Source organism: Pseudomonas versuta, from assembly GCF_001294575.1.
Classification (GTDB): Bacteria; Pseudomonadota; Gammaproteobacteria; order Pseudomonadales; family Pseudomonadaceae; genus Aquipseudomonas; species Aquipseudomonas versuta.
On record NZ_CP012676.1, the window covers coordinates 2,915,748 to 2,972,047 of the forward strand.

At 57.9% G+C, this 56,300-nt stretch carries 56 protein-coding genes and 2 pseudogenes (2 of these 58 cut by a window edge); 24 read left to right on the forward strand and 34 right to left on the reverse strand.

What is annotated here, in order from left to right:
- Positions 1-944, forward strand: the 3' portion of a protein-coding gene (locus AOC04_RS12980) for an MFS transporter (RefSeq protein ID WP_060693976.1). The gene continues 238 nt to the left of window position 1, outside the view; only the last 944 of its 1,182 coding nucleotides appear in the window; its start codon lies off the left edge, out of view; the stop codon is at positions 942-944.
- On the opposite strand, the gene AOC04_RS12985 is transcribed toward AOC04_RS12980, so the two are convergent.
- The 3 genes from AOC04_RS12985 to AOC04_RS12995 all read right to left on the reverse strand — a co-directional run bounded on the left by AOC04_RS12985 (position 892) and on the right by AOC04_RS12995 (position 3,152).
- A complete protein-coding gene (locus AOC04_RS12985; protein WP_060693978.1) occupies positions 892-1,821 on the reverse strand; it encodes a DMT family transporter in 930 nt (309 codons plus the stop codon). The genes AOC04_RS12980 and AOC04_RS12985 overlap by 53 nt on opposite strands.
- Before the next feature lie 68 nt (positions 1,822-1,889).
- Positions 1,890-2,294 (reverse strand): DUF2177 family protein, encoded by a 405-nt coding sequence (locus AOC04_RS12990; RefSeq protein ID WP_060693980.1) that lies wholly within the window; start codon positions 2,292-2,294, stop codon positions 1,890-1,892.
- A gap of 21 nt (positions 2,295-2,315) precedes the next feature.
- Complete coding sequence (locus tag AOC04_RS12995) at positions 2,316-3,152, reverse strand: CvfB family protein (RefSeq protein ID WP_060693982.1); 837 nt, start codon at positions 3,150-3,152, stop codon at positions 2,316-2,318.
- A 356-nt stretch (positions 3,153-3,508) separates the two neighbouring features.
- On the opposite strand from AOC04_RS12995, the gene AOC04_RS13000 reads away from it, so the two are divergent.
- Both AOC04_RS13000 and AOC04_RS13005 read left to right on the forward strand, forming a co-directional pair.
- The gene (locus tag AOC04_RS13000) at positions 3,509-3,688 is read left to right on the forward strand and encodes a hypothetical protein (RefSeq protein ID WP_003441690.1); all 180 of its coding nucleotides are present in this window, start codon (positions 3,509-3,511) and stop codon (positions 3,686-3,688) included.
- Positions 3,689-3,878: 190 nt separating this feature from the next.
- Positions 3,879-4,601: a TorF family putative porin gene (locus tag AOC04_RS13005; protein WP_060693984.1), complete on the forward strand. Its 723-nt coding sequence runs from the start codon at positions 3,879-3,881 to the stop codon at positions 4,599-4,601.
- Between the two features lie 25 nt (positions 4,602-4,626).
- Here AOC04_RS13005 and AOC04_RS13010 read toward each other — a convergent pair whose 3' ends face one another.
- Entirely contained in the window at positions 4,627-5,019 is a 393-nt protein-coding gene (locus AOC04_RS13010) for a hypothetical protein (RefSeq protein WP_060693986.1), read from the reverse strand.
- A 204-nt stretch (positions 5,020-5,223) separates the two neighbouring features.
- Positions 5,224-6,570, reverse strand: coding sequence for a DEAD/DEAH box helicase (locus tag AOC04_RS13015; RefSeq protein WP_060696950.1), 1,347 nt, complete (start codon positions 6,568-6,570; stop codon positions 5,224-5,226).
- Positions 6,571-6,762: 192 nt separating this feature from the next.
- Between AOC04_RS13015 and AOC04_RS13020 the strand changes: the two genes are divergently transcribed.
- The 5 genes from AOC04_RS13020 (at position 6,763) to AOC04_RS13035 (ending at position 10,495) form a co-directional block, all read left to right on the forward strand.
- Complete coding sequence (locus tag AOC04_RS13020) at positions 6,763-8,031, forward strand: mechanosensitive ion channel family protein (protein ID WP_060693987.1); 1,269 nt, start codon at positions 6,763-6,765, stop codon at positions 8,029-8,031.
- 150 nt (positions 8,032-8,181) lie between these two features.
- Positions 8,182-9,027: a winged helix-turn-helix domain-containing protein gene (locus AOC04_RS13025; protein ID WP_060693989.1), complete on the forward strand. Its 846-nt coding sequence runs from the start codon at positions 8,182-8,184 to the stop codon at positions 9,025-9,027.
- A complete protein-coding gene (locus AOC04_RS13030) occupies positions 8,991-9,482 on the forward strand; it encodes a hypothetical protein (protein WP_060693991.1) in 492 nt (163 codons plus the stop codon). The genes AOC04_RS13025 and AOC04_RS13030 overlap by 37 nt, the downstream gene beginning before the upstream one ends.
- Positions 9,483-9,807: 325 nt before the next feature.
- Positions 9,808-10,182: a hypothetical protein gene (locus AOC04_RS23820; protein ID WP_125863026.1), complete on the forward strand. Its 375-nt coding sequence runs from the start codon at positions 9,808-9,810 to the stop codon at positions 10,180-10,182.
- A 67-nt stretch (positions 10,183-10,249) separates the two neighbouring features.
- On the forward strand, positions 10,250-10,495 hold the full coding sequence (locus AOC04_RS13035; RefSeq protein WP_060693993.1) for a hypothetical protein: 246 nt from the start codon (positions 10,250-10,252) through the stop codon (positions 10,493-10,495).
- Between the two features lie 14 nt (positions 10,496-10,509).
- Here AOC04_RS13035 and AOC04_RS13040 read toward each other — a convergent pair whose 3' ends face one another.
- The 3 genes from AOC04_RS13040 to AOC04_RS13050 form a co-directional block, all read right to left on the reverse strand.
- Positions 10,510-11,070: an RBBP9/YdeN family alpha/beta hydrolase gene (locus AOC04_RS13040; protein ID WP_060693996.1), complete on the reverse strand. Its 561-nt coding sequence runs from the start codon at positions 11,068-11,070 to the stop codon at positions 10,510-10,512.
- Between the two features lie 37 nt (positions 11,071-11,107).
- The gene (locus AOC04_RS13045) at positions 11,108-11,968 is read right to left on the reverse strand and encodes a carboxylate/amino acid/amine transporter (protein ID WP_060693999.1); all 861 of its coding nucleotides are present in this window, start codon (positions 11,966-11,968) and stop codon (positions 11,108-11,110) included.
- Positions 11,969-12,219: 251 nt separating this feature from the next.
- Positions 12,220-12,819, reverse strand: a complete 600-nt coding sequence (locus AOC04_RS13050; RefSeq protein ID WP_060694001.1) for an FMN-dependent NADH-azoreductase — start codon at positions 12,817-12,819, stop codon at positions 12,220-12,222.
- A gap of 179 nt (positions 12,820-12,998) precedes the next feature.
- On the opposite strand from AOC04_RS13050, the gene AOC04_RS13055 reads away from it, so the two are divergent.
- From AOC04_RS13055 to aqpZ, 4 genes are all read left to right on the forward strand, one after another.
- The gene (locus AOC04_RS13055) at positions 12,999-13,922 is read left to right on the forward strand and encodes a PA3225 family LysR-type transcriptional regulator (protein WP_060694003.1); all 924 of its coding nucleotides are present in this window, start codon (positions 12,999-13,001) and stop codon (positions 13,920-13,922) included.
- A 162-nt stretch (positions 13,923-14,084) separates the two neighbouring features.
- On the forward strand, positions 14,085-14,654 hold the full coding sequence (locus AOC04_RS13060) for a peptidylprolyl isomerase (RefSeq protein ID WP_060694006.1): 570 nt from the start codon (positions 14,085-14,087) through the stop codon (positions 14,652-14,654).
- A gap of 119 nt (positions 14,655-14,773) precedes the next feature.
- On the forward strand, positions 14,774-16,606 hold the full coding sequence (locus AOC04_RS13065; RefSeq protein WP_060694009.1) for an ABC transporter ATP-binding protein: 1,833 nt from the start codon (positions 14,774-14,776) through the stop codon (positions 16,604-16,606).
- 200 nt (positions 16,607-16,806) lie between these two features.
- A complete protein-coding gene (gene aqpZ / locus AOC04_RS13070; protein ID WP_060694011.1) occupies positions 16,807-17,508 on the forward strand; it encodes an aquaporin Z in 702 nt (233 codons plus the stop codon).
- Positions 17,509-17,526: 18 nt separating this feature from the next.
- Here the strand turns inward: aqpZ and AOC04_RS13075 are convergent.
- Positions 17,527-18,650 (reverse strand): annotated as a pseudogene (locus AOC04_RS13075) (GNAT family N-acetyltransferase).
- Positions 18,651-19,033: 383 nt separating this feature from the next.
- Between AOC04_RS13075 and AOC04_RS13080 the strand changes: the two are divergent.
- Positions 19,034-20,326 carry a putative porin gene (locus tag AOC04_RS13080; RefSeq protein WP_060694013.1) on the forward strand — a complete coding sequence of 431 codons (1,293 nt, stop codon included), beginning with the start codon at positions 19,034-19,036 and terminating at the stop codon, positions 20,324-20,326.
- Positions 20,327-20,394: 68 nt separating this feature from the next.
- On the opposite strand, the gene AOC04_RS13085 is transcribed toward AOC04_RS13080, so the two are convergent.
- From AOC04_RS13085 to AOC04_RS13115, 7 genes and pseudogenes are all read right to left on the reverse strand, one after another.
- Positions 20,395-20,628: a zf-HC2 domain-containing protein gene (locus AOC04_RS13085; protein ID WP_060694015.1), complete on the reverse strand. Its 234-nt coding sequence runs from the start codon at positions 20,626-20,628 to the stop codon at positions 20,395-20,397.
- Positions 20,622-21,229 (reverse strand): annotated as a pseudogene (locus tag AOC04_RS13090) (RNA polymerase sigma factor). Before AOC04_RS13090 ends, AOC04_RS13085 begins: the two are co-directional and overlap by 7 nt.
- A 79-nt stretch (positions 21,230-21,308) precedes the next feature.
- The gene (locus AOC04_RS13095) at positions 21,309-22,430 is read right to left on the reverse strand and encodes a beta-ketoacyl-ACP synthase III (protein WP_060694018.1); all 1,122 of its coding nucleotides are present in this window, start codon (positions 22,428-22,430) and stop codon (positions 21,309-21,311) included.
- Between the two features lie 176 nt (positions 22,431-22,606).
- On the reverse strand, positions 22,607-26,521 hold the full coding sequence (gene hrpA / locus AOC04_RS13100; RefSeq protein WP_060694019.1) for an ATP-dependent RNA helicase HrpA: 3,915 nt from the start codon (positions 26,519-26,521) through the stop codon (positions 22,607-22,609).
- A 180-nt stretch (positions 26,522-26,701) separates the two neighbouring features.
- Positions 26,702-27,883 carry an MFS transporter gene (locus AOC04_RS13105; protein WP_060694021.1) on the reverse strand — a complete coding sequence of 394 codons (1,182 nt, stop codon included), beginning with the start codon at positions 27,881-27,883 and terminating at the stop codon, positions 26,702-26,704.
- A 3-nt stretch (positions 27,884-27,886) separates the two neighbouring features.
- Positions 27,887-29,092 (reverse strand): cysteine desulfurase family protein, encoded by a 1,206-nt coding sequence (locus AOC04_RS13110; RefSeq protein WP_060694024.1) that lies wholly within the window; start codon positions 29,090-29,092, stop codon positions 27,887-27,889.
- 43 nt (positions 29,093-29,135) lie between these two features.
- Positions 29,136-29,834: a hypothetical protein gene (locus AOC04_RS13115; protein ID WP_060694027.1), complete on the reverse strand. Its 699-nt coding sequence runs from the start codon at positions 29,832-29,834 to the stop codon at positions 29,136-29,138.
- A gap of 488 nt (positions 29,835-30,322) precedes the next feature.
- On the opposite strand from AOC04_RS13115, the gene AOC04_RS13120 reads away from it, so the two are divergent.
- A complete protein-coding gene (locus AOC04_RS13120) occupies positions 30,323-31,225 on the forward strand; it encodes a DMT family transporter (protein ID WP_060694030.1) in 903 nt (300 codons plus the stop codon).
- A gap of 87 nt (positions 31,226-31,312) precedes the next feature.
- Here the strand turns inward: AOC04_RS13120 and AOC04_RS13125 are convergent, their stop codons facing one another.
- The 3 genes from AOC04_RS13125 to cysK form a co-directional block, all read right to left on the reverse strand.
- On the reverse strand, positions 31,313-32,176 hold the full coding sequence (locus tag AOC04_RS13125) for a DMT family transporter (protein ID WP_060694033.1): 864 nt from the start codon (positions 32,174-32,176) through the stop codon (positions 31,313-31,315).
- A 332-nt stretch (positions 32,177-32,508) separates the two neighbouring features.
- Positions 32,509-33,447 (reverse strand): aspartyl/asparaginyl beta-hydroxylase domain-containing protein, encoded by a 939-nt coding sequence (locus AOC04_RS13130; protein WP_003441646.1) that lies wholly within the window; start codon positions 33,445-33,447, stop codon positions 32,509-32,511.
- 266 nt (positions 33,448-33,713) lie between these two features.
- Positions 33,714-34,688: a cysteine synthase A gene (gene cysK, locus AOC04_RS13135; RefSeq protein WP_060694035.1), complete on the reverse strand. Its 975-nt coding sequence runs from the start codon at positions 34,686-34,688 to the stop codon at positions 33,714-33,716.
- A gap of 121 nt (positions 34,689-34,809) precedes the next feature.
- Here cysK and AOC04_RS13140 point away from each other — a divergent pair, with 121 nt between their 5' ends.
- From AOC04_RS13140 to AOC04_RS13150, 3 genes are all read left to right on the forward strand, one after another.
- Positions 34,810-35,886, forward strand: coding sequence for a DUF748 domain-containing protein (locus AOC04_RS13140; RefSeq protein WP_060694036.1), 1,077 nt, complete (start codon positions 34,810-34,812; stop codon positions 35,884-35,886).
- Positions 35,887-36,028: 142 nt separating this feature from the next.
- The gene (locus tag AOC04_RS13145) at positions 36,029-36,874 is read left to right on the forward strand and encodes an AAA family ATPase (protein WP_060694038.1); all 846 of its coding nucleotides are present in this window, start codon (positions 36,029-36,031) and stop codon (positions 36,872-36,874) included.
- Between the two features lie 21 nt (positions 36,875-36,895).
- Positions 36,896-38,074, forward strand: coding sequence for a vWA domain-containing protein (locus AOC04_RS13150; RefSeq protein ID WP_060694040.1), 1,179 nt, complete (start codon positions 36,896-36,898; stop codon positions 38,072-38,074).
- A gap of 107 nt (positions 38,075-38,181) precedes the next feature.
- On the opposite strand, the gene AOC04_RS13155 is transcribed toward AOC04_RS13150, so the two are convergent.
- The 6 genes from AOC04_RS13155 to AOC04_RS13180 form a co-directional block, all read right to left on the reverse strand.
- Positions 38,182-39,102 (reverse strand): 5-oxoprolinase subunit C family protein, encoded by a 921-nt coding sequence (locus AOC04_RS13155; protein ID WP_060694042.1) that lies wholly within the window; start codon positions 39,100-39,102, stop codon positions 38,182-38,184.
- Positions 39,099-39,803, reverse strand: a complete 705-nt coding sequence (locus AOC04_RS13160; RefSeq protein WP_060694044.1) for a 5-oxoprolinase subunit B family protein — start codon at positions 39,801-39,803, stop codon at positions 39,099-39,101. Before AOC04_RS13160 ends, AOC04_RS13155 begins: the two co-directional genes overlap by 4 nt.
- Complete coding sequence (locus AOC04_RS13165) at positions 39,800-40,552, reverse strand: 5-oxoprolinase subunit PxpA (RefSeq protein WP_060694046.1); 753 nt, start codon at positions 40,550-40,552, stop codon at positions 39,800-39,802. The genes AOC04_RS13160 and AOC04_RS13165 overlap by 4 nt, the downstream gene beginning before the upstream one ends.
- Before the next feature lie 160 nt (positions 40,553-40,712).
- Positions 40,713-41,246, reverse strand: a complete 534-nt coding sequence (locus tag AOC04_RS13170) for a DUF2937 family protein (RefSeq protein WP_060694049.1) — start codon at positions 41,244-41,246, stop codon at positions 40,713-40,715.
- Between the two features lie 12 nt (positions 41,247-41,258).
- Entirely contained in the window at positions 41,259-42,014 is a 756-nt protein-coding gene (locus tag AOC04_RS13175) for a class II glutamine amidotransferase (protein ID WP_060694051.1), read from the reverse strand.
- Positions 42,015-42,050: 36 nt separating this feature from the next.
- Positions 42,051-42,545, reverse strand: coding sequence for a hypothetical protein (locus AOC04_RS13180; RefSeq protein ID WP_060696951.1), 495 nt, complete (start codon positions 42,543-42,545; stop codon positions 42,051-42,053).
- A 100-nt stretch (positions 42,546-42,645) separates the two neighbouring features.
- Here AOC04_RS13180 and AOC04_RS13185 point away from each other — a divergent pair, with 100 nt between their 5' ends.
- Positions 42,646-44,691, forward strand: a complete 2,046-nt coding sequence (locus AOC04_RS13185; protein WP_060694053.1) for a S9 family peptidase — start codon at positions 42,646-42,648, stop codon at positions 44,689-44,691.
- A 47-nt stretch (positions 44,692-44,738) separates the two neighbouring features.
- Here AOC04_RS13185 and AOC04_RS23535 read toward each other — a convergent pair whose 3' ends face one another.
- On the reverse strand, positions 44,739-45,035 hold the full coding sequence (locus tag AOC04_RS23535; protein ID WP_073509286.1) for a hypothetical protein: 297 nt from the start codon (positions 45,033-45,035) through the stop codon (positions 44,739-44,741).
- Between the two features lie 82 nt (positions 45,036-45,117).
- Here AOC04_RS23535 and AOC04_RS13190 point away from each other — a divergent pair, with 82 nt between their 5' ends.
- The 3 genes from AOC04_RS13190 (at position 45,118) to AOC04_RS13200 (ending at position 46,809) form a co-directional block, all read left to right on the forward strand.
- Positions 45,118-45,804: a spermidine synthase gene (locus AOC04_RS13190; protein ID WP_010656469.1), complete on the forward strand. Its 687-nt coding sequence runs from the start codon at positions 45,118-45,120 to the stop codon at positions 45,802-45,804.
- Between the two features lie 52 nt (positions 45,805-45,856).
- Complete coding sequence (locus AOC04_RS13195) at positions 45,857-46,231, forward strand: YajD family HNH nuclease (RefSeq protein ID WP_003441620.1); 375 nt, start codon at positions 45,857-45,859, stop codon at positions 46,229-46,231.
- Positions 46,232-46,338: 107 nt separating this feature from the next.
- A complete protein-coding gene (locus tag AOC04_RS13200; RefSeq protein WP_060696952.1) occupies positions 46,339-46,809 on the forward strand; it encodes an RNA methyltransferase in 471 nt (156 codons plus the stop codon).
- Here AOC04_RS13200 and AOC04_RS13205 read toward each other — a convergent pair.
- The 8 genes from AOC04_RS13205 to AOC04_RS13240 all read right to left on the reverse strand — a co-directional run bounded on the left by AOC04_RS13205 (position 46,806) and on the right by AOC04_RS13240 (position 53,064).
- Positions 46,806-47,855, reverse strand: coding sequence for an AI-2E family transporter (locus tag AOC04_RS13205; protein WP_060694055.1), 1,050 nt, complete (start codon positions 47,853-47,855; stop codon positions 46,806-46,808). The genes AOC04_RS13200 and AOC04_RS13205 overlap by 4 nt on opposite strands.
- A gap of 74 nt (positions 47,856-47,929) precedes the next feature.
- Positions 47,930-48,748 (reverse strand): DUF4892 domain-containing protein, encoded by an 819-nt coding sequence (locus tag AOC04_RS13210; protein WP_060694056.1) that lies wholly within the window; start codon positions 48,746-48,748, stop codon positions 47,930-47,932.
- A 145-nt stretch (positions 48,749-48,893) separates the two neighbouring features.
- Positions 48,894-49,748, reverse strand: coding sequence for an alpha/beta hydrolase (locus AOC04_RS13215; RefSeq protein WP_060694059.1), 855 nt, complete (start codon positions 49,746-49,748; stop codon positions 48,894-48,896).
- Positions 49,749-49,805: 57 nt separating this feature from the next.
- Positions 49,806-50,609, reverse strand: coding sequence for an alpha/beta fold hydrolase (locus tag AOC04_RS13220; protein ID WP_060694060.1), 804 nt, complete (start codon positions 50,607-50,609; stop codon positions 49,806-49,808).
- A gap of 112 nt (positions 50,610-50,721) precedes the next feature.
- Positions 50,722-51,165 (reverse strand): hotdog fold thioesterase, encoded by a 444-nt coding sequence (locus AOC04_RS13225; protein ID WP_060694063.1) that lies wholly within the window; start codon positions 51,163-51,165, stop codon positions 50,722-50,724.
- A gap of 76 nt (positions 51,166-51,241) precedes the next feature.
- A complete protein-coding gene (gene sixA / locus AOC04_RS13230; RefSeq protein WP_060694065.1) occupies positions 51,242-51,691 on the reverse strand; it encodes a phosphohistidine phosphatase SixA in 450 nt (149 codons plus the stop codon).
- A complete protein-coding gene (locus tag AOC04_RS13235; RefSeq protein WP_060694067.1) occupies positions 51,688-52,020 on the reverse strand; it encodes a DUF4389 domain-containing protein in 333 nt (110 codons plus the stop codon). Before AOC04_RS13235 ends, sixA begins: the two co-directional genes overlap by 4 nt.
- Before the next feature lie 18 nt (positions 52,021-52,038).
- Entirely contained in the window at positions 52,039-53,064 is a 1,026-nt protein-coding gene (locus tag AOC04_RS13240) for an NAD(P)H-dependent glycerol-3-phosphate dehydrogenase (protein ID WP_060694069.1), read from the reverse strand.
- Positions 53,065-53,327: 263 nt separating this feature from the next.
- Here AOC04_RS13240 and AOC04_RS13245 point away from each other — a divergent pair, with 263 nt between their 5' ends.
- From AOC04_RS13245 to fabB, 3 genes are all read left to right on the forward strand, one after another.
- Positions 53,328-55,226 carry a response regulator gene (locus AOC04_RS13245; protein ID WP_060694071.1) on the forward strand — a complete coding sequence of 633 codons (1,899 nt, stop codon included), beginning with the start codon at positions 53,328-53,330 and terminating at the stop codon, positions 55,224-55,226.
- A gap of 379 nt (positions 55,227-55,605) precedes the next feature.
- Positions 55,606-56,121: a 3-hydroxyacyl-[acyl-carrier-protein] dehydratase FabA gene (fabA, locus tag AOC04_RS13250; protein ID WP_060694072.1), complete on the forward strand. Its 516-nt coding sequence runs from the start codon at positions 55,606-55,608 to the stop codon at positions 56,119-56,121.
- An 11-nt stretch (positions 56,122-56,132) separates the two neighbouring features.
- Positions 56,133-56,300, forward strand: partial view of a beta-ketoacyl-ACP synthase I gene (gene fabB / locus AOC04_RS13255; RefSeq protein ID WP_060694074.1) — the 5' end (the start) only. Its footprint extends 1,053 nt past the window's final position; the window shows 168 of its 1,221 coding nt (coding positions 1-168); the start codon lies at positions 56,133-56,135; the stop codon falls past the right edge of the window.

A 56,300-nucleotide genomic window follows, 5' to 3' on the forward strand; every position in this document is an offset into this window, starting at 1 on the left:
TGTGCGTGGCGCTGACCCTGATTTCGTTCTGGGCCCAAGGCTTCTGGCCGCATCTGCTATTACGCTTTGGAGCCGGGATTGCCAGCGCCTGGGTCATGGTGATGATTACGTCACTGAGCCAGCACATAGCCGTGACGGCTAATCGTCCACGCCTGGGGGCGCTGGTCTTTGCAGGTCCCGGGGTGGGGGTTCTGCTCACCGGTTTGCTGGCCCTGTTTTCCAACGTTCTGGGGCAAAACTCGGCCACGCTCTGGCTAATTTACGCCGCGGCGGCACTGATCATGGTGCTGGCGATCATGCCGATTCTGCCGCAACCGGCCACTCTGACAGCCCGGCCGCACACCCCGCAGCCGGGCACCCGCCAGCCCGGCATTGGCCGCCTTGGGGCAATTTATGGGCTCTATGGTTTGGGCTACATCATTCCGGCGACATTTTTGTCACAAATGGCCAACGCCCGGTTCCATGGGCAATGGCAAGCAGACTTGTTCTGGCCCGCCTTCGGGTTGTGCGCAGCAATAGGTGTGGTGCTGATCAGCTTGCGCCGCCCCGCCCCGGGTACCACGGGGTTGTGGTTAATGGGCGGGCTATGGATTCAGGCACTGGGCGTGCTGGCGTGCCTGTTGCCGAGCAGTACCGGCCTGGCGCTGGGGGTAATCCTGTGCGGGACACCCTTTTTGGCCTGCATGCCACTGGTCATGCAACGTTCCAGGGAGCTGGCTCCTCACGCAACGCAGCGTAATGCGGCCTTGCTCACTGCCTGCTTTGCTGTGGGACAACTAACCGGTCCATTGCTGGCCGCGCTCAGCAGCCATTTCAGTGGAACACTGCACCCGGCGCTACTCATCGCTGCCAGCGGACTGTTGCTGGCCGGATTGCTGGCCTGGCGGTCAGTCAGTGCCCCAGCAGTGCCCGCAGCCTACGACGCATCCACTGCTCCGCACTGACAAAGGTGATGCCGAACAGCACCAGCACAGCGCCCACCACGAAGTTGAAGCTCAAGGGCTCGCCCAGAATCAGCACCCCGAATGTGACGCCGAACAAGGGCGTCATAAACGAGAACACTGCCAGATTGGAGGCCATATAGCGCTTGAGCAGCCAGAACCACACCAGGTAGCTGAAGAACGACACCACCAGCCCCTGGAACAGGACGCTGGCCACCGCCACGCCGGTAAGGCTGACATGACTGATCTGCCCGCTGGCGGCGGCAATCACCAATAGCCCCACAAAGCCGACAATCAGCTGGTAAAACAGGGTCAACGTCACCGGCGCCTCGGATAACCGGGAGCCGCGTACCACTACCGTGGTCGCCCCCCAGGCCATGCCCGCCAAAATACCGTAGGCGTCGCCCAGCAACATGTTGCGGTCCATGTCGGCAAAAGAAATCCCGCCGGCAAAGGAAAAGGCGATACCCAGAAACGCGAGAAAAATACCCAGCCATTGCAACGGTCGCAAACGCTCGCTTGGCAATAGCCAGTTAATTCCCAGGGCAGTAAAGATGGGTGCGGTATAGAGGAATACCGACATGTGCGCGGCGCTGGTCAGTTGCAGTCCTTGGGCAATAAAGAAGAACTCAAGACCGAACAGGCTGCCCGCCAGCAGGCCACCGCGCCAGGTGTGTGGAACCTGGCTCCAGCCGCCCTTCCAGCAGATCAGCAAGCCTACCAGTAGCGCCGCGATGCCGGAACGTGCGGCGGCCTGCATCACGGGTGCTATGTCGGGGGCTGCCGTCTTGATCACGACCTGTTGCACACCCCAGATCAGGCACAAGCCAAGCATGACTTGCAGTGCGAAAGCATCCGTTGCCCGCCGCGTAACACTCATAGCACCACCTGAAAAAGCCACGACCCGGGAAGATCAAAAAATTGTTGCTCATGTATTACAGGGCAGGGTCAGACCGCCAGCTTGCGCGCCGTCCAGTAACCCGACAGTGAGGCCAGGCAAGTCAATAACCCGCCCCATGCCATGTCCATCAAGGCCAACTGGGCCGACCAGCCTTGCAGGGTCGCCCAGTTGGTCATGTCGTAGGTGCCATAGGCCACCAGCCCGAAGAACGCACCGCTGACTGCGGCCCGGCGCGCACTGCCCCGCCCCAGGGCCGGCAACACGACAAAGAACACCACGCCCGATACATACAGCAGGTAGAACGCCACAGCCGGCCCCCACTTGGGCTGCGCCAGCATCAGCGGGCCCAAAAGCTCCCTATAGGTAGAGCTCATGAGCACGCCCAGCCAGAGGCCGTCGAGCACAAGAAAAGCCAGTAACACACCGGCATACGCCCATACCGCTTTTCTCATGTCACCACCCCTTGTGCTGGATCAGATCAATTCGATGCGATCCGGATGAATCGCAATCTTGCCTTCCTTGTATAGCGCGCCAATGGCTTTTTTGAAGTTGCCCTTGCTGACGCCAAACAGATTGCTGATCACTTCAGGTGCACTTTTGTCACTGACCGGCAACACACCGTTGTTATCGCGCAACTTGCTGAGGATTTTCGAGTTAAGGCTACTGGCAGCTTCCTGGCCAACCGGCTGCAGACTCAGGCTGATCTTGCCATCAGCACGAATTTCCTTGATGTAGCCTTTTTCCTGCTTGCCCGCCCGCATGAACTTGAAGATCTCGTTCTTGTGGATCAAGCCCCAGTGCTTGTTGTTGATCACGGCTTTAAAGCCCATGTCCGTGGCTTCGGCCACCAACAGATCAACTTCCTGACCCACCTGATAAGTCGGCGGGGTCTTGTCCAGATAGCGGTCCAGACGCGCAGTCGCGGTGATACGGCGCGTGTGCTTGTCGAGGTAGACATGCACCACCACGTATTCGCCGGCGGTCATCTGGCGTTTTTCTTCGGAATACGGCAATAGCAAATCTTTAGGCAGCCCCCAATCGAGGAAGACACCAATGCTATTAACTTCAACCACTTTAAGACTGGCGAACTCACCGACCTGAACTTTTGGTTTTTCAGTGGTGGCAATTAACTTGTCAGCACTGTCCAAATAAACAAAGACATTGAGCCAGTCTTCATCTTCACTTGGAATATCTTTGGGAATATAACGATTGGGCAACAGGATTTCACCGTCTGCCCCACCGTCCAGATACAAACCAAAGTTGGTATGTTTAACCACTTGCAAACTGTTGTAGCGACCGATTAAAGCCATGTCCAATACCCTCATTACGTGGGCGGCATTCTACCCGAGTTTAGGTGCGTGAACGGGAGCGCCGCAGCCCGGCAGACAAAAAATCTGCGACAGGCCTGATTTATCAGGTTTTTTTCCCGGTGTGCGGGTGCCACTCGTCACCCTGTGAACGGTCCCGCCCCTCCATCCTTGCTCCCTGCTCTGCTTTTAAAAGCCGGATGTAGTGAATTAAAACAGCGAGTTAGGGAACTATTAAGCCTTCAATTATGTAACGTGAAAAAACCCTTCCTTATTTTAGGAAGATATTTAACAAGCAATTGTCAAGCTTTTCAGGTACTATCGTTGACCAAGTTATTTTCTACAGGTCAATAGCCGCCATGCGTGTAAAAGCATCCGCCAGCAAAGCAAAGCCAGCTCCCGCAGTTGAAACCAGTGATTCAATCAATGCACAAATCGAAGCATTCTTGAAATCCGGCGGCGAGATTCAACAAATCAATAAAGGCGTCAGCGGCCAGACATTTGGCCCGTCCAAGCAAATCACGCTCGGCAAAAAGTAATACCCCTCGCGTCATCTGGTCCTCATGCGCTTTGCCTTCCAAAGCGCTAGGACTATCGACCTGCCCCTTTGTTCCGCCCGCCTCTTCTCCCCCGAACAGCAAAAATAGACGAACGGCACTCGATCGCCGGCATTCATCCGTATCCTCTAAAGCCTCTAGATCAAGCCTTCCAGCCATGAGGGAGTGAACCATGCTGACACAGGCGTTACTGCTGGCCGCATCTTTGCTGGTCAGCACCATGGTCAATGCTCAGGTATTTTCCCGCGAGCTCGGCGACTTTGACCTCAAGCTTGCCACCCAGCCGAGTCGTAGCATGGCCCAGGGCCTGGTCAAGCCCACCAGCTCCGGTTCGACCTTCCATGGAGGCCTGGACTTGAGCCATGACAGCGGCTGGTATGCGGGGCAATGGGCGCCGACCATGGGCATCAAGCCTGGCAGCAACCTCGAAGTCGATTCCTACCTGGGTTACAAGCATCCTTTCGACCAGACCCTGAGCTACGAGCTGGGGATGATCCACTACAGCTATCCCAAGCTCAACGAACTCGACAGCCAGCAGATTTTTGCCGGCCTCACGATCCTGGGCACCCGTTTTGGCGCAGCCTTCAGCAACGATCCGGACCGGCGCGACAGCACACTGTTTGCCGACCTGGGCGTCAACCAGCCCTTTGGCATCGGTGTCAGCATGAAATACACCACCCACCAGCTGGGTTCCCCGGTGTCCATCGCAGACGGCGGCAGCGTGCGCGCCTTCAATGACTGGTCAGTGAAGCTCTCGCGCCCGTGGATGGGGGTCGACCTGAACCTGATCTACAGTGATTCCAGCCTCGATGGCGGTGAGTGCTCCGCCTACTCAGGGCAAAACAGCCAGTGCGACGGCCTGCTGACCTTCAAGGCCGAGCGGTCTTTTTACTGACACTCGGCAGGCTACGCCACCCTGTTCAGGCTATCTGAGCCTTCGCCGCCAGCGCATCAAAGGTCTGTGGGTCCAGCGCGTCAGCTTGCTCATCAAGCACCTGCACCGGGTGATCGTTGCCCGGGATGCTGCTGTCGATCAGGCTCAACAAGCTGGCACCACGCGGGGTCAGGATGAAGTTTTCGCCATTGCCACCCTCATCTTCCGGCCGCGCTTCGATAAAGCCGCGCTTTAGCAGCAAGGCCTCGTAATCTGCAGCCTGCATCTTCAGGTCATCCAGATTGCCAATCGGCTGCCCGGCGGCGGCCAGCGCAGCCGCGTGCTCTTCGGCATAGGCACGCGGCGCGAAGTTTTCACCTGCACTGTTCTGCACTTCATGCAGCAGACGTTCAATCAGTGGCCAGTTGTAAGTAGTCATCAGCTTTACGCTCCGTACGGTTCGATGAAATAAGACCTCATCAGTAGTGACCGGCGCGCCGGGCGGACGTTCAGCTTTCTGGCTGACGGGTGAACGCTCCTCCAGACAATGCGAACCAGCCCCACCACCTCAGGTGTTGTGGCGTAATCAAAACCCACAAAAAACCCCGGCCTTGGCCGGGGTTTTTTATGTCACGCCAGCGCCTTATTCAGCGGCTGGTGCTTCTGGCTTGCGGCGCTTGAGCGGCGCCATGCCGTCCTTGCTGACAAGCGACAGCGCATCGGTCTTAGGGCGGTTGGCTATTTTACGCTTGGTCGGTGCCTTGGCGCCGGTCTTCTTCTTGACGCCCTTGGCATCGGTCTTTTTCTTCTTCACGCCAACGGCTTTGCCCGAGGCCTTGACGTTTTTCGGTCCGCCGTAGGTGCCTTTGACTTCCTTGATGGTGCGGCGCTCGAAGCTTTGCTTCAGGTAACGCTCAACACTGGACATCAGGTTCCAGTCGCCGTGGCAGATCAGCGAGATCGCCAGGCCATCATTGCCCGCACGGCCGGTACGGCCGATACGGTGGACGTATTCATCACCGCTGCGAGGCATGTCGAAGTTGATCACCATGTCCAGGCCATCAACGTCCAGACCACGGGCCGCCACGTCGGTGGCCACCAGGATCTTGACGCCGCCCTGCTTCAGGCGATCGATCGCCAGCTTGCGATCCTTCTGGTCTTTCTCACCGTGCAAGACGAACGCCTTGTAATCCTGCGCCACCAGGCGACCGTAGATGCGGTCAGCCATGGCACGGGTATTGGTGAAGATGATGGCTTTTTGATAGGTCTCGTTGGCCAGCAGCCAGTTAACGATTTGTTCTTTGTGCTGGTTGTGGTCAGCGGTGATGATTTGCTGACGCGTGGTAGCGTTCAGCTGGCTGACCTGGTTGAGCTGCAAGTGCTCGGCATTGTTCAGGACCTTGCCGATCATCTCGCGCAGGCCGGAACCACCAGTGGTGGCCGAGAACAGCATGGTTTGCTGACGGTTCGGGCATTCGTCGACCAGACGCTGAACATCTTCGGAGAAGCCCATGTCGAGCATGCGGTCGGCTTCGTCGAGCACCAGCACTTCAACTTCTTTGAGGTCCAGGTTGCCGGCGTTCAGTTGCTCCAGCAAACGACCCGGAGTACCGATCAGGATATCCGGCACCTTGCGCAGCATGGCAGCCTGAACCTTGAAGTCTTCACCACCCGTGATCAGACCGGACTTGATGAACGTGAACTGGGAAAAACGCTCAACTTCTTTCAGCGTTTGCTGTGCCAGCTCGCGAGTCGGCAGCAAGATCAACGCTTTGATGCTCACACGGATCTTGGCAGGGCCGATCAGGCGGTTAAGAATCGGCAGAACGAAAGCGGCCGTTTTACCACTCCCGGTTTGAGCTGTAACCCGCAGGTCACGCCCTTCGAGCGCGAGCGGGATGGCCGCGGCTTGCACAGGCGTTGGCTCGACAAATTTAAGCTCGGCCACAGCTTTAAGCAGGCGTTCGTGCAGGGCGAAATCGGAAAACACGGGTGCTACCTCGAAGAAATGCAAAAAATCAGCGGCATAGATTAACCGTTTCGAGCGTCCAGGCCGAGTTTCTTTGTACAAACGGCATGAAACAAATGGTTTTTCAGTGTCTTTAGTACAACGAAAGCCCATAAATCGCTCTGAAGTGCTCTAATCCCAAGGATATTTTTCTTTGGGATCACGCTTTCGCTTATGGAAACTCAAACACTCTGGACTCAAATTCAGGATCTATACACCAACCTGGACCAACATCCCTGGGTATCGACCATCCTCGGTCTGATCGTGCTGGTGGGCGTCGCCCTACTAGCCGGACACGTCGCGCGCATTGTGATCTTGCGTATTACCAAGATGCTCGGTCGCCAACCCGCCCTGCACTGGATCAACGACCTGCGCCAGCACAAGGTGTTTCACCGCCTGGCACAATTGACGCCATCGCTGATGGTGCAGTTCGGACGCAACCTGGTGCCGGAGATGAGCGAAACCGGTCGCCACTTCCTCGGCAACCTGGCCCTGGCCATCACCATCTTTGTGCTGACCCGTGTAATCAGCGCCCTGCTCGATGCCCTGCTTGATATTTATTCGCGCACCAACTACGCCAAGACCCGCCCGATCAAAGGCTACATCCAGCTGACCAAAATGCTGCTGTATGTATTTTCCGCCATCATCATTGTCGCGACCCTGATCGATCGCTCGCCAATGCTGCTGCTCTCGGGCCTGGGCGCGATGTCTGCGGTCATCTTGCTGGTCTACAAGGATACTTTGCTGTCGTTCGTGGCCAGCGTGCAGTTGACCAGCAACGACCTGCTGCGGGTCGGCGACTGGATCGAAATGCCTCAGGTCGGCGCCGATGGCGACGTCATCGACATTACCCTGCACACCGTCAAGGTGCAGAATTTTGACAAAACCATCGTCTCGATACCGACCTGGCGCCTGATGTCCGAGTCGTTCAAGAACTGGCGCGGCATGCAGCAATCCGGCGGACGCCGGATCAAGCGCAGCCTGTTTATCGATGCCGGAAATATCGGGTTTCTGACCGATGAACAGGAACAGCGTCTGGAGCAAATACGCCTGCTCAGTGATTACATGCACCGCAAACAGGCTGAACTCAAAAGCTGGAACGAAGCACAGGGCAATGTGGCCGCTCTGGCAGCCAACCGTCGACGCATGACCAATATCGGGACCTTCCGCGCCTATGCGCTGGCTTATCTCAAAAGCCATCCCGAAATTCAGCCAAACATGACGTGCATGGTGCGTCAGCTGCAAACCACAGCCCAGGGCGTGCCGCTGGAGGTGTACTGCTTTACCCGCACCACGGTGTGGAACGAGTACGAGCAAATCCAGGGCGATATTTTTGACTATCTATTGTCAGTGATGCCCGAGTTCGGCTTGAGCATCTATCAACAGCCGAGCGGCAATGATCTGCGCAACGGCCTGATGCCCGTGCTGGCTAAAGAACCCTGATCAACCGGCGCGACTCCTGGAGTCGCGCCTGCCTGAAAAAGAATGAATAGTGTCTCCACGGTTAACACTGACGTCTTCAAGTGCACAGCGCTAAACCGGCATAATCCATGTGCACACGGTCAGGCTTAAGTGACACAAGGAACAAAACAGGTGAAACAAACAGACGCTGAATCAGCGCAACGCGGGATGGAGCCTGCTTGCTTGTATGATCCAGAGTTAATGCAACTCACCAGGGACGAAAAAACCGCACAGTTAGGCAGTAACGAAAGTGACTTTTTGCTCGCACTGATAGATGGCGTATCCGATAAAGAGTTACTTATCAGCCGAGTGTGGGGCGAACGCGGTCTCGTGGTATCCGATGGCAGTTATTACAAGACCCTGCACACATTACGCACGCACTTCTCGGTAATCGGACTGTCCCGCCATGCCATCAAAACCCTGCCCAGAAGAGGGGTGCTTCTGCTGTGCACTGTCACCCTGAGCAGTCAACGTGAACCCCATGACGACAGCGTGCAGACAGAGCCCGGCGCTGAAAACACCCCCATTCAATACCCTGCAGAATCAGGCGCACCGACTTTACTGCCCGAGCCCTCGAGCGCTCAAGCTGTTGTGATCCCTGCGCCTGCTCCCTCCCCGGTACCTGCTCCACAACCCCGTAACTACTTCAGAATCATTGCGGGCTATGCCGTCGTGCTTGGCGGGCTGGTGATGCCGGTAGTTTATGCCTGGCTAATACTCTGCGGCCCTCCGGAACTTGAAGGCTGGAAAGCCATCTGGAGCGAGAACGGCCACACACTGTATGTCGAGTCCAGCGAGAAATTATCCAGGGATGACATTGCCGAACACATGAAACCTTTTGACCCCAACCTGCTGTTTTCAGGCACCAGTTATTACGTCAGAAAGCCATTGTCACAGTTAGTGATCAGTTGCGAAAAGCCTGAAAGTAAAGGAGAGGCCATATGCACCAATTACCAGATCGTTGGCAAAAAACCTTAGTCTGTACAGGTCTGTTATCCCTGCTGGTTTTTGGTGGCCTGAGTGCGCGCCATGCCTGGATTATTTACAAAGACATACCCAGAGCCCCCTGTTACGCCTCTGTTTACTTCAACAATATGGAGTACAGCGCTGACCGATGGTCTGGCGCAGGTGACATCACCATTTCCCCCAAGGAAGATGCCATTTATGTGTACTACAAAATTAAAAGCCCGGATAACGTCACCTATATTTACAACCGTAAATTTGAAGTTTCGACTGAAAAACTCGACACCTCAAGATTTCTGTTCGAAACCTCCAACGTGGTGATTTTCGATAACGACACGGCAGGCAAGAACACGCCATTCATGTCCAGGGGCATGCACGGGGGCCTGATGACGTTCAATTACTTTTCCGATAACGAGTACTACTACAACATAAACAATTTTTTGACCGGCGTATGCCATGTACCCCGGTAGGTGAAATACAAGTGCCGCCATCAAAACACCCGGGCCAAGACTGCGGGTATTTTGCGAGACTCCTGAGGGACAGAAGCTAACTAAACGCCGAGTACAGAGCAGCGGCCAGCCTATGGTTAATTACAAAAAACGGCATTTGTCGCGTTAAAAACCATCGGCATTAAACCCAGCAAACTTTAGTCGCCCTTGCTTGGACCTTTCAATTTTCCGACTGAAACCGGCCAGGATTATGGTTCAGTAAGGTTAATTAAGACAACGCACAAGCCCGCCTTTTCCCCCTGCGCTACCGTGTCCTTCCCTTAAGTCAGCCCCATGAGCTTATCGAATGACACGTGCGTACCCACACCGGCTGCTCCGGTACTGCCTGAGCCTGTGCCTGTTTTACACTGCCGTGTGCCAGAGCCATTTTCAGCCCCCAACTGCTCTTCCAGCGACAGACCTCGATCCTGATGGGTTATTGCCAACGCTGGCCCATACATTAAACGATTCATTGCCGTTCAATTATGCTGGCGCCCCTGACGCACGCTATTCAACCGGGGCGTCGAAAGCCACTGCGTCCGCACCATTCAATATCGATTTGATCACCCAGTATCATTCGAACACCGCCTCAGGTTTTTATACCCCCCTGCAACAAATGAACGACGTCTACCGCAATACCTATTCAGCGCCACACCTGCCCAAAACAGCACCTGCCCCATAACATGGAGAGATATTCCGTGGCTCGCCCTATACGCTGGATAAAACCCATTTGCAAAAGAACGCGTCACTTGCCTGCCTGGAAGCGCTCGCTGGCACTAACACCGGACGGCACTGTATTCATGGCGGCGGCCATGGGCGGTTCGGAAAAAGAAGTCAGCCTTGCATCGTTACAGGATAAAGTCCCGAGCCTTATTTGTTTTGATCATGTGTATGTGCCTGCAGAATGGCTGCAACATAAATTTGGCGCCGCCAACCCCTGGTGTGATTCTTTGATTAAAGCCGCACACCCTCATATCTTTTATCAGAAGGGTTAATGCGGCTTATAACATTACTGGGATTTAAATTGCGGATCACCGGTGAGTTTGAATAGGAGCCCAATCCCTTGCGGCCATATACCGTAACCGGTATCACCGTTTATATGCCCCGCCTTTTGCAGCATGACCAGTTCGCTGCCCCAGGCATCGCTGAAGGCGGTTGCGCGCTCGACGGATACATACGGATCGTCAGTGCTGGCCACAGTAATAGAGTCAAAAGGCAGACGATTGAGCGGCATGGGAGTAAAACCCGAGGTACCCGACGGGTAACTGTCAGCTTCGGTATCACTGGGCGCAACCAGCAACGCACCACGAACACGTTCAGCCGCTTGCGGGTGCTGCTGCGCCCAACGCGCAATCAGCGTACAGGCCAGGCTATGCCCCACCAGAACTACAGGGCGCTGGCTGCCCGCGACTTTCTCTTGCAGGCGCTGCACCCAATCCGGACAGGCCGGGGTTTCCCAGTCCTGCTGCTTGACCCGGTGCAACCCGCTGTAGCGCTGTTCCCACTGTGATTGCCAATGCTCTGCTCCTGAATTGAACAGACCCGGCAAGATCAACACCCTGACTGTCATCTCTGGTCTCCATTAGGTGGATGGGTTGCCAAAAACCTTAGACCGTCACAGCCCTGCGGTCTAGGCGGCTGATCCAGACGGCAAGCAGAATCACCCCTGCCCCAAGGAACAACCTGCCCAGCGGTTCATGCTGATTCCAGATCAGCAGGTTGAGCAACAACCCCACCGGCACATGCAGGTTGTTCATCACCGCCAGAGTGCCCCCCGTGACCAGGCAGGCACCTTTGTTCCACCAGTACATGCCCAAGGCCGTGGAGACCAGCCCCAGAAACACCAGCACCCCCCACTGCAAAGGCGCGTCGGGTAAAAAGTCGGCTTTGCCGAATGCAAGAAAGGCCGGCAATACCACCGCCAACGCGCCGAGGTAAAAGAAACCGAAACGTCGGTAATGCGGCAATTCAGTCGGATAGCGCGCCACCAGACGCCTGTACAGCACCTGACCGGCGGCATAGGTGAAGTTGGCCAGTTGCAACAACAGGAAGCCTTTAAAGAAGTCCCCGCTGATGCTGTCAAAGCGGATCACTGCCGCCCCCGATACAGCCACCATCGCCGCTACCAGCGCCCAGGGGTTGAAGCGCCGGTTAAGGGCATCCTCAATCAATGTCACGTGCAACGGCGTGAGGATGGTGAACAACAGGACTTCGGGCACCGTAAGCACGCGAAAGCTCAGGTACAGACAGACGTAGGTGATGCCGAACTGCAAGGCACCGATCAACAGCATGCCGCGCATGAAACCGGGTTCCACCTGGCGCCAGCGGGTCAGCGGGATAAACACCAGCCCGGCCAGTACCACCCGCACCAGCACTGCAAAGTAGCTGTCGACGTGTCCAGCCAGATACTCACCAATCAGGCTGAAGGAAAACGCCTGAATCAGCGTCACAATTAGCAGATAACCCATGAATGTCTCGCCCGGAAAGTCGTGATTGCCTGACGGCAGATACGTCCGCCGGCTTGTTTCGCAGGGCGCGACATTAGCGGTTTTGCGCCGCAGGCGAAATGCCTGCCAAAAAAAACCCGGTCCAGCGTTAAAGCTGACCGGGTATGAGCACTCAGGAGAGAAGTGCAAAGGGAGGTTCGATGCGCGAACCGCATGCTTGAAGGAGCAATGAAGCGATTAAGCCCGCTGCCGATTATCTGTCGATTAACAGCCTATGCGACTTCAGAAAGCCGGGCCTTGGCCTGGTTCAAACCTTTTTCCTGAAAGTCACCGCCCAGGTTCATCCCTTCGGCATGGATGAAGGTCACGTCGTGAATGCCGATGAAAGCCATCACCTGACGCAGATAGGGCTCCTGGTGGTCCGCCGGGCTGCCGGCATAGATCCCGCCACGCGCCGTCAGCACGTAGGCTTTTTTGCCGGTCAGCAGCCCTTGGGGCCCGGTTTCTGTGTATTTGAAGGTGGTGCCGGCCCGCAGCACATGGTCAAGCCAGGCTTTGAGGGTGCTTGGAATCGCAAAGTTGTACATCGGCGCCGCCATCACCAGCACATCAGCCGCCAGCAGCTCATCAGTCAGCTCGTTGGAGCGCTGCAGGGAGGCTTTCTCGGTTGCAGAACGTTGTTCTTCAGGTTTGATCCAGCCGCCCAGCAGGTCCGCGTCCAGGTGCGGCACCGGGTTCAATGCCAGGTCGCGAACGGTGATCTGATCACCGGGGTGGACCGATTGCCATTGGCTGATGAACTGCCGGGTCAGCTGACGGGAAAACGAATCCTGCTGGCGCGCGCTGCTTTCAATGATCAGAACTCGTGACATGCTGGCTAGACTCCATCTGTAAATGCTGTAAGACGATGGAGCGAAGATTAGAGGGCAAAGCTTCGATGAAAAAGCGCAAAAACTTGCTTCAACCTATCTATAATCCTGTTGATATAGCGATCACCTGTAGCCGCTGCTACAGATCGCAATAACCCAGACTCCCGGCAAAGGAATTCATCGTGAAGGCGCCCCGTGTAACCCTTGATCAATGGCGCACCCTGCAAGCGGTGGTAGACCACGGCGGCTTCGCCCAGGCAGCTGAAGTCCTCCATCGCTCTCAATCGTCCGTCAGCTACACCGTGGCCCGCATGCAGGATCAACTCGGCGTGCCGTTGTTACGTATCGACGGGCGCAAAGCGGTGCTCACCGAAGCCGGTGAGGTGTTGCTGCGCCGTTCCCGGCAACTGGTGAAGCAGGCCAGCCAGCTCGAAGACCTGGCGCACCATATGGAGCAGGGCTGGGAAGCCGAAGTACGGCTGGTGGTCGATGCGGCCTACCCCAATGCACGGCTGGTACGCGCCCTGACCGCGTTCATGCCGCAAAGCCGCGGTTGCCGTGTGCGCTTGCGCGAAGAAGTCCTGTCGGGCGTTGAAGAGGTACTGCTTGAGGGCGTGGCCGACCTGGCCATCAGCAGCTTCAACATCCCCGGCTATCTGGGCGCCGAGCTCAGTGCCGTGGAGTTTGTTGCCGTTGCGCACCCTGATCACCCGCTGCATCGCCTGCAGCGCGAATTGCATTTTCAGGATCTCGAAAGCCAGCTTCAGGTGGTGATCCGCGACTCGGGACGCCAGCAACCGCGCGACATGGGCTGGCTGGGGGCGGAACAGCGCTGGACCGTCGGCAGCCTGGCTACGGCTGCAGCCTTTGTGGGCAGCGGCCTGGGATTTGCCTGGTTGCCGCGGCACATGATTGAACGCGAGCTCAAGGAAGGCGTGCTCAAACAGTTGCCTATGGATCAGGGCGGCAGCCGTCACCCGCTGTTCTTCCTGTACTCCAACAAAGACAAACCCCTGGGCCCGGCCACACAAATACTTGTCGAGCTATTGCGTACCTTTGATACAGCGCCTCTGGACGCACCTTTTGCAGCCCCCCTGCAAGGTTGATCAACCCTGTGCGGGCATGACAACGGTGGGCAGGAACAATGATCGCGAATATCCTGTCCAAAGTGCGCGACCAGTCTGAACCGGCCGGTCCCGCCATCACCCTATTCCATCGTGCGTGAGTGCTCTCGCGCAGTTGCTCCCACTGTCCAGGATCCTAGACCCATGCTGAAAAAAATTGCCCTCGCCGCCGGTGCCCTGCTCTTCGCTGCCAACCTCATGGCGGCCACCCCCGCACCGACCAAAGCGCCCCATGTTGAGCTGGACACCAGCTTTGGCAAGATCGAAATCGAACTGGACCCGGTCAAGGCCCCGATCAGCAGCAAAAACTTTCTGGAGTACGTCGACAGCGGCTTCTACAACAACACCATTTTCCACCGTGTGATTCCGGGCTTTATGGTGCAAGGCGGCGGTTTTACCCAGCAAATGACCCAAAAGCCGACCCGCGACCCGATCAAGAACGAAGCCAGCAACGGCCTGCACAACGTGCGTGGCACCCTGTCGATGGCCCGTACTTCCAACCCGGACTCCGCCACCAGCCAGTTCTTTATCAACGTGGCGGACAACGCGTTTCTGGACCCGGGCCGTGACGCCGGTTATGCCGTATTCGCCAAGGTTGTGAATGGCATGGACGTGGTTGACCAGATCGTCAACTCGCAGACCACCACTAAACAAGGCATGCAGAATGTCCCGATCGATCCTGTGCTCATCAAGTCCGCCAAGCGCATCGACTGACGGAAGGGTTCACGCAAGGAATTTGACCGAATACTGAACCTGCAGGAGCGACCTCGCTCCTGCAGGATTGTGGGGGGTCATACACTAAAGGAGAGCCCGCGCTGCGGGCGTCAGTGCCAATGCTTTATCGCTATTTTGAAAAGCTGATCGATATTTTCCGCGAAGCTCCCACGCCTGCTCCACCCAGTACTGTCTGGGCGTTTTATTACTACTACCTGCGCCAGGTGTGGCCGATCTTTGCCGCCCTGCTGGTGGTCGGGCTGATTGCCGCCTTGATCGAAGTCTCTCTGTTCAGCTACCTGAGCACACTGATTGACCTGACCCAGGGCACGCCCACTACCGATTTCTTCAGAATCCACAGCAACGAGCTGATCTGGATGGCGGTCGTTGCACTGATTATCCGCCCCATTTTCTTCGGCCTGCATGACCTGCTGGTGCACCAGACCCTGAACCCGAGCATGACCAGCATGATCCGCTGGCAAAACCACAGCTACGTGCTCAAGCAAAGCCTCAACTTCTTTCAAAATGACTTCGCCGGGCGTATTGCCCAGCGCATCATGCAAACCGGCAACTCGCTGCGCGACTCGGCCGTGCAGGCCGTCGATGCCCTGTGGCATGTATTGATCTATGCCATCAGCTCGCTGGTGCTGTTTGCCGAGGCTGACTGGCGCCTGATGATCCCGCTGCTGACCTGGATCGCCTGCTATATCGGCGCGCTTTACTATTTCGTGCCCCGTGTCAAAGAGCGCTCGGTGGTGTCCTCCGACGCCCGCTCCAAACTGATGGGCCGGATTGTGGACGGCTATACCAACATCACCACCCTCAAACTCTTTGCCCATACCAACTTCGAGCAGCAGTACGCCCGCGAAGCCATCATCGAGCAAACCGAAAAAACCCAGCTGGCCAGCCGCGTCGTGACCAGCATGGATGTCACCATCACCACCCTCAACGGCCTGTTGATCGTGACCACCAGCGGCCTGGCATTGTGGTTATGGAGCCAGTCGCTGATCAGTGTGGGGGCAATTGCCCTGGCAACCGGGCTGGTGATTCGCATCGTCAACATGTCCGGCTGGATCATGTGGGTGGTCAACGGCATCTTTGAAAACATCGGCATGGTCCAGGACGGCTTGCAGACCATCGCCCAGCCTGTTGCCGTGACTGACCGTGAACAGGCACCGCGCCTGAACGTAGACCGCGGCGAAGTGCGCTTTGAACACGTGGATTTCCACTACGGCAAACGCAGCGGAATCATCAGCGACCTCAATCTGGTGATCAAACCCGGCGAAAAAATCGGCCTGATCGGCCCTTCCGGCGCGGGCAAGTCAACGCTGGTCAACCTGCTGCTGCGCCTGTACGACCTGCAAGGCGGAAGAATCCTGATCGACGGTCAGAATATTGCCGAAGTCACTCAAGAAAGCCTGCGCGAACAAATCGGCATGATCACCCAGGACACCTCGCTGCTGCATCGCTCGATCCGCGACAACCTGCTGTACGGCAAACCGGACGCCACCGATGAAGAACTCTGGGAGGCGGTACGCAAGGCCCGCGCCGACGAGTTCATCCCCAACCTGTCCGATGCCCAGGGCCGCAGCGGCTTCGACGCCCACGTGGGTGAGCGCGGGGTCAAGCTGTCGGGGGGCCAGCGCCAGCGCATCGCCATTGCCCGGGTACTGCTCAAGAACGCACCGATCCTGATCATGGACGAGGCCACCTCTGCACTGGACTCCGAAGTGGAAGCGGCCATCCAGGAAAGCCTTGAAACCCTGATGCAAGGCAAAACCGTGATTGCCATCGCTCACCGGCTGTCCACCATCGCCCGGATGGACCGGTTGGTGGTTCTGGAAAAAGGCCATATCGCCGAGTCCGGGACCCATGCCGAACTGCTCGCCCATGGTGGCTTGTATGCACGTCTGTGGCAGCATCAAACAGGCGGGTTTGTAGGGCTGGACTGAGGTAAAAAAAGCAGACCTGTAACGCCACTGATACACAGCGCCAGCGCCCGTTTTTAAAGGGCTCTGGCGTTTTTTTTGGACGCTTGCCAATCCTTGGCGGCCTGCTGTACTGAAGTATGAATTCAGGAGAGCTCTGCAATTAACGCAGGATGCATCCCGGCGTCATCCGGTCGATAGATTTATCTATCCAGGACCTTGAAATGAACTTGCTCAAACGCTCGGCTACGGAGTTGGTTGGTACTTTCTGGTTGGTTCTTGGTGGTTGTGGCAGCGCAGTGCTGGCCGCAGCTTTCCCCCACGTCGGTATCGGATTGCTTGGAGTCGCACTCGCTTTTGGCCTTACCGTCCTCACCATGGCATTCGCCATAGGGCATATCTCCGGTTGCCACCTTAACCCCGCTGTATCGTTCGGACTGTGGGTGGGCGGGCGCTTTCCTGCAAAAGAGCTGCCTGCCTATATGGTGGCCCAGGTTCTGGGTGGCATCATCGCCGCCGCGCTGCTGTATTTGATTGCCAGTGGCAAACCCGGCTTTGACCTGGCCGCCAGCGGACTGGCCGCCAATGGTTATGGCGACCACTCCCCAGGCGGTTACTCGATGATCTCGGGGCTGGTGTGCGAAGTGGTGATGACGGCGATGTTCATCCTGATCATCATGGGCGCCACCGACAAGCGCGCCCCTGCAGGTCTGGCACCGATAGCCATCGGCCTGACGCTGACCCTGATCCACCTGATCTCGATCCCGGTCACCAACACTTCCGTCAACCCGGCACGCAGCACTGGCCCGGCCTTGATCGTAGGCGGCTGGGCACTTGAGCAGTTATGGATGTTCTGGCTCGCACCGCTGGTGGGCGCGGCCATGGGTGCCTTGACGTATCGCTGGCTGGGCAAGGAAAACAGCTGACAGGCAACCCGGCGAGGATCAGGCCTGCCGGTAAGGCAGAGCCGACCTCGCCTCTTCGGCATACGCCAGCACCCCCACCCGCTCACGCGCCAGAAAATCGCTGACTGCCGCTTTCAAACCCTGATGGCGCAAGTAATGCCAGGAATGGGTGATGACCGGCTCAAAGCCGCGGATCAGCTTGTGCTCACCTTGCGCACCGGCGTCAAAGCGCTGAATGCCGCCTGCGATGGCGTAATCCATGCCCTGATAAAAACAGGTTTCGAAGTGCAATCGGTCGAACTCGCCCAGGCACCCCAATAGCGTCCATACAGGCTGTCACCGCCAATCAGGCTGAAGGCCATTGCCACCGGGTTTGAACCCTGCCTGGCCAGCACGACACGAATGGACTCGGGCATGCGCTCGGCCAGCAGACTGAAAAATTCACGGGTCAGGTACGGGTTTTGTCGACGCACGGCGTAGGTATTGGCATAGCAGGCATAAACGAAATCCCATTGCGCTTCGCTCACTTGATGACCTTCTAGCCATTCAAACTCAAACCCCTGCCCGGCCACTTGCTCGCGCTCCTTGCGCATTTGCTTACGCTTGCGCGAACTCAATCCATCGAGGAAATCCTGAAAGTCACGGTACCCGCGGTTCTGCCAATGAAACTGGCAGCCCAGCCGCTGCAGCCAGCCGGGCTGTTGTGACAATGCGGTATCGGCCAGCTCATCGGTGAAATTGATATGGGCGCTGCTGAGCCCTTCTATCTCCAGGTAACCGGGCAAGGCGCCAAGCAATTCAAGCCCGTCTGCGCTACTGGCTGCCAGCAATCGCGGACCGCTGACCGGACTGAACGGCACCGCAGTCAGCAGTTTGGGGTAGTACTCAATGCCCGCCCGCTCGCAAGCATTGGCCCATTCATGATCGAACACGTATTCACCGTAGGAATGCCATTTTCGATAACTGGGAAGCGCTGCCAGCAACTGGCCGTTTTCATAATGCAGCAAGTGCTCGGGCTGCCAGCCGGACTGAGGCCCCAGGCTGGCGCTGTCTTCCAGCGCACTCAGAAAAGCATGGCGCAGGAACGGTTGAGCCACTGGCACCAGTGCATCCCATTCATGGGCCGAGATGGCGCCCAGGCTGTCCAGACGGTGTAACGGCATTGGTTGTCCCCGGAGTGCGGCATAGAGCGGCGATGGTAGCACCTGATGCCGGGCTGGCAATGCCGTGCAACCCACAGGCTGTCACGTAGCCGTTGCCGCAGACGACGTCCGATTGCGAAGCGATCGTAAACCTTCAAAACAGGGCTCGGCTGACAGATTGCGATCACTGACCCTACGACCCTGCGAGCGCCTGACTTGCTGTCACAGACTTGCTATCACTTTGCCACTTTTCTGTCATATCCAGCCGCGATACTGGCGCCGCTTCTTAGAACACGGGGCTATGAGCGGTGTAACTGCAGCAGCCTCAGCTTCATTAATGCGAGCCCATCAAGGGCCGAATTTTTCTGAGATGGCCTGGGCCATCTCGACACTGGGAGTTTCATATGCGTCTTGTATCTACACGGGTTGCGGCGGGACTGTGTGGGGGGCTGGTATTGGCCATGAGCGTTCCGGCAAGTGCCGGGGTCGATGCCAAATTGCTCGAAATGCTTAAAGCCAACGGCTCCATTTCGCCGGCCCAATATGCCGAACTGCAAACCGAACTGACCAGTGAGAAACAGGCCCAACAAGAAGCAGTCGCCAATCAGGTGAAAAAATCTGACCTCAGCGCCTTCGAACAAAAAGTGGCCTGGGCTGCCAAGACTGAATTCAAGGGCGACGTCCGGGTTCGTCAGGAAACGGTCAAAATCGATGGCGAATCCGATGGTAAAAACAAGGATCGCCAACGAATCCGTGCCCGCCTGGGCGCCTATACCGAAATCAACCCGCAAGTGAACACCGGTATCCGCATTGCCACTGGTGGAGGCGACGATGCACGCTCCACCAACCAGGACCTGGACAACTATTTCGACAAGAAACAACTGTGGCTCGATCAGGCCTACATCGACTATCACCCCACAGCCGTCAAGGACCTGCACCTGATCGGCGGCAAGATGCCGCAACCCTGGGTCAACATGGGCGACGTGATCTGGGATAGCGATATCAACCCTGAAGGTCTGGCGGCCACTTACAAGCACAACCTGGGTAACAGCGGCATCGAGATGTTCGGTAGCGCCGGTTACTACACTCTCAAGGACAACGTCGACGGCGAAGGTGTGCAGTTTCGCAACGACCTGAGCCTGTATGCAGGCCAGCTGGGCGCCCGTTTCGCACCGACCGACAGCCTGAAAGTGACGTTGGGCGGCAGTGTTTACAGCTACAACAATGACAAGGACAGCGCCTGCCCTACTACCGGCACCAAGACCACGCCATGCGCGCTGGCCGTTAACGGCAACAGCACCGACGAATTCCGTCTGTACGAAGGCTTCGGTCAGATCGATATCGCCAACCTGCCGGTACCACTGTCGCTGTACGGTCAATACGTACACAACGCAGCCACCGACAGTGATCAAGACAACGCCTGGCTGGTGGGTTTCAAAAGCAAGTTGAACGCCTTCAGCCTGGACTACAACTACCGCGATATTCAGCGTAACGCGGTGGTGGGTGCCTTTACAGACTCTGACTTTGCCAACGGCACTACCGGTTCACGCGGGCACAAAGTCAAAGTGGGCTACGAGATCGACAAGAACTTTGGTGTCGGCGTTACGTACTTCCTGACCAAGGCCGATTACGCGACCACTACCCAGAAAGATGCCAACGCCAACACCCTGCAACTGGATGTAGAAGCCAAGTTCTAAGAGCAAACCGTTGAGTGAAGGTAGCGTCGATCCCCTCTTATCCGTCGACGACGCCTTCACTTGGCGTTTCATTCCCCGCCTGACCGCTCGCGCATCATCCTTTTGACCGTCACCTCAGGATCGATCGACGGCTCTTCAGGCATCGCTGCAAGCACTGCCCCCATCAAACGCATTTGCCGGGTAAAACGTCTGCAGTTCGGACAAAATAGCAAATGATGGCGCACCCTCAAGCGCTGACGAAATGTCAGTTGACCATCCAGATAATCACTCGACCGGGCAACGTATTGCTTGCAGGTCAGCATTCACCGGTTTCCTCGAAATGCTCCACGGTCGCGAAGACTTTAAGCCGGGCCCGATGTACCAGCACCCTGACATTGGAGAGGGATATATCAAGAAGATTACAAATCTCTTCCAGCGCTAGCCCCTGACGCTCACGCAACACCAGCACACTGCTTTGCAACTGTGGGAGGCTGAGCAGCGTGTGCTCAAGGCACTCACGCAGTTCATTTTCAGCGAGCAAGGCTTCAGGGGTGTCCTGATGCCAGGCCAGGGGCGCGAGCAGCCAGTGACCATCAGCGGAAAACCGATCATCGTCGATCGTGCCGTGAGGCGAAGGTAAATCGTCGAGCAGAACTTCCCGGCGATTTTGCTTGTAACGGTTTTTGGCAGCGTTGGCAGTAATGGTCAGCAGCCAGGTTTTCAGGCTCGAGCGCGATTCAAATCCGCCAATATTGCGTACCACCGACAGCCAGGCATCCTGCACGGCTTCGTCAGCATGCCGACTGCCAACAATGGCGTAGGCCACCGCACGCATGGCCCCTGATAAGTACTGACCAGTTCCCTGAACGCCTGCTGTTCCCCGGCCAGTAGACGCTTGAGCAGTTCCGTATCGTCAGCCGCCATGGGTGCCTCTGCTTACTGTTCTGTAGGAGCGAGCTTGCTCGCGAGCTTTTTAAACGCTCGCTCCTGCAGAGGATAGGAATCAGCGTTTACGCAGAATCACGCTGCCAATTGAATAGCCCGCACCGAAGGAGCTGAGCACTGCCAGTGCGCCACTTTGCAGGTCGTCCTGATACGTGTGGAAGGCAATCACCGAACCCGCCGAACTGGTATTGGCGTAAGTGTCGAGAATCACTGGCGCTTCTTCGATCGAGGCTTCACGGCCCAGCAGGCGCTTGACGATCAGGTGGTTCATGCTCAGGTTGGCCTGGTGCAGCCAGAAGCGCTTCACATCAGCCACATCGAGCTGGTTCTCTTGCAGATGCTGAGCGATCAGCTCGGCCACCATCGGGCACACATCACGGAATACCTTGCGGCCTTCCTGGACGAACAGCTTGTCGGGGCTGTCTGGGGATTCGTCAGAAGCACGGTTGAGAAAACCGAAGTTGTTGCGGATGTTGTTCGAGAACGTGGTCAGCAGTTTGCTGCTGACAATGTCGAACTGATGCGGCGAAGTGGCCAGATCGGCACGTTCAACCACCACTGCGGTGGCCGCATCGCCGAAGATGAAGTGACTGTCGCGGTCGCGGAAGTTCAGGTGGCCGGTGCACACCTCAGGGCTGATCAACAGCACCGCGCGGGCCTGCCCCAGCTGGACGCTGTTGCTGGCGGTCTGAATGCCGAAGGTCGCCGAAGAACAGGCGACGTTCATGTCAAAGCCAAAACCCTGGATACCCAGCGCATGCTGAACTTCAATTGCAATGGCCGGATACGGACGTTGCAGGTTGGAGCAGGCAACGATAACGCCATCGATGTCGGCAGCGGTTTTACCCGCACGTTCAAGCGCCTGTTTGGCGGCGCCCACGGCCATTTCGCAGAGAATCGACATTTCGTCGTTCGAGCGTTCAGGCAAATGCGGGCGCATGCGTTGCGGGTCCAGGATGCCGGCCTTGTCCATCACAAAGCGGCTTTTGATGCCTGAGGCCTTTTCGATAAAGGCTGCGCTGGACTCGGCCAGAGGTTCGATTTCTCCGGCTTCGATGGCGGCGGCGTTATGCGCATTGAACTGCTGTACATAGGCATTGAAAGACTGCACCAGCTCTTCATTGGAGATGCTGTTGGCCGGGGTGTACAGGCCGGTGCCGCTGATGACGACGTTATGCACGGTCGTTCCTCTTATTCTGTTCAAACAGAAGGTATTGAATTCATTTCAGGCAGTGATAGCGACGAAGTTTGCCATAAACGGCAACTTTTGGCGTTACTTCACGATCGTCCATCTCTGCAGGAGCGAGCTTTCAAGCCGCTAAAGAGCTCGCGAGCAAGCCCGCTCCTGCAGGGTATTCAGGCGTCCACCTGGCTCCATTGTTTGCTCAGGCGTTTGTCCGAAATGGGCACTTTGGTTCCCAACTGCTGGCCGAACAGTGATACGCGATATTCCTCCAGCCACCAGCGATAAAGCTCCAGTTGCGGGTCGCGCTTGCCTTCCTGGGCGTGCTTGGTGGCCCGGGCCTGATACTGCGCCCACAAACCGCTCAGCTCGCCACTCCAGACCCGGTCTTTCTGGACCTGAGCGGGGAGTTTCTCCAGGCGAATTTCAATGGCCTTGAGGTAGCGCGGCAGCTCCTTGAGCCAGACTGCCGGGGTTTCCCGGACAAAACCCGGATACACCAGATTGCCGAGCTGCTGCTTGATGTCATTCAGGGCAACCGCTTGAGCCAGGTCGATCTTGCCCTTGAAGCGCTTTTGCAGCCCGTGCCACAGCTTGAGAATATCCAGCGTCAGTCTGGCCAGCTTTTCGGCATGCTCGGTCCAGGCCCCGCGCTTGCGCTCGGCAAGCGCAGCCAGGCCCGCGCCATCGCGCGGCAATACGGCTTCGCCTTCAAGGATGCAGCTATCGAGGCTGGCCAGCAGAATGTCTTCCACGAGACTCTCGACCCTGCCCAGTTCGCGATACAGCAGTCCCAGTTCAGTCAGCCCCGGCAACTTGGCGCGCAAGAATTTGGCCGGCTCGGCCAGTTGCTGCATCAACAACCGCTGAAGCGCCCGTCGATGTTGATATTCAGCCTCGGCCGGCGTCGAGAAACGACCTTCCTTGACGGTGTTGCCCTCTTCTACCAATGCCGGATAAACCGTCATCGACAACCCGGCAATCTTCTGCTGGGTTTTTTCAGCCACCGGGGCAAACACTTTGGCCTCGACCGGCTGCTGGTTTTTCGCTGTTTGCGGCACCGCCAACGCGGCCTGACTGGCTTGCGCAAAGCGGGCTGTCAGCTCGGCCAGATCGCGGCCTTCGCCAAGGAACTTGCCTTCGCCATCGACAATTTCAAGGTTCATCTTCAGGTGGTTTTCCACCTGCTGCGCCGCTTCAGTCCACGCCTCGTCGCTCACCCGTGCCCCGGTCATGCGCAACAACTCACGGCCCAGCGCCTGGGGCAACGAGCCTTCGGCGAAGGCCATGCGCTGCAAGGCGGCCTTGACGAAGTCCGGTACCGGAACAAAGTTTTTCCGTAGCGCCTTGGGCAGGCTGCGTACCAGAGCAATGCATTTGGCCTCGATCATGCCCGGCACCAGCCACTCCAGACGCTCTGGCGGCAACACCGAGAGCAACGGCGCAGGCACTTTGACCGTTACCCCGTCACGGGGGTGGTTGGGCTCAAAGTGATAACTGAGCTCCAGGGTCAAATCCCCCAGATGCAGGGTGTCCGGGAAATGCTGGGCGGTGATTTCAGTGGCTTCACGGGCCAGCACGTCTTCTTCGCGCATGATCAACAGCTGCGGGTCTTTCTGGCTGTTGATGCGATACCAGCTGTCGAAGGTCGCGGTCTGATGAATTTCAGCGGGCAGGCGCGCGTCGTAGAACGCGTACAGGGTTTCTTCGTCGGCCAGAATATCGCGGCGCCGGGCCTTGGCCTCCAGCTCGTCGAGTTGTTCCAGCAGTTGGGTATTGGCGGTCAGGCACTTGGCCCGCGACTGGATTTCGCCCCGCACCAGGCCTTCGCGGATGAACAGCTCGCGCGACATCACCGGGTCAATCGGCCCGTAATGAACGGCACGGCGACCGACCACAATCAGGCCGAACAAGGTGATCTGCTCAAAGGCCACCACTTGTCCGCGCTTCTTCTCCCAGTGCGGCTCGAAGTAGTTCTTTTTGATCAGGTGCCCGGCCAGCGGCTCGATCCAGTCCGGCTCGATCTTGGCCACCATCCGCGCATAGAGCTTGGTGGTCTCGACCAGTTCGGCGGTCATCAGCCATTGCGGGCGTTTTTTACCCAGGCCGGAGGCTGGATGAATCCAGAACCGGCGCTGACGTGCCCCCAGATAGTCACCCTCTTCAGTCTTTTGCCCGATTTGGCTAAGCAAGCCGGACAACACCGCTTTATGCAGCTTGGGGTAGTCGGCCGGTTCTTTATTGATCGTCAACTGCATGTCGCGACAGATCAGACTCAATTGGCGGTGTGAGTCGCGCCATTCGCGCAGCCGCAGGTAATTGAGGAAGTTCTTGCGGCACCAGTTGCGCAACGGGCTCGCGGTCAAGGCCTGGCGCTGCTCTTCAAAGCCACGCCAGACATTGATCAGCCCGGCAAAATCGGAGTCCACGTCTTTCCATTGCGCGTGGGCCTGATCCGCCGCCTGCTGGCGTTCGGGCGGACGTTCACGGGGGTCTTGCACCGACATCGCACTGGCAACAATCAACACCTCCTGCAAACTGCCAAGCCTGGCCGCTTCCAGCAGCATGCGGCCCATGCGCGGGTCCACCGGCAAGCGCGCCAGTTGACGCCCCAGCGGCGTGAGCTGATTCTCGCGATTGACTGCCGACAGCTCTTGCAACAGGTTGAAGCCGTCAGTGATGGCCTTGCCATCCGGCGGTTCAATAAACGGGAACGCAGTAATCTCGCCCAGACGCAGGTGCAACATCTGCAAGATTACGGCGGCAAGGTTGGTCCGCAGAATTTCCGGATCAGTAAATTCCGGGCGCCCGTTGAAATCTTCTTCGGCGTACAAACGCACACAGATACCCGGCTCAACCCGACCGCAACGGCCTTTACGCTGATTGGCACTGGCCTGTGAAATCGCTTCGATGGGCAGGCGCTGAACCTTGGCCCGATAGCTATAGCGGCTGATACGGGCGGTGCCGCTGTCGATCACATAGCGAATGCCCGGCACCGTCAGCGAGGTTTCAGCCACGTTGGTTGCCAGCACCACGCGCCGCCCGGGGTGGGACTGGAAAATACGCTGCTGCTCGGCGGGTGACAGCCGTGCATACAACGGCAGGATTTCGGTGTGCTTGAGTTGCGCCTTGCGCAGCATCTCGGCGGCGTCGCGAATTTCCCGCTCACCGGGCAAGAACACCAGCACGTCGCCGGGGCTTTTGCGCTCACTGCGTTCAAAGGCGGCGATTTCATCAAGGGTGGCAATGATCGCCTGGTCGACGCTCAAATCTTCCTCGACACTGTTGCCCTCTTCATCTTGCTCCGAGGTCAGCGGGCGATACCAGGTCTCGACCGGGAAGGTGCGGCCCGACACCTCGACAATCGGTGCATCGTTGAAGTGCTTGGAAAAGCGCTCCAGATCGATGGTGGCCGAAGTGATGATGACTTTGAGATCCGGCCGACGCGGCAGCAGGATTTTCAGGTAGCCCAGCAAGAAATCGATGTTCAGGCTGCGTTCGTGGGCTTCGTCGACGATGATCGTGTCGTAGCGTTCCAGATAACGGTCGTGCTGGGTTTCGGCCAGCAAGATACCGTCAGTCATCAGCTTGACCAGGGTGTTGGAATCGCTTTGATCCTCAAACCGCACCTGGTAACCCACCAGCGCGCCCAGCGGCGTGGCCAGTTCTTCGGCCACCCGGCTGGCTACGCTGCGCGCCGCGATTCGACGGGGCTGGGTATGGCCGATCAAACCGTGTTGACCGCGACCGATCTCCAGGCAGATTTTCGGCAACTGGGTGGTTTTGCCCGAGCCGGTCTCACCGGCCAGAATCAGCACCTGATGCTTGAGCAACGCAGCCTTGATCTCATCGCGTTTGGCGGCAATCGGCAGATTCTCGTCATAACGAATCAGCGGCACGCTGGCCGCCCGCGCTTTCACCTGCGCGCACGACGCCTGCACCCGCTCGGCCCATGCGGCCAATTTGGCAACGTCCTCAGGCTTTTTGCGCAGCTCATGCAATTGCCGGCGCAACTTGTGGCGGTCGGCAATCATGGCTTGATCAAGGTTTTTCAACAGTTGGTCGATAGCAGGCGATTCGTCAGTCATCAGGTGCGCAAAAGTCTTCGTAAATGCAGGGGGCGGATTGTCGCAGATTTGGCCCGAACCCGTGAACGGGATCTACACCCTGGTTGCACAGTAGCCCTGTGTACAGGCATCGAAGTCATGGGGCAGGAAAACCGGGGAAGGAGGGTGACGCTTGACATGGCATCCATGCCAAAGGAGCCGTTACTCGGGGCTGGGCAGCGGCCGGCCGGCGGTCTGAGGCTTTCTCGCCACCGCCACCGCCAGTTCCAGAGCAGCCAGGGCCACCAGCGCCCAGATGAACCAGGTCTTGCCGGCTGTCACCAATAGCCAGCCACCGAAGGCCGGAAACCCGAATATGCCGACAAAGTAGGCAACCACAAACCAGGTCAGGGCCGCATGGCGGTCTTCCAGCGGCGAAAGGTTGACCGCCCAGGTCTGGATCACCGGATACAACAGGCCATAGCCGGCGCCCGTGAGGACAGCCGCGGCAATCTGAAACCCCGGATGCACCGGCATGCCCAGCAGACAAACCAGACCGGCGATAAGACAGCCCAGCAAACAGATAATTAATGGCGTCCGTGGCCATAGCGACAGGTGACGCGCCAGTAATAGCCGCGATACCACGGCGGTGCCGGCATGCACGGCAAAGAAGGTGCTGGCACTGGCCCGGGTGCCCTCGGTAAGCGAATCCTGGAACGCCATCATCCCGGAAAATACTGCCCCGCCCAATCCGACCATCACGATGGGCCGGATCACGCTGCTCCTGGCGAGCGTGGTGATTTTCCCTATCCAGGGTCGCAGTGAAGTTTCGCGGCGCAAGCGCGGCTCCCTGACAGCAAAGGTTCCCAGTAAAAGACAGGCCGTCAGCCCCATGGCGGCCACCCACAGGAAGGTTGTTTCGAGGGCAAACCCGCCCTGCTCCATCGCCACGGCAAGCAGGATGGGGCTGGCGCAAATGCCGGTCATCTGGAAAGCGCTGAAACGGGTAAAACCGGCCCCCCGCTCGGCATCGCTGAGCCGCTCGGACAAAGCCAGCGGGGCACCGAGATAGAACATGCCCCAACCGAGGCCAATCAGCAGTGCGGCCAGCCGGGGCAGATACACGGGATCAACGCCATCCAGGCTGCCCAGCAGGGCGTAACCGCAGGCCAGCCCAAGCGCCCCGAGGGCCGCCAGGCGCGCGGCGTCGATTGTTCCGGCGAACCATCCCACCAGGGGAACTCCGATCAGAGTACCGATCAGCGCAAGGCTGAGGGTCGTACCGGCATCCACATCGCTGCCACCCTGGGCGCGGAACCAGGCAGAGATCAGAAAAGTGGCGCCGTACCCGCCGGCGGTGAACAGCGTGCCAAGCAGGATAAATGGCATTGATGTGTGGCGCATGGTTCAGTTTCCCGTATTGGTTGCCGGCGTGCTGAATGAACCGGGGGCCATGGACCTCAGGATTTTCACCGCCTCTGCCAGCCGCTGGCTGACGTAACGTATTTCACTCTCGCAATTGAACCGGCCCACCCCTATGCGCACGCTGGCACGGATCTGTTGATCACTGGCCCCCATGGCCAGGAGCACGTGTGACAGGGCTGGCTGCGCTGAGGTACAGGCCGACCCGGAAGACAGCGCAACATCCGGGAGCTCGAGCAGCAGCGAGCCGGCGTCCACACCGGAAAAGGAGACATTGAGCACCCCCGGCAAGCACTCCGTGAGATGGCCATTGATCCGGGTGCAGGGAATGGTGTCGATCAGGGACTGGCGCAGCCTGTTTCGCAATTCACATAATCTGGCCGATTCCGCGGGCAGGTTTTCCATTGCCAGTTGTGCGGCGTGGCCGAAGCCGACAATCCCCGGAACGTTCAGGGTGCCGGAACGCAAGCCCCGCTCATGCCCCCCTCCGACAATGAGTGGCGACAGGGTCAGGCGCGGATCGGCCGTATTGACATAAAGCGCGCCGACGCCCTTGGGGCCGTAGATTTTATGGGCCGAAAAGGTGGCCAGACTGATATTCATGCGCCGTACATCAAAGGCGACTTTGCCGAACGCCTGGGTGGCATCGGTGTGAAACGGTACGTTCCTCTTCAGGCAGATCGCACCGATTTCTTCGATTTTTTGCAATGTGCCCGTTTCATTGTTGGCCGCCATGATTGAGACCAGACGTGTATCGGCCCTGATGGCGCGGGACAGAATGTTCGGGCAAACAATACCGTCTGGCTGCGGCGGCAAATACGTCACGCAGGTTCCTGCGTCGGCGAGCCGGCCACAGGAGTCCAGCACCGCTTTGTGCTCGATCATCGAGGTGATGATGTGCCCCTTCTCTTCCCCCTCACGGGGGAAAAGGCCTGAGAGGGCAAGGTTTGCCGACTCTGTGGCGCCAGACGTAAAGATAATATCGGCCGGACCGACCGCATTGATGGCGTTGGCAATCATTGCCCTGGCTTGCTCAACGGCCGCGCTCGCTTCCCAGCCAAAGGCATGGCCGGTGCTGGCAGCGTTACCGTAAGCCCGGGTCAGATAGGGCATCATGGCCTTAAGGACCTCAGGATCCAATGCTGTCGTGGCGTTGTTATCCAGGTAAATTGGACCGTGCTGGCTGAACATTTCACGTACTCCATGATGGCGACGACTGTTGCTCTCAGGGTGATCAACGGGGGGTCATCTGCTCGCCCTGCCTTACTTCGCCCGCCTCGTTGACCAGATTCAATCGAATGGCGGCCGGGACACCCAGCAAGTGACTGAGCTGGAGCCCGCGCACATAGGACAGGCTGTCGGACCAGGCGCTGTCCTCAAAGAACACCTCCAGCAGCGTATTGGGCTGCCGATGGTCGCCGGCGGCCCTGGCAAAATACTCCTTGGTGATGGCGGCGCAGGTGAGTTTTTGTGCTTTATCCCCGTGATCGGCATGCACGCCCAGCGCCGGGGCTGCGGTTAGCATCCTGCGGGTGAGTCGTTCGGGAATGTCGGCGGTGGCCAGGGTGTGGGCAAGGTGCTGACGGGCAGAATCTTCGTGGATCGCACGTATATCACTGAGTGCTATCCGGTACCTGTCAGCGACAGGCTGGAAGATGTGCCGTATCGACGGATGGAGATGGCTCAGACGCGGACGTCGTTTTTGGGCATTGGAGAGGTTTTGATCCAGAAACTGAAGGCGAAATATGCCGAAGTGATCGAACGCCACAGACAGTCTTGGCAGCGTTCGTCCGTTATCCAGGCATTGCCGGCTGAACCGCAGTGCCGCATCAAAGGCGTGCAACTGTGCCTGAACAACAATCACTGCGTCATTATTCAAATAAACGCGGGAGTTTCCCGCCAGTACGCTGATATCCGTATTTTGCTGGTCCATGGCTATCCTCTTCGTGCTGGTGCACAGACCGCAAGGGGCCTGCACATACGTCGAACATGGTTGAAGGGGCGAAAATATCTGAAGCGTTGTTTGCCAGACCGGATGCAGAACAACATCTCGATATAACGAAAACAGGAAAAATCAAAAAGCAGATTTGGCTGACTGGATCTGATCTTTATGGAAGGGCTTTTGTGCCATATCCACATTCACCAACTGCGGTTTACAGCATCCAACGGTAGGACTACACCCACTCGGGAACCTTAAGAAAAATCCGAAAAGCCTTTCTCTATAAAGAACCATCAGGCTATCTGGCCGTGTATTTTCTGGCTTTGATTTTCAGGACGGCCCCTGACCTCAGATGTTGTCGGTGCAGGGGCATCCTGCAGCCCGGGCAGCAACAGATAACTGGAGAGGGTAACCCGAAGCAGCCATTGCCTTGCGCGCAGCATCCCCTAAACTGCCCGGCTCAAACCTTGTAAGGAATCACCGTGAGACTTGTCGATATTGCACGGATGCTGTCACTGGCTGGCATTTGGGGCGCCAGCTTTCTGTTTATGCGGATTATTGCGCCGGTGATCGGGACCATTCCTACCGCGTTTTTTCGAGTATCCATAGCCGCTACCGGCCTGGTCGTGATTCTGGCGCTGATGCGCGTGAGCTGGAATTTCGGCGGAAAGCTCAAGGTGATTTTAATACTGGGTGTAATCAATTCAGGCATCCCGGCCACGTTGTATTCGGTGGCGGCCCAGGTATTACCTGCAGGTTATTCATCAATTTTTAACGCGACCACACCGCTGATGGGCGTGCTGATTGGCGGGTTGTTTTTTAGCGAAAAACTCACCGCCACCAAACTGGCCGGGGTGTTTTTAGGGTTGTTCGGTGTCGGCATCCTGACGCGTGCCGGGCCCGTGGCGTTTGATATGGATCTGCTGATGGGCGCCCTCGCCTGCCTGCTGGCCACCACCTGTTATGGATTTGCCGGTTTTCTGGCGCGCCGCTGGCTGGATCAGCAAGGCGGGCTTGACCCCCGGCTTTCGGCACTGGGCAGCATGCTCGGGGCCACACTGTTTCTGTTGCCACTGTTTGCCCTGAGCGCCATCAACCAGCCGCCGGCCAGTTGGGGCGGAGCAAGCGTGTGGCTTTCCCTGTTGGGCCTTGGACTGGTCTGTACGGCGTTTGCCTACATTCTGTACTTCCATTTATTGACCAGCATTGGCCCGGTCAAATCCATGACCGTGACCTTCATGATTCCGCCGTTTGGCGTGCTGTGGGGCGCGTTGTTTCTGGATGAACCGCTGTCTATGGCGCATATCTACGGCGGAGTACTGATTGCTGTAGCGGTATGGCTGGTGCTCAAGCCTGCTGCAGTGGCAAAAGCTGTAAACCCGTAAACCTGTGGATCTGTGGATCTGTAAGAGCGAGCTCTTGCGCGCGACAAGAACAGCTCGCGAGCAAGCTCGCTCCTACAGGTCAGGGTGTCAGGCTGTTTTACGGAACACAAACACCAGCCCGATGATGATCAGCGCCATGCCCAGCAGGCTCAAAGCCGCCAATTTGTTGCCGAAAATCAGGTAGTCCATCACCGCAGTCACCGCCGGCACCAGATAAAACAGGCTGGTGACGTTGACCAGATTGCCTTTGGCGATCATCCGGTACAGCAGCAAGGTGGCCAGCACCGAAACCACCAGCCCCATCCAGAGCACCGGCACAACAAAGCCGGCGCTGTGTTCGAAGTGAAATGGCTGGAACGGCACAAACACCGCACACACCAGCAACCCCGCAAGGTATTGCAGCGGCAGCGTTCCCAGCGGGTTTTGGGTGATGCGCTTTTGCATCAAGGTCCCCGCGGTCATGCTGGCCAGAGCCAGCAAGGCATACAGCATCCCGGTCCACGACAACCCGGCCAGACCGATGCCCTGGTAGACCACCAGAATCAACCCGCCCAGGCCCAGCAGCAGCCCCAGAGAGCGACTAAAGGAATGCCGCCGCTCCAAGATCACGGCAGTCAGGATAGGTTGCACCCCCATCACTGTGGCCATGACCCCCGGTGTTACTTTCAGGTCCAGCGCCAGCAGGTAAAAAATCTGATAGGCACCCAACAGCACCGCACCGGTGGCGAGCGCATAACCGATCCGCTTGAGGCCACGGGGCAGCTGAAACTTCATCAACGGGATTAGCAGCACCAGCGCCAGCAAGGCGATGGCAAAACGGATCAACAGAAAGGCAAAGGGCGATGCATGGGCCAGCCCCCACTTGGAGAAGATTGCGCCGCTGCTCCACAGCAGAACGAACAGGCTCGTGGATACTGCCGCCAGCGCGGATTCCTTAGAAATCGAAAACATGGGTAACACCTGTCATCAGGCAAAAAAAGCCAACTCAGCCGAGGCTGAAGTTCAGTGGTTTTTCAGGCGGTTACGGGCAACTGAACGATCAGTTCAGCCCGCTACAACAACACCTGGTGGCGACGCCACAGTGCTGCTGACAGGAGGGGATAATGACTGATCTGGGCAGGCTGCCGGTTGCCGCACGGCACTACGTCAGCAGAGACTGCTGAAACGACAACGCTGTGTTGAGTGGAAACCGGCATGAGCTGATCTTTTTTGAAGAGAGAGTGTTGAGCCTCGGGCTCAGCGAGCGCTGACTATAACCAGCGCCCGATACAAATAGCAACGACTTAACCGAACAACCAGCGCCACAGCAACAGCAACACGATCACGGCCAATATCGGGCGGGCCACGCGGTATAGTTTGGGGTTGCGACGCTTCCATTGTTTGACCACGCCGCTGAAACGGTCGCTGAAGGTCTTGCTCCAGGCATAGGCTTTGTTGATACCGCCTACGCGCTCGTCATCGGTGTTCTGCGGAGCAGTGGCTTTGCCCAGCTGAGCGCTGACCCAGCGGTTGATACGCGTCATCAGGGGGCTGGTGAGCGGCCGTTCGATGTCGCAAAACAGGATGACGCGGGTGATGTCGGTTTCGTTCTTGACCCAGTGCACGTAGGTCTCGTCGAACATCACGTCCTCGCCATCGCGCCAGGAATACTCCTCGCCATCAACGAAGATCCGGCAAGCATCCGAGTTGGGAGTCGACAGGCCCAGGTGATAACGCAACGAACCTGCAAACGGGTCCCGGTGCGGGTTGAGGTGGCTGCCCCCCGGCAACAGGGCAAACATCGCGCCTTTGACGTTGGGGATACTGTTCACCAGCTCAACGGTTTTAGGGCACAGCAGTTCGGCAGATGGCAGCGCTTTGTCGTACCACTTGAGGTAAAAACGCTTCCAGCCTTTTTTGAAGAACGATCCAAAACCGGCATCGTTGTTCTTTTCGGCGGCGCGGATATAGCCCTCATCGAACAGGTGCATGGCTTCTTCGCGAATCACTTGCCAGTTGTCTTTAAGAACATCCAGCTCGGGAAACTTGCTGCGGTCCAGATAGGGCCGGGACGGGACGCCGGAAAACAGATACATCAAGGCGTTATAGGGCGCAAAGAACGCGGAGTGGTTGACGAACTGGCGCAACACCGGCAAGCGCGCCTTGCCGCGCAAATGCACGTAAAGGATGCTGCCGACAAACAGCAGTATCAGCCCTGCCTTGATGGCGAAGGATAAGGTCATGCAACAACTCCTCGAAAATAGGCAACCTGCCGCGGGTCTGTCATGCAACGTGGCAGCCGGCCATGATAAACACTCCCGGCCCCGGGCAAAACCCGCCTGATCCAACATTCGGCGTTAAGGAAGACGTAATAACGAGCTAATAGTGCATAAGTCGCAGCTCTGAGTGCTTGATTTGGGTCAGTTGCATCCATCTGGCGGGGCCGGCTTGTCTGCGACGGCACCACGGTGCCTGAATCGCTGGCAAGCCAGCACCCCCCAAAACGGGTTTACTGCTGCAGTTCCTGCTCGCTGAACATGTCGCTGAACAGGTAGCTCGACAGGTAGCGCTCACCCGAGTCGGGGAGGATCACCACGATAGTCTTGCCCTGCATTTCCGGGGTTTCAGCCAAACGTACGGCCACAGCCATTGCCGCGCCGCATGAGATCCCGCACAAGATGCCTTCTTCGTGCATCAAGCGCAGGGCCATAGCCTTGGATTCGTCATCACTGACCAGTTCGACTTTATCGAGAATCGACAAATCGAGGTTTTTCGGTACGAAACCGGCGCCGATGCCCTGGATCTTGTGGGGCGACGGTTTGATCTCTTCACCGGCCAGCGCCTGGGTAATGACCGGCGAGGTGATGGGTTCAACGGCAACCGACAAAATCGGCTTGCCCTGGGTGTGTTTGATGTAGCGAGAAATACCGGTAATGGTGCCGCCGGTTCCCACTCCTGCCACCAGCACGTCAATACCGCCGTCGGTGTCGTTCCAGATTTCCGGCCCGGTGGTTTTTTCGTGGATCGCCGGGTTGGCCGGGTTTTCGAACTGCTGAGGCATAAAGTACTGCTCAGGATCGCTGTTACAGATCTCGGCAGCCTTGTCGATGGCCCCTTTCATGCCCTTGGCCGGCTCGGTCAGTACCAGTTCGGCGCCCAGAGCCTTGAGCACCTTGCGGCGCTCGATACTCATGGAGGACGGCATGGTCAGCATCAATTTGTAACCCCGGGCCGCCGCCACAAAAGCCAGACCGATACCGGTATTGCCCGACGTCGGTTCAATGATGGTCATGCCCGGTTTGAGCACGCCACGGCTCTCGGCGTCCCAGATCATGTTGGCGCCGATCCGGCACTTCACCGAATAGCCCGGGTTACGCCCTTCAATCTTGGCCAGGATAGTCACGCCGCGGGGCGCAATGCTGTTGATTTGCACCAGAGGCGTGTTACCGATGGAGTGCGCGTTATCTACAAAAATGCGGCTCATGGCGGGGTCCTTATTCACCTTTTGGGAAGGTCCCAAGGGTAGGCCTCGTGTTCTCGGGCGTCCAGTCATGCGAACGTCTGGTGTGCGTTGCAGTCCATTTTGTACAAGTGGAGGCAATAGCATGAAAGCACGATATAGAGGGTCGCTGTTGGCGGTGGCCGTATTGGTTTTGGTTATGGTGGGCATACGCATAGCCCTGCCCGACATGGTGCGCAATTACCTGAACGATAAATTGGCCCATATGGGCGACTATCGGGGCAGTGTGCACGATGTGGACCTGGCCTTGTGGCGTGGCGCGTACCGCATCAACGGGCTGGAAATCGTCAAGGTCTCCGGCAAGGTGCCAGTACCCTTTGTCAACGTGCCTGCCCTCGACCTTTCAGTCAGCTGGCACTCGCTCTGGTATGACCACGCTGTGGTGGCCGAGGCTCTGTTTGTCCGGCCGCAAATCAACTTTGTCGATGGCGGTCCCAATAAGTCAGCTTCCCAGACCGGTGAGGGAACCGACTGGCGCGAGCAATTACGCAAACTGCTGCCTATCACCCTCAACGAAGTACGGATTGAGGACGGAGAAATCACCTTTCGCAACTTTAACTCCAAGCCCCCGGTAAACCTTGGCGCCACCCGGGTAAATGCCAGCATCTATAACCTGACCAATGTGGTGAACCTCAAAGGCGAGCGCGATGCACGCCTCGAAGGCAAGGCGCTATTACTGGGCCAGGCGCCGATGGAGGTGAGCGCCACGTTCGACCCGCTGAGCAACTTCGAGGATTTCGAGTTTCGTCTGCGCGCCACCAAAATCGAATTAAAGCGCTTCAACAGTTTTGCTTCGGCCTACGGCAAATTCGATTTCAACGCCGGCAATGGTGATCTGGTGATCGAGGCCCAGGCCAGCAAAGGTCAACTCAACGGATATATCAAGCCACTGCTGCGCAATGTTGAGGTGTTCAACTGGCAACAAGATGTAGAGAACAAGGACAAAGGGATTTTTCGTTCGATCTGGGAAGCAATTGTCGGGGGGACCGAGACGGTGTTGAAGAACCAGAACAAAAACCAGTTTGCAACCCGCGTGGAACTCAAAGGCAGCATCCACCGCCAGGACATCAGTGTGTTTCAGGCCTTTGTGCAGATTCTGCGCAATGGCTTTATTCAGGCCTTTAACGCCCGTTACGAACAGCCTGCACCTGAAGCCGATTGAAGTCAGATAGTGACGGCCCGTTCATTATCTGAATGGGCGCTGAACATTCACAGCCTGCAGAAGCTCGCGTTATAGTCAGACATACTTTTTGTTCTCCCGCCCTGCCCTTGCAGGGCCCGGGTCATGCTTTGAGGAATTGCAGATGAAGTTTGAAGGCACCCGCGCCTACGTGGCCACCGATGACCTGAAACTGGCGGTCAACGCGGCCATCACCCTGGAGCGCCCGCTGCTGGTCAAGGGTGAACCCGGTACCGGCAAGACCATGCTCGCCGAGCAACTGGCAGAATCCTTTGGCTGCAAGCTGATCACCTGGCACATCAAGTCCACCACCAAGGCCCATCAGGGCCTGTACGAATATGACGCGGTCAGCCGCCTGCGTGATTCACAACTGGGGGTCGATAAGGTCCACGATGTGCGCAATTACCTGAAGAAGGGCAAATTGTGGGAAGCCTTCGAAGCTCAAGAGCGGGTTATTTTGCTGATCGACGAAATCGACAAGGCCGACATCGAGTTCCCGAACGACCTGCTGCAAGAGCTCGACAAGATGGAGTTCTACGTTTACGAGACCGACGAAACCATCAAGGCCAAAGTGCGCCCGATCATCATCATTACCTCCAACAACGAAAAAGAACTGCCTGACGCCTTCCTGCGCCGCTGCTTTTTCCACTACATCAGCTTCCCGGATCGCACTACGCTGCAAAAAATCGTCGACGTGCACTTTCCCGACATCAAGAAAGAACTGGTCAGTGAAGCGCTGGACGTATTTTTCGACGTACGCAAAGTGCCCGGCCTGAAGAAAAAACCCTCGACGTCCGAGCTGGTGGACTGGCTGAAGCTGCTGATGGCCGACAACATTGGCGAAGCCGTACTGCGCGAGCGCGATCCGACCAAAGCCATCCCGCCACTGGCCGGCGCACTGGTGAAGAACGAACAGGACGTGCAATTGCTGGAGCGCCTGGCGTTCATGAGCCGTCGCGGTAATCGCTGATTTTTCCAGAAGGCGATAAGCATGCTGCTTAATCTGTTCAATGAAATGCGGGCGGCCAAGGTGCCGGTTTCAGTGCGCGAGTTGCTGGACCTGATCAACGCGCTGAAAAACCATGTGACCTTCGCCGACATGGACGAGTTTTACTATCTGGCGCGCACAATTCTGGTGAAGGATGAGCGCCATTTCGACAAGTTCGACCGCGCCTTCGGCGCCTACTTCAATGGCCTGCAAAACCTCAATGAGCACCTTGAGGCCTTGATTCCCGAAGACTGGCTGCGCAAGGAATTCGAGCGCTCACTGAGCGACGAAGACCGGGCACAGTTGCAGTCGCTGGGCGGCCTCGACAAGCTGATTGAAGCGTTCAAGCAACGTCTCGAAGAGCAGAAGGAGCGCCATGCCGGTGGCAACAAATGGATCGGTACCGGCGGCACCAGCCCGTTCGGCTCAGGCGGCTATCACCCCGAGGGCATCCGGGTGGGCGATGCCGGCGCGCGCCAGGGCAAGGCTGCCAAGGTCTGGGAGCAGCGCGAGTACAAGAATCTCGACGATCAGGTTGAACTGGGCACGCGCAATATCAAGGTTGCACTGCGCCGCCTGCGCAAGTTTGCCCGTCAGGGTGCGGCAGAAGAGCTGGATATCGATGGCACCATCGACCACACCGCCCGCGATGCCGGCCTGCTAAACATTCAGATGCGCCCGGAGCGGCGTAACAACATCAAGCTGCTGTTGCTGTTTGATATTGGCGGCTCGATGGATTCCCACGTAAAGATCTGCGAAGAGTTGTTCTCGGCCTGTAAAACCGAGTTCAAGCATCTGGAGTATTTCTACTTCCATAACTTCATCTATGAGTCGGTCTGGAAGAACAACCAGCGCCGACAGGTCGAACGTATTTCCACTCAGGATCTGCTGAACAAATACGGCGCCGATTACAAAGTGATCTTTATTGGCGACGCGGCGATGGGGCCCTATGAAATCACCCATGCCGGAGGCAGTGTCGAACACTGGAACGAAGAGCCGGGCTACAAGTGGATGCAACGTTTCATGGAGAAATACAAAAAACTGATCTGGATTAATCCGTACCCCAAAGACACGTGGAACTACACCGCTTCGACTGGAATCGTACGTGACCTTATCGAAGACCGGATGTACCCGTTGACGCTGGACGGGCTGGAAGAAGGGATGCGGTTTCTGGCGAAATAATCATGAGCCCTGCAGGTGCAGGTGTAGGTGCAAGAGCGAGCTTGCTCGCGGGCACTTCAATTGCGCTGAAGAACTCGCGAGCAAGCTCGCTCCTACGGGGTGCGTTGTTATTCGGTAAACCGTTGCATAAACGCCACGTGCTGACGCTGCGCCGCATCTTGGGTGGCCGGGCGCATGTACACCACCTCCCCCGGCAAACACTGGGCCAGACGCGCCAGCGCCAGCGGGGTCAAGGCGCCCAGGCGCGGATATCCGCCAATGGTCTGACGGTCATTGAGCAATACAATCGGCTGACCATCCGGCGGAACCTGAATCGCCCCCTGCGGGATACCTTCGGAAATCATCGGCGCCCCCTGGTAGACCAGCGCAGGGCCCAGCAGGCGGATGCCCATGCGGTCGGCGCGAGTGTCCAGGGTCCATGGGTTATTGAAGGCGTCAAAGGTACTTTGACCACTGAAAGCACCCATTTGGGCACCTAGCACCACATCCAGAAACGGTTTGGACCTGAACTCGGGCAGGTGCCGTGAAGGCAGTTCGCGCAGCGGCTGCGTATCCCCGACAAACCTCAGCTCGTCACCCGCAGCCAGCGCCCGACCATAACCATCGGGGCCGCCAAGGTGCTCACGAACCACGGTGCAACAGCTACCCAGTACTTGAGGGGCGATAAAGCCTGCCGGGGCGGCCAGATAGGTGCGGGCACCGTTCAGCGGCTGAGTGAAGGTCAGGGTCTGGCCTTTTTTCAGTAAGAAACTGCGCCAGGGCTTCAAACCTTGACCGTCAATCGCAGCCCCCAAATCCGCGCCGGCCAGAGCCAGCGTGCAATCGTCCTGCGCGATAACGGATAAGCCGCCAAGGCTGATTTCGATGACTGCGGCGTCTGGCGAATTGCCCAGCAGCCAATTGGCCCAGGCCATGGACATCCAGTCTGCGGCCCCGCCCTGGGTCACACCCAGGTGCCGCACACCGAAACGACCGGCATCCTGCAGCAGGCAAAACGGATTGCTGGCCTGAATCAGTAATCGGCTCATGCCAAGGCCTCCTGGGGCGTGTCATCACCGCCTAAACGGATAAATTCGGCGTGGGAAACAGGAGCGAACTGCACCGTGTCGCCAGGCTGCATGAGGCTGTAACCATCACGTTCGCGATCAAACAATGCGCTCGGGGTACGGCCGATGAGGTTCCAGCCGCCGGGCGACTGGGCGGGATAGGCCGCGGTCTGGCGCTCGGCAATCCCGACGCTGCCAGTGGCGACACGTTTGCGCGGGGTATCCAGACGCGGCGCGGCCAGGGCTTCATCGACCAGCCCCATAAAGGCAAAACCCGGGGCAAAACCCAGCGCGAACACCTGATATTGATGCTCGCTGTGGCGACGAATGACTTCGCTCACCGTCCAGCCGGTGCGCTTGGCCAGCAAGGCGAGCTCCGGCCCCACACTCGGGTCGTACCACACGGGCACTACGTGAGACTGGCCCAGGTTCCGGGTTTCCGGGCGCAGATCCGTCAACGCCTGGGCAATCCGCTCGCGGGCCTGAGACGGAGTCAACGCCAGTCCGTCGTAATGCACCATCAAGGTGGTGTAGGACGGCACCAGGTCGACCAGATAGCCGGCAAAACAGGTGCGCAGACGCTCGCTTGCAGCCAGCATCCACGGCATATTGGTTTCTGCAATTTCATCGAACAGACGCAGCATCAGGCAGTCGATGGCCACCACTTCAATCCGTGGCTTCATCCCTGTGCCTGCTGACTCAGGGCATGGCGAATGCGCTGCACGGCGGCGACCGAACCGGCGTTGTCGCCATGCACGCACAAGGTCTTGGCGTGCAGATGCAAGGCACTGCCATCACTGGCCACCAAGGCCTGGCCTGCAGCGATAGTCAGGGCCTGTTGCACGATGACGTCGGCGTCGTGATGCACGGCCCCCGGCAGTTGCCGCGAAACCAGATGTCCGGCGCTGTCGTAGGCGCGGTCGGCAAAGGCCTCGAACCACAGGGTTACGCCAAACTCATCACCGATGGCTTGCGCGGCGCTGTTATCGCGGGTGGCCATCAACATCAGCGGCAAGCCCGGGTCGTAAGCGGCCACGGCCTGCACCACCGCCCGCAACTGTGCAGGGCTGGCCATCATGTCGTTGTACATCGCACCGTGGGGTTTGACGTAGCTGACCCGCGTGCCCTGGGCGCGACAGATGCCGTCCAGAGCGCCTATCTGATAGTGCAACAGGTCTTGCAGCTCTTGCGCCGAGTAGGCCATGGAGCGTCGACCAAAGCCGGCGAGGTCTTGATACGCGGGGTGGGCGCCGATTTTCACGTCATGGGCCAATGCCAGACCCACGGTTTTGCGCATGATCCCCGGATCCCCTGCGTGAAAACCGCAGGCAATGTTGGCGCAATCAATAAACGGCATGACCTCGGCATCCAGGCCCATGGTCCAGCTGCCAAAACTCTCACCAATATCGCAATTCAATAACAGGCGGCTCACGGCGATGCTCCTGTGGTCTTCTTATAGTTTAGGTGTAGGGCATTTTTGGACAGCAGCATGCCGTTCGTCCAACTAATAAAAGCCGGACTCAGGGATAAGAAAAAGTTGTTTGCTTAAATTTCTTCCGGGCCAACCTGTGTGCTACAGGCGCAGGTCGGGGTCAGCTATTACGCTCTCGGCGGGCAATACGTTCGCGCTGACGCTTGCCTCCCAGAACGACCCAGTCCACGAGCCGCAAGAAACCTTCGATGATGAAGGAAAACAGCAGTGCACCCGCCATTGCCCAGCCAATGGCCGTCGGCGAGAGCAGTATCTGATAGGTGTAAGTGTCGATGGTTTCCTGACGAATAGCCGGGTCGGCTGCGTAGGCGACTTGCAGGGCGCGCATGTACCACGGGCCCTGCATGGCCTGGAACTGATCGTCGAGCAGGCGCTGGCGGTTGAGCAACGTGCTCAGGCTGCTGGCATCGCTGCGAAATACCGGGTCGTCACTGGCCTGATAATGCGCAACCAGTGCTTGCAGATCGCCTTTGAAAAACTGGTTGGCGGTGTTTTGAAAACCCGCCAGCCCGGTCTGCGCCTCGATCAGGTGAGCTTCGACGCGGTTGGCGTAATCATTGATAAAGCCCGGCACTTGCACGCCGATCAACAAGCCCAATGTAAACAGCACCAACCGCAAATAGCTCAAAAACATGCAGGCGCATCCTTATTCGGTTGTGCCCTGGCTGACGCTCCATTGGCCCGGCTCGTAACGCGTCCAGGTTTCGTTTTCAGTCAGCGGTTCAGTGGCGATCACCGTCACCACATCGTTGGGCGTGGTTTCTGACTGAAAGTCCACGATCACGTCGACATCCTTCAGGCGTGCCGGTCCAAACGGGGCCCGGCGCGTGATCTGCGCCAGCTTGGTCGAGCAGTAGCAGAACAGCCAGTCACCATCGCTGAGCAGGCAGTTGAACACCCCTTTGCTGCGAAATTCGGCGCACGCGGCGACCAGCTCAGGCAGGATCGTTTCCACGTCAACCGGCTCGGGGAAGGCCTGGCGAACCCGGTTGAGCACATCACAAAATGCGGCTTCGCTGTCAGTGTCGCCAACGGGACGGTAAAAGCTGGTACTCGGGGAGAAGTCAGACAACTGGCCGTTGTGCGCGAAGCACCAGTTGCGCCCCCACAGCTCACGGACGAACGGATGGGTATTGGACAGACAGACCTTGCCGACGTTGGCCTGGCGGATATGGCCAATCACCACTTCGCTTTTGATTGGATAACGCTGCACCAGCAAGGCGACTTCGGAGTCGCAACTGGCAGCCGGGTCCTGAAACAGACGCAGGCCACGGCCTTCATAGAAGGCAATGCCCCAGCCATCACGATGCGGGCCGGTACGCCCGCCCCGCTGCATCAGGCCGGTAAAGCTGAACACAATATCGGTCGGGACGTTGGCGCTCATGCCCAATAATTCACACACGCTCGCACTCTCGCATTCAAGCTCAACGGAAAAGGATTACAGCCGTGGTTCAACCCGCGACGGGCCCGCAGCACGCGGCGCTGCCGGGCGCACATAGCGATCATCGCCAGCCGGGCCGAAAGGCTGGTCGTCTTCAGGATCTTTGTGGCGCGCTTGTTCGTTTGCGGCGGCTTGCGCATTGCGAGCCTTGCGCGAACGTTCGATGGGCCAGCGAATCAGCACAAAAACCGCATACAGGCAGAGCGCGAAGATGGCGTACATCAACAGGTCCGACACGGCACGCCAGGCGTTATTGCCTACTTTGAACGCGAGGTCCAGGGCAGTGATGGCCACTGCTGGGGCAAATTTTTCTTTCACCGGGTCAATAATGGTCGGGCTCAACAGCAGCACTGCCATCAGTACGCGCAAAGGCTCACGCAACCAGCGCCACATAAAGCGGGTCAGGCGCCACCATACGAGCAGGCAGCCCAAAGCGGCAAAGGCGTAAAGGCCCCAGGCGATCAGATAGTCGTTCTCGGTCATGGTATCCATGGTCGGCAGGCAATGAGGCGCTATGATAACGGCTTTTAGGCAATGCGGCTGCACCGCCGTCAGCGTCACTTCTTTTCCTGCAGGTTTCAGAGAACACTCAATGACTGAATCAGCCTACGCAAACAGCGCCCCTATCGCACATAAGATCCAGGGTCCAGACCCCTATTCGTGGTTACAAAATCGCGATAGCAAAGAGGTTTTGGACTACCTGAAAGCTGAAAACAGCTTTCAGGAAGCGCAATTGGCCGATCAGGCGCAACTGCGTGAGACGTTGTTTCAAGAGATCAAGGGCCGAATCCGCGAGACTGATCTGTCGCTCCCCTCCCCCTGGGGTCCGTATCTGTATTACACGCGCACCATCGCCGGCGACGAGTACGCGCGCCACTACCGCTGCCCGCGTCCGATCGACGGCAGCCAGCAGATCGACGAAAGCGCCGAGCAGTTGTTGCTGGACCCGAACGCCCTCGCCGACGGCGGCTTTATTTCCCTGGGCGCTTTCAGTATCAGCCCCGACCATCAACGTCTGGCCTACAGCCTGGACACCAGCGGCGAAGAAACCTATCAGCTGTTCATCAAGGAGTTAAGCAGCGGAGCCGTGACCGAGCTGCCGTTTGCCGACTGCGATGGCAGCATGACCTGGGCCAATGACAGCCAGACCCTGTTTTTCGCAGAGCTGGACGAGACCCATCGCCCGCACAAGCTGTGGCGCCACACTCTGGGCGAAACCGCTGCGCACGAAGTGTTTCATGAGCCGGACGGGCGTTTTTTCCTGCATTGCTATCGCTCAAGCTCCGAACGCCAGCTGATCCTGCTGCTAAACAGCAAAACCACCAGCGAAAGCTGGGTACTGGATGCCGATCACCCGCAACAAGCTTTCAACTGCCTGGCGCCGCGGGTTGAGGGGCACGACTACAGCGTTGACCATGGTCTTTACGAAGAGCAGTGGGCCTGGTTTATCCGTACCAATCAGGACGGCATCAACTTTGCGCTGTATTACGCGCTGGGCGATGTGCCGACGCGTAATGAGTGGCAACTGCTGATCGCGCATAACACTGGCGTGATGCTGGAAGGCTTGAGCCTCAATGCCCACGCCCTGTGCCTGAGCCTGCGCGAAGGCGGACTGCCTATCATCGAAGTGCGCCCACAGGGTTTGCCGGCTTATCGCGTGCAATTGCCGGATGCGGCCTACAGCCTGTATGTGCAAGACAGTCTGGAGTTTGACAGCCAGCATGTCCGCCTGCGCTATGAGTCACTCAATCGCCCGGCGCAAGTGCGCCAGCTCACCCTGGCCACGGGCGAACAAAGTGTTCTCAAGGAAACTCCGGTACTGGGGCCGTTCAATGCCGATGACTATGTAAGCCAGCGCTTGTGGGCCACGGCACCGGACGGCACTCAAGTGCCGATCAGCCTGGTGGTCAAACGTAATGCGCTGGGCAAACCTGTGCCGCTTTATCTATATGGCTATGGCGCCTATGGCGAAAGTCTCGACCCATGGTTTTCCCATGCCCGCCTGAGTCTGCTCGAGCGCGGGGTTGCCTTTGCCATTGCCCACGTACGCGGCGGCGGCGAACTGGGCGAAGCCTGGTATAGGGCCGGCAAACAGGAAAACAAGCACAACACTTTCAGCGACTTTATCGCCTGTGCCGAGCACCTGATCGACAAGGGCCTGACCCGCTCGGACCAGCTGGTTATCAGCGGCGGCAGCGCTGGCGGCCTGTTGATTGGCGCAGTGCTCAACCAGCGACCGGAACTGTTCAAGGCAGCCATTGCCGAAGTACCGTTTGTCGACGTGCTCAACACCATGCTCGACCCCGAACTGCCGCTGACGGTGACCGAGTACGACGAATGGGGTAACCCGCAAGAACCCGAGGTGTATGCACGCATCAAAGCCTATGCGCCGTATGAAAACGTCACGGCACAGGCATACCCGGCGATGCTGGTGATTGCCGGCTACAACGACAGCCGCGTGCAGTACTGGGAAGCCGCCAAATGGGTAGCCAAACTGCGCGCCACCAAAACTGACGACAATCTACTGCTGCTCAAGACCGAACTGGAGGCTGGCCATGGCGGCATGAGCGGGCGCTATCAAGGCCTGCGCGACGTAGCACTGGAGTATGCGTTTGTGTTCAAGGTGCTGGGGATCTAAAAGAGCCCGTGGGGGCTGGTTTGCCAGCGCCCACAAAAATAGGGTGATCAGTCTGCCGGGGGTCTGGATTTCGGGTCTTTAGGCTCAAGCCCCGGTAGCGGCTGATCCTTGGGCGGCGGCTGCGGCAGGTCGATAGGCGGCAGCGCAATCAGGCTGCCGCTGCCGCTGACGGGCTTGGGCACGGCGCGTGGAGTGATCTGAGGATACGGGGTTGGCGTAGCGGTACCCGGTGAACCCGGTGCAGGCGTCACAGGTGCGCTCGGGACGATGGTCGTTTCAGCTGCATGGGCCGCACTTATCGAGAGCGCGCTCCACACAATGACCGTTAGAATAGTGCGTTTCATCAATCACTCCGTTGCCAGACCGGCTTGTCTGCCCTCAGGCTACTCGTAACCAGTTGTTTTTGTCCCCTTCTATGAGATTTCCATGAAACGTTTTGTTCTGCTCGACACCACCCCGATCCCTGAAAACGGCGGTGCCTTGTGCCTGTTCGAGTACGGCGAAGACTTCGTGATCAAAATTCAGGGCGGTGACGGCGGCCAGTTGATGAACACCCGCATGCACGGCTCCGAAGATGCACTGGCCGAAATCCCTTGCCGCAAAGTCGCCGGGCGCCCGCAATCGCGGGTCTTGATCGGAGGCCTGGGCATGGGCTTCACCCTGGCTTCGGCCCTCAAGCACTTGGGCAAGACCGCCGAAGTGGTAGTGGCCGAGCTGGTGCCTGGGGTCGTGGAATGGAACCGCGGCCCTCTGGGTGAGAAATCGGGCAACCCTTTGCAGGACCCTCGCACCGTCATCCGTATGGAAGACGTAGCCAAGGTGCTGCAAGCCGAGCCCAACGGTTTTGATGCGATCATGCTCGACGTCGACAACGGACCCGAAGGCCTGACCCAAAAAGCCAACAGCTGGCTGTACTCGGCAGGTGGATTGAGTGCCTGCGCCAAGGCCCTTCGACCAAAAGGCGTACTGGCAGTCTGGTCGGCCAGCGCTGACAAACAGTTTTCGGACAAGTTGCGCAAAGCCGGTTTCAAAGCCGAAGAAGTCCAGGTATTCGCCCACGGCAACAAGGGCACCCGGCATACCATCTGGATTGCTGAAAAAATCAAAGGCTGATCCACAGCTAAACTTCACGACATAACCGTCATTCGTCCTAAAAGGTGAACCCATGAGTTCGGCCAACCCACCGTCCCACACTGCCAAGCTGGACCGCATCCTGGCCGATGCCCAGCGTGACCGCGAGATGGGCTATCGCGACAAAGCCCTGAAAATGTATCCCCACGTGTGTGGCCGCTGCGCCCGTGAATTCGCCGGCAAGCGCCTGAGCGAACTGACCGTCCACCACCGTGACCACAACCACGACAACAATCCGCAAGACGGCTCCAACTGGGAGCTGCTATGCCTGTACTGCCACGATAACGAGCACTCGCGTTATACCGACCAGCAGTACTTCTCGGAAAGCTCCACCAGCAGCCCGAAGATCGCCAAGGCAACCCATAACCCGTTTGCCGCGCTGGCCGGGTTGATGAAGAAAGACGAGTAGTACCTGGATGGGAGCTGGCTTGCCAGCTCCCACAAGAGGCCACGGCACAACCCGATCGACAGGCAATGCCGGTATACTCGCGTCTTTTTTCTGAAGGGCAACGGCACGTGGCAAACAAACGGTACAGCTGCATTGGTTTGTATAACCCCAAATCACCGGAAAACGTCGGCTCGGTGATGCGTGCGGCTGGTTGCTATAGCGTGGCGTCGGTGTTCTATACCGGAAAGCGCTATGAACGCGCGCGTGACTTCATCACCGATACCAAGAAAGTCCATCAGGACATTCCTCTGATCGGTATCGACGACCTGAAAAAAATCATCCCGCTGGGCTGCATTCCCGTCGCTGTCGAGATGGTCGAGGGCGCCCGCTCTTTGCCTGAGTACACACACCCGGATCGGGCGATCTATATCTTTGGCCCGGAAGACGGCTCGCTGGGTAAAGACGTGCTGGAGTGGTGCGAAGATGTGATTTACATCCCGACCAATGGCTGCATGAACCTCGCAGCCACGGTCAATGTGGTGCTTTACGACCGTTTGGCCAAGGGCAATAACACACGCTCCGGGCCAAAGTTCGGTTAAGCCTTGCTCTTGCTTTGCTGGCTGGCACTCCAGTCAACCAGCAGACTGTAGGCAATGGCGAGCAATGTCGGGCCGATAAACAGGCCGATAAAACCAAATGCGATCAACCCGCCGAACACACCAAGCAAAACAATCACCAGTGGCAGGTTGCCACCCCGGCTGATCAGGTAAGGCTTGAGCACGTTATCGACACCGCTGATGACCAGCGTGCCCCAGATACCCAGGAAGATCGCCATCCCGTAGTCACCCTTCCAGGCCAGCCAGGCGGTGGCTGGAATCCAGATTAGCGGCGGTCCCATCGGGATAAGGCTGAGCAGGAAGGTTGCCAGGCCCAATACCAATGCACCCGGCACCCCGGCAATCAAAAACCCTATCAAGGCCAGCAGCGCCTGAGCAGCCGCGGTGCCTATCACGCCGTTCACTACCCGCTGAACTGTCCCCGCCACCAACTCCTGATAGTAATCGGCGCGATCGCCAATCAATCGCTCCAGCAGACGGTGCACAAAGCTCGCCAGCCGCGGGCCGTCACGGTAGAAAAAGAACACAAATACAATACTCAGCGTCAGCTCCAGAATGCCGCCGCCAATTTGCGCGCTTCGGGCCAGAAGCCAGTTCCCCACCTGCCCCAGATACGGTTTTACCGCCAGCAGCATGGCGGCGCCCTGCTCATCAATGGTGTTCCAGATACCCACCAGACGCTCACCGACCAGCGGAATACCGGCTAACCAGGCCGGGGCCTCGGGCAAGCCTTCTAACTGAACATCCTTGATCAGGGCCGTCGCGTCGCGCACGTGGTCTGCCAGGTTGAACCCCAACCACACCAGCGGTACCGCTACCAGCAACATCCAGCCCAGGGTCAGGATACCCGCGGCCAGCGATTCACGGCCCTTGAGTGCCCGTGTCAGCAGGCGCATCAGGGGCCAGCTGGCAAACGCCAGCACTGCTCCCCAGAACAGGGCCGACCAAAAAGGGGCCATCACCCACAGACTGGCACCGAACAACACCAGAAGCAGAATCTGCACTAGCAGGCGATCGTTATTGAGCATGTGTGTTCCGCAGAAGATTCAGGGTTGGATGAGGGACGACGACTACCAGGAGTGTAGTCGCCGCTTGCACATGTTTAACGCAGCAACTCGATATGCAGGCCTTGAGTCTGGCTGTCGCCAAGCTCAATCCGGGCCGCCCGCACCCCGTTCTTGATCAGGGCATCGCGCCAGGCTTGCGCCTGATTGCCGGTCAGGCTGACTCTGGAGGTGGTGTCGAGATTCAGCGCCCGGGAGATCAACGTGAGCCACGGTGCATCGGGTTCTGCGGTGAGTTTGGGGAAATCCAGCGTGCCCGTGCTTTTGAGCTGACGCTGCAAGGTGGCCGAAGTGGGCAGCAACTCCCCCAGATCGGCGATCGACTCAAGTTGCTCGACATGCAGGTAGGCTTTGCGCGACCCGCGATTAATGCTGTAAAGCGCGACGAGCTGGTTCTGCTCGGGAGCCGCACGGCGCAGCAATAGATAGGATTGTTGCTCATCGGAGCCTACCAGCTTGGAATTGCCAAAAACCTCATTGGCCCACAGGCTGCTTTCCCCACAGTCACGGGCCTGACACCAGAACAGTAACTCGGCGCCCTTGGCCTGCAAGGCTTCACGGGCGGCCGTGAATGCTTCATTGGCAGTATGTTCAGCCGGCAGTTCATAGGTGATGGCGGTTGTCTGCCCACGGGCATTGACCTGACCTTCGAAGCGAAGACGGCCACTGATTTTTCGGATAGAACCCAGCGGGTAGATGCGCTCGATGTCAGGTTGAACGGTGTAATCAACAATTTGCGCGTCTGCCAGCCTTGGCACATCTTGCAAATCGTGACTGCCGGGCACATCGCCAGCCCACAGGAGCGGGCTCAGGCAGCCAAGGCCCACAGACAGGAAAAAACGATTGGCCAGCTTCATCGGCGTAGTTCGCACAGACGCAAGGTGTGGCTCAGCATCCTCGCGATAGAGACCGGATGGCCTTTCGGGGTCGCAGCGGTGTAGATATCCATCATGGTTGTCTCCCGTTTCATCCCGCCAAGCCTCGGCAGTTGGCCGCCGCAAGTCAAGGAACGGCGAAGAACCGATTGAAACAGTCTGCAACAAGGGTTGCCCCCGCCTCGTCATTCAGGTGCAAATGATGGCCACCCGGTAACCGTTCCAGGTTGAAGGGTAGTTGATCCAGCAACTCGGAATGACTGGTAAGCATGCCCTGCTCGGCCACCACCAGGGTCGCCGGACAATTCACCCGCTGGACGAAGGACATGGCTTGCTCGTCGGTCAGACGCAATGGCGACGGTAACGTCAGGCGACTGTCGCTACGCCAGCTATAACCACCGGGTACAGGCATCAGACCGCGCTGGGCGAGTAACTCTGCAGCCTCTCGACTTACCGCCACCAGACCCTTCATTCGCGCATTGATGGCCCGTTCGAGTGTCGGATGCACCGACTTGCGCTTGTGCTCCAGATCAAGCTGCGCTTGCAGGGCTTGCCCCATGTGCTCAGCCGTATCCTCTACCGGGCCGCTGCGCGGCATGATCCCGTCAATCAGCGCCAGGTGCGTAACACGCCCGGGACATGAACCGGCGATCATCACCGAAACAATCGCCCCCAGCGAGTGCCCCAGCAGAGCGAAACGCTCCCAGCCCAGCTGCTCGGCCACCCGTAGCACATCAAAGGCGTAATCCGCCAGCGCATACCCTGCCCCGCGCGGACGATGATCTGAATGGCCATGCCCGGCAAAGTCCAGCGCGGCAATGCGCAAGCCTTTCAGTTTTGGCGCCAGCCGGGCAAAGCTGTTGGCATTGTCCAGCCAGCCATGCAGGGCAATCACGGGCAGCCCGTGCTCCGGGCCAGACATGTGCGCTGCCAGTTCAATATGCGGCAGGCTCAGACGAACTTCTTCAACCACAGGACTCATGGGGCATGCTCTTCAAAGGCAGGAGGATTAGGGTTGTTGCGGCTGCGTCGCGGGGCTCTATGAAACGGCAACAGCCCCGGACTCCCAACGGGCAAAAATCTGTCTGAGCAAGAGGGCGGTGTCTTGCGGCTGCTCCAGCGGAAACATATGCCCGCCCGGCACGCTCAGCGACTCACCGTTGGGCATACGCGCCACGGCCCTGGCATGGTGGCTCATGACTACACGACTGTCGCGCCCCCGCACGACAGTCAGCGGTACTTGCAATTGAAAGGCCCGCCCGGGGCTGGTATCAGGCACGCCGCGATAGATATTGATCTCGGTCGCCGGGTCGAAGCTCAGGCGCAGGCGATCGTCGACCGCCTGCAAGCCGTGCTGCAGATACGCTTCGAAACAGTCGGGGTCAAAACTTCGAAACAGTGACTTGCCGGAGAAGTAAGCACGGGCAGCCTCGCGATCGTCGAACTCTTCACGCCTACCCAATGTACGGCCTGCCGGAGTCAGGCGGTCAATCAGGCCAAAACGCTTGGCAGCGCGAATCACCCACCGGTCGGTGAGCGTCAGCACCGGCGAATCAAGCATGACCACGCCTTTGTACAAGTGCGGACAACGGATTGCCGCCTGCAGGTGCAACATCCCGCCCAATGAGTGGCCAACGCCCAGCACCGGTCCGGATTGCTGCTGCAGGTGGAAGATCAGCTCATCTACCAGGTTGTGCCAGTTGTTATCCACCGGAAAACGCGGGTCATGGCCGTGCTGCGCCAGGCACGCCACGTTGAAGTCCGGGGTGAGCGCATCAAACAACTTGCCATAGGTAGCCGAAGGGAAGCCGTTGGCATGGGCGAAAAAGATCTGCCGAGACATACAAGGCGTCCATAAGTGAAGAGTGCGTCTTATTGTCAGCAGGAAAAATACTCATATCAATGACCGTATGCGCCATGAGTGACGCCACTACGGCCATTGTCCGGGCACCTGATCAGCGTGCTGGCGGCGACTCACCCAAGGGGACAACAGCGATGGTCAGGCGGGAAATACAGCTGGACTTGCCGCTGTCGTCCGTCAGGCGGATATCCCAGACATGGGTGGTACGGCCCATATGAACCGGGCGAGCCACGGCAGTGACCCGGCCGCTGCGCACGCCGCGCAAGTGGTTGGCGTTGACCTCAAGACCGACGCAATAAAACTTTGTAGTGTCGACACACAGGAAACTGGCCATTGAGCCCAGAGTCTCGGCCAGCACCACCGAGGCGCCGCCATGTAACAAGCCGAAGGGTTGATGGGTACGATGATCCACCACCATGCTCGCCGTGATCGACTCGTCGTCGAAAGCGTCGAACGTAATGTCCAGCACGTCGCAAATGGTGTTTTTGCGCAGGGCGTTGAGCTTTTCAAGGTCCGGCGTGGTGGTCCAGGAGATCATGGTTCATTCCTTGGGTCAGAGAGCATTGGTGGCCGGTTTGCAGTAGCCCAGCCCCATGCAGATTTTTGTTTTGTACTCAGGGATGCCACACATTGCACAACGTCATGCTGCCCGCCAGCGGCCACTCGCCTTCGAGTTCCGCCAGGCTGGCCGTCTGCATTGGCTGCGGCTGGCGCATGTGGCCATGCAGCAGCAAGCTGATCAGATCACCCACAAAAGGTTGATGGGTGACCAGCAGCACATTGCCGCCATCGGGAAGTTGGCTCAGGGCATGCCTGGGGTCGCTTTCGGGTGTCAGCCACGGCACGGTGACGAGTTCGGGGGTAAAATCCAGAACCTTGCGCACTGACTCAGCGGTTTGCTGAGCCCGGACGTACGGGCTTACCAAAATGCTGTCCAGGGGCTGGCCGATCAACCGGGCAGCGCTGTGCAGCACCTGTTCACGACCGTGGGCAGTCAGCTCGCGCTCGGCATCACGTCTTGCGTGGGGCTGGGCTTCGCCATGGCGCAAGATCCAGACTTTCATGGTTTGGTCTCTGCGCCGTTAGCCGGTGCCACATAAGGTGCTTCGCCTTCTGGCGGGCGAGGCGCTGGCCAATCGGCGAACGGCCAGGGCTTTTGCTCAGTGTGAAAGGTGCCAAAGCGTCCGATTTGAGCGAGATAAAGGCTAAGGCTGTCGCCAAAATTCATCAGCCCGCCATTGGGTGCACCGTAGATCAGACGGTAGATCAGTTGCACCAGCACCAATGCGCCAAGTACAAATTGCGCAACTTGCCAGACCAGAAAGAAAACCAGCATCCAGAGCACGCGTAAAACAATGGATTCGTACTGGGGTGAAGTTTTTCTATCGCTCATGTGCTGCTCCTGTCTTGCTCAGTTGAAACCGCTGGTGGAGATAAAGTCGACATCGGTTTTGGGCTCTGCGCGCATCAGCAGCTCAATCACCTGATTGAGGGTGCGGCCTTCAAACAGAATGGCATGCAAGCCTGCAACCAACGGCATGTAAACATTCAACTCTTGCGCCTTGACCTTCAGCACCTTGAGCGTATTCACGCCTTCGGCTACTTCGCCCAGACGGGTGACGGCCTCTTCCAGGCTCAAGCCTTGCCCAAGGGCATACCCGACCTGATAGTTACGGCTTTTGGGCGATGAGCAGGTGACGATCAAATCGCCTACGCCAGCCAATCCGAGAAAGGTCATGGGATTGGCGCCCTGACTGACTGCAAAACGGGTCATTTCTGCCAGCGCACGTGTAATCAGCATGCTCTTGGTGTTTTCGCCCATACCCAGCGCCACAGCCATGCCGGCAATGATGGCGTATACGTTTTTCAACGCCCCGCCCAACTCCACACCAAACCGGTCGGCACTGGCGTAGACCCGAAATGTGCGCCCGTGCAAAGCAGCCTGTACGCGCGTGCAAAGTTCTTCGTCGGCACTGGCGACCACCGTCGCGGTCAATGCATGCTCGGCGACCTCACGGGCCAGATTGGGGCCGGACAACACGCCTATCCGGGCTTGGGGAGCGATTTCCTCAAGAATCTCACTCATCAACTTGAAACTGTGGGCTTCAATCCCTTTGGTCAGGCTGACCAGCATTTTACCGCTCAGTCGTTCGGCATGCTCTGCGAGCACATTGCGCAGGGCGCTGGAAGGCAATGCCACAAAACACAGTTCACAGCCGTCGAGCGTTGCCTGCAAATCAGTGACCGGCTCCACCAGGGGGTGAATCTTGATGCCTTTAAGGTAGCGCGGGTTCTCTCGATTGAGGCGTATCGCCTCGGCCTGTTCGGGGTCGCGCATCCACTGGCGCACACGATGACCGTTTTCTGCCAGCAAGTTGGCCACGGCAGTGCCAAAACTTCCGCCTCCCAAGACCGCAATAGCGTGCTGTTCAGTCATATGCAATCCCGTCATCTATATAGCAGTGGCAATGCCGGCATTATACGGAGCACATGCTTCAAGGCGAGACCTTGAACGATTGATTGCATGGAAATAGCTGGCTGTGACTGGAAAAGTGGAACAGCTCAGTTACCATGCCGCCTGATATTCACACTCAAAGGCAGCCATTGCTGCGCACAAGAATGGCGACCTGGGTCAGGAGTGGCAGCACAGATGGGCTATACCTCCAGTACCAAGGGCATGACTGATGGAGCACCGCCCCCATGAGCGTTCGCAGCCGCTGGAACATACGGACCCGCACGCAGATGATGAGTCTGGGGCCGGCGTTACTGCTGACGTTGCTGCTAATCAGCTTTTTTACATTTATTCGCATCCAGGACTTGCGCCAGGAGCTGAATCACACCGGCCAATTGATTGCCAACCAATTGGCACCCGCTTCCGAATACGGAATTTTATCCGGCAACACCGAAGTGCTGGACACCCTAATAAAAAACGCACTCAACACGCCACATGTGCAATTTGTACAAGTGCAGGATTCTGCCAACAAGATGTTGTTTCATGCCGGGCAACCGCTTACCGGCACGGACCGGGAATCACATGCCGAGGTATTCCAGGCACCGGTTCGCATGCCGGGAAACAGCTCCGGTAATTACCTGGCGACGAGTAACCGCCAGGCAACACTGCCGGCACAAAGCGATGCCGGCCGGGTAGTGGTCGGCATGTCCAATGAGGCCTTCAACAAGCGCCAGCAAGAAATCCTGCTCAAGGCATTGATTCTGGCGCTCTTTGCACTGGGCTTTACGTACCTGCTGGCCCGCCGTCTGGCGAGCAACTTGTCCAAACCCATCATCGATATGAGCAATGCAGTCAAAGCCATTCAGCAAGGCGATTACAAAATGCCTTTGCCAGTGGTCGACGATAGCGAACTGGGCAGCCTGGCCCGCCATATCAACAACTTGGCCGACGGCCTTGAAAAGGCCAGTCGCGAGCAGGAAACAACCATCGCGCAATTGATCCAGACCCGTGAAGAGGCGGAACAGGCCAATCGCGCAAAAACTGATTTCCTGGCGATGATGAGCCATGAGCTTCGCACCCCGATGAATGGCGTGCTGGGGATGCTGCAGTTACTGGAAACCACTGAGATGACTGAGGAGCAGACCGAGTATGCGGCTCTGGCTTCAGAATCTACCGAACACTTGCTGAAGGTGATCAACGACATCCTCGACTTCTCGAGAATTGAACGCTCGATACTTGAACTCGAACACATCCCCTTCAATCTGGCCGAACTGGTGAGTAACTGCGCTCAAGCTTTCCAGCACAGTGCCGGGCAGCGAGGGTTGAGCTTGCAGCTGACAATTCCGGCGGGCCTGCAGGACCTGCACGTGCTCGGAGATCCGACCCGTATACGGCAGATTCTGGTCAATTTGATCGGCAATGCCTTGAAGTTTACCGAGCAGGGACAAATCAGCATCGAGCCGCTTTGGCAGCCCCTGGATCATGAACTGATCTGGTTCACCTGCACGGTAAGCGACAGCGGTATCGGGATCAGCACCGATAAACTGGACTCGATGTTCAATGCCTTCCAGCAAGCCGACAGCTCGATTTCACGTCGTTATGGCGGCACCGGGCTGGGCCTGCCCATTGCCCGGACGCTGGCCGAGCGCATGGGCGGCACGCTGAATGCCAAAAGCGAGGAAACCCGGGGCTCTGTGTTTACACTGCAGATCCCGCTGGAGCTGCACCAGCTCACTGCAAACAAACAGAGACCCGAGTCGGCGACTGAGCCAATGCCTGTCAAGGGCCGCAAAGTCCTGCTGGTAGAGGATAACCGGGTCAATCAGACGGTGATTGAGGCGGTCTTGAGGAACCTGGGGTATGAGGTAAGTGCAGTCAGTGACGGTGCACAGGCAATTCATCACGCCAATACTGAGAACTACGCGGCTATTTTGATGGACTGCCGACTGCCAATCATTGATGGCTATGAAGCTACCCGGCAAATCCGCAAGCTGCCGGGGTGCGCCACAGTACCCATCATTGCCCTGACAGCCAACGCCCTGCAGGGTGATCGGGAAAACTGCCTGCAAGCCGGAATGAACGATTACCTCGCCAAACCATTCAAACGGGCTGACCTGGAACAAATTCTGCAGCGCTGGGTGCAGTAACCTGCAACCAGAGCCGGTGCAGAATTTGTGGGACCACATTGCCTGACGGCTCGTCTGGAGCGACCAAAGCGCTCGGCTCACGCCTTGTCCTGCAGTCAGCAGGACAACATAGTGGTCCTGCGAAACGTAAACAGGCCTTGTAGAACCACCTGCGACTGGCGTTAAACGCAAAAGTGCGGCAGTCTTAGGCACCCGAATGGGCCCCTGAACCGGCCTGATTTAAATTTTCAGTGCACAAGTGTACATTCTTGCCCTTTGTGCTGTGACTTTCACTACAACGCAATAGTCTATGTGTAGGCTGGCGAACTGGAACTCCAACGTTTCGGTTGGTCGGGAAGATTTGCCCCACCCTGCCGCATGGGATTATTGAGGAGCTCGCATGACCAAACAAAACGCCTTTACTCGGGAAGATTTGCTGCGCTGTAGCCGCGGCGAGCTATTCGGCCCAGGTAACGCGCAACTGCCCGCCCCTAATATGCTGATGGTGGATCGCATCACGCATATCACTGAAGAGGGTGGCAAGTACGGCAAAGGTGAATTGGTCGCCGAGCTGGATATCAATCCGGACCTGTGGTTCTTTGCCTGTCACTTTGAAGGCGACCCGGTGATGCCGGGCTGCCTGGGCCTTGATGCCATGTGGCAGCTGGTCGGCTTTTTCCTGGGCTGGCAAGGTTTGCCCGGCCGCGGCCGCGCCCTGGGTTCGGGCGAAGTTAAATTCTTCGGCCAGGTCTTGCCGACCGCCAAGAAGATTACTTACAACATTCAGATCAAACGTGTCCTGCGCGGCAAGCTGAACCTGGCCATTGCCGATGGTTCTGTCAGCGTTGACGGTCGCGAGATTTACACCGCCGAAGGCCTTCGGGTCGGCGTTTTTACTTCCACTGAAAACTTCTAAGGGTTATCCGCATGCGCCGCGTCGTTATCACTGGTCTGGGCATTGTTTCGTGCTTGGGCAATGACAAAGAGACCGTCTCCGCTAACCTGCGTGCAAGTCGCCCTGGCATCCGATTCAACCCGGAATATGCCGAAATGGGTCTGCGTAGCCAGGTTTCCGGCTCCATCGACCTGCCTCTT

Excerpts from the sequence above, each read along its gene's own strand:
- AOC04_RS12985 (WP_060693978.1), bottom strand. The coding sequence starts at position 1,821 with ATGAGTGTTACGCGGCGGGCAACGGATGCTTTCGCACTGCAAGTCATG.
- AOC04_RS12990 (WP_060693980.1), bottom strand. The coding sequence starts at position 2,294 with ATGAGAAAAGCGGTATGGGCGTATGCCGGTGTGTTACTGGCTTTTCTT.
- AOC04_RS12995 (WP_060693982.1), bottom strand. The coding sequence starts at position 3,152 with ATGGCTTTAATCGGTCGCTACAACAGTTTGCAAGTGGTTAAACATACC.
- AOC04_RS13000 (WP_003441690.1), top strand. The coding sequence starts at position 3,509 with ATGCGTGTAAAAGCATCCGCCAGCAAAGCAAAGCCAGCTCCCGCAGTT.
- AOC04_RS13005 (WP_060693984.1), top strand. The coding sequence starts at position 3,879 with ATGCTGACACAGGCGTTACTGCTGGCCGCATCTTTGCTGGTCAGCACC.
- AOC04_RS13010 (WP_060693986.1), bottom strand. The coding sequence starts at position 5,019 with ATGACTACTTACAACTGGCCACTGATTGAACGTCTGCTGCATGAAGTG.
- AOC04_RS13020 (WP_060693987.1), top strand. The coding sequence starts at position 6,763 with ATGGAAACTCAAACACTCTGGACTCAAATTCAGGATCTATACACCAAC.
- AOC04_RS13030 (WP_060693991.1), top strand. The coding sequence starts at position 8,991 with ATGCACCAATTACCAGATCGTTGGCAAAAAACCTTAGTCTGTACAGGT.
- AOC04_RS23820 (WP_125863026.1), top strand. The coding sequence starts at position 9,808 with ATGACACGTGCGTACCCACACCGGCTGCTCCGGTACTGCCTGAGCCTG.
- AOC04_RS13040 (WP_060693996.1), bottom strand. The coding sequence starts at position 11,070 with ATGACAGTCAGGGTGTTGATCTTGCCGGGTCTGTTCAATTCAGGAGCA.
- AOC04_RS13045 (WP_060693999.1), bottom strand. The coding sequence starts at position 11,968 with ATGGGTTATCTGCTAATTGTGACGCTGATTCAGGCGTTTTCCTTCAGC.
- AOC04_RS13050 (WP_060694001.1), bottom strand. The coding sequence starts at position 12,819 with ATGTCACGAGTTCTGATCATTGAAAGCAGCGCGCGCCAGCAGGATTCG.
- AOC04_RS13060 (WP_060694006.1), top strand. The coding sequence starts at position 14,085 with ATGCTGAAAAAAATTGCCCTCGCCGCCGGTGCCCTGCTCTTCGCTGCC.
- AOC04_RS13065 (WP_060694009.1), top strand. The coding sequence starts at position 14,774 with ATGCTTTATCGCTATTTTGAAAAGCTGATCGATATTTTCCGCGAAGCT.
- aqpZ (WP_060694011.1), top strand. The coding sequence starts at position 16,807 with ATGAACTTGCTCAAACGCTCGGCTACGGAGTTGGTTGGTACTTTCTGG.
- AOC04_RS13080 (WP_060694013.1), top strand. The coding sequence starts at position 19,034 with ATGCGTCTTGTATCTACACGGGTTGCGGCGGGACTGTGTGGGGGGCTG.
- AOC04_RS13085 (WP_060694015.1), bottom strand. The coding sequence starts at position 20,628 with ATGCTGACCTGCAAGCAATACGTTGCCCGGTCGAGTGATTATCTGGAT.
- hrpA (WP_060694019.1), bottom strand. The coding sequence starts at position 26,521 with ATGACTGACGAATCGCCTGCTATCGACCAACTGTTGAAAAACCTTGAT.
- AOC04_RS13105 (WP_060694021.1), bottom strand. The coding sequence starts at position 27,883 with ATGCGCCACACATCAATGCCATTTATCCTGCTTGGCACGCTGTTCACC.
- AOC04_RS13110 (WP_060694024.1), bottom strand. The coding sequence starts at position 29,092 with ATGTTCAGCCAGCACGGTCCAATTTACCTGGATAACAACGCCACGACA.
- AOC04_RS13115 (WP_060694027.1), bottom strand. The coding sequence starts at position 29,834 with ATGGACCAGCAAAATACGGATATCAGCGTACTGGCGGGAAACTCCCGC.
- AOC04_RS13125 (WP_060694033.1), bottom strand. The coding sequence starts at position 32,176 with ATGTTTTCGATTTCTAAGGAATCCGCGCTGGCGGCAGTATCCACGAGC.
- AOC04_RS13130 (WP_003441646.1), bottom strand. The coding sequence starts at position 33,447 with ATGACCTTATCCTTCGCCATCAAGGCAGGGCTGATACTGCTGTTTGTC.
- cysK (WP_060694035.1), bottom strand. The coding sequence starts at position 34,688 with ATGAGCCGCATTTTTGTAGATAACGCGCACTCCATCGGTAACACGCCT.
- AOC04_RS13140 (WP_060694036.1), top strand. The coding sequence starts at position 34,810 with ATGAAAGCACGATATAGAGGGTCGCTGTTGGCGGTGGCCGTATTGGTT.
- AOC04_RS13145 (WP_060694038.1), top strand. The coding sequence starts at position 36,029 with ATGAAGTTTGAAGGCACCCGCGCCTACGTGGCCACCGATGACCTGAAA.
- AOC04_RS13150 (WP_060694040.1), top strand. The coding sequence starts at position 36,896 with ATGCTGCTTAATCTGTTCAATGAAATGCGGGCGGCCAAGGTGCCGGTT.
- AOC04_RS13155 (WP_060694042.1), bottom strand. The coding sequence starts at position 39,102 with ATGAGCCGATTACTGATTCAGGCCAGCAATCCGTTTTGCCTGCTGCAG.
- AOC04_RS13160 (WP_060694044.1), bottom strand. The coding sequence starts at position 39,803 with ATGAAGCCACGGATTGAAGTGGTGGCCATCGACTGCCTGATGCTGCGT.
- AOC04_RS13170 (WP_060694049.1), bottom strand. The coding sequence starts at position 41,246 with ATGTTTTTGAGCTATTTGCGGTTGGTGCTGTTTACATTGGGCTTGTTG.
- AOC04_RS13180 (WP_060696951.1), bottom strand. The coding sequence starts at position 42,545 with ATGGATACCATGACCGAGAACGACTATCTGATCGCCTGGGGCCTTTAC.
- AOC04_RS13185 (WP_060694053.1), top strand. The coding sequence starts at position 42,646 with ATGACTGAATCAGCCTACGCAAACAGCGCCCCTATCGCACATAAGATC.
- AOC04_RS23535 (WP_073509286.1), bottom strand. The coding sequence starts at position 45,035 with ATGAAACGCACTATTCTAACGGTCATTGTGTGGAGCGCGCTCTCGATA.
- AOC04_RS13190 (WP_010656469.1), top strand. The coding sequence starts at position 45,118 with ATGAAACGTTTTGTTCTGCTCGACACCACCCCGATCCCTGAAAACGGC.
- AOC04_RS13195 (WP_003441620.1), top strand. The coding sequence starts at position 45,857 with ATGAGTTCGGCCAACCCACCGTCCCACACTGCCAAGCTGGACCGCATC.
- AOC04_RS13205 (WP_060694055.1), bottom strand. The coding sequence starts at position 47,855 with ATGCTCAATAACGATCGCCTGCTAGTGCAGATTCTGCTTCTGGTGTTG.
- AOC04_RS13210 (WP_060694056.1), bottom strand. The coding sequence starts at position 48,748 with ATGAAGCTGGCCAATCGTTTTTTCCTGTCTGTGGGCCTTGGCTGCCTG.
- AOC04_RS13215 (WP_060694059.1), bottom strand. The coding sequence starts at position 49,748 with ATGAGTCCTGTGGTTGAAGAAGTTCGTCTGAGCCTGCCGCATATTGAA.
- AOC04_RS13220 (WP_060694060.1), bottom strand. The coding sequence starts at position 50,609 with ATGTCTCGGCAGATCTTTTTCGCCCATGCCAACGGCTTCCCTTCGGCT.
- AOC04_RS13225 (WP_060694063.1), bottom strand. The coding sequence starts at position 51,165 with ATGATCTCCTGGACCACCACGCCGGACCTTGAAAAGCTCAACGCCCTG.
- sixA (WP_060694065.1), bottom strand. The coding sequence starts at position 51,691 with ATGAAAGTCTGGATCTTGCGCCATGGCGAAGCCCAGCCCCACGCAAGA.
- AOC04_RS13235 (WP_060694067.1), bottom strand. The coding sequence starts at position 52,020 with ATGAGCGATAGAAAAACTTCACCCCAGTACGAATCCATTGTTTTACGC.
- AOC04_RS13240 (WP_060694069.1), bottom strand. The coding sequence starts at position 53,064 with ATGACTGAACAGCACGCTATTGCGGTCTTGGGAGGCGGAAGTTTTGGC.
- AOC04_RS13245 (WP_060694071.1), top strand. The coding sequence starts at position 53,328 with ATGAGCGTTCGCAGCCGCTGGAACATACGGACCCGCACGCAGATGATG.
- fabA (WP_060694072.1), top strand. The coding sequence starts at position 55,606 with ATGACCAAACAAAACGCCTTTACTCGGGAAGATTTGCTGCGCTGTAGC.